58 protein-coding genes (2 of these 58 only partly in view) are annotated in these 56,849 nt (G+C 45.6%); 16 read left to right on the forward strand and 42 right to left on the reverse strand.

The window, feature by feature from the left end; translation table 11 throughout:
- From dusB to AC8GFU_RS05090, 3 genes are all read right to left on the reverse strand, one after another.
- A protein-coding gene (dusB, locus tag AC8GFU_RS05080; protein ID WP_506626062.1) for a tRNA dihydrouridine synthase DusB crosses the window boundary here: on the reverse strand, nucleotides 1-421 show its 5' portion. 746 nt of this gene lie to the left of the window's left edge; 421 of the gene's 1,167 nt are visible here — the first part of the coding sequence; the start codon lies at nucleotides 419-421; its stop codon lies beyond the left edge, outside the window.
- Nucleotides 391-1,770, reverse strand: a complete 1,380-nt coding sequence (locus AC8GFU_RS05085) for a glycine--tRNA ligase (protein ID WP_506626063.1) — start codon at nucleotides 1,768-1,770, stop codon at nucleotides 391-393. Before AC8GFU_RS05085 ends, dusB begins: the two co-directional genes overlap by 31 nt.
- Before the next feature lie 62 nt (nucleotides 1,771-1,832).
- Nucleotides 1,833-2,117, reverse strand: coding sequence for an antibiotic biosynthesis monooxygenase family protein (locus tag AC8GFU_RS05090; protein ID WP_506626064.1), 285 nt, complete (start codon nucleotides 2,115-2,117; stop codon nucleotides 1,833-1,835).
- A 31-nt stretch (nucleotides 2,118-2,148) separates the two neighbouring features.
- On the opposite strand from AC8GFU_RS05090, the gene AC8GFU_RS05095 reads away from it, so the two are divergent.
- Complete coding sequence (locus AC8GFU_RS05095) at nucleotides 2,149-2,886, forward strand: ZIP family metal transporter (RefSeq protein WP_506626065.1); 738 nt, start codon at nucleotides 2,149-2,151, stop codon at nucleotides 2,884-2,886.
- A gap of 35 nt (nucleotides 2,887-2,921) precedes the next feature.
- Here the strand turns inward: AC8GFU_RS05095 and AC8GFU_RS05100 are convergent, their stop codons facing one another.
- The 7 genes from AC8GFU_RS05100 to AC8GFU_RS05130 all read right to left on the reverse strand — a co-directional run bounded on the left by AC8GFU_RS05100 (nucleotide 2,922) and on the right by AC8GFU_RS05130 (nucleotide 10,872).
- The gene (locus AC8GFU_RS05100) at nucleotides 2,922-3,626 is read right to left on the reverse strand and encodes an isoprenyl transferase (protein ID WP_506626066.1); all 705 of its coding nucleotides are present in this window, start codon (nucleotides 3,624-3,626) and stop codon (nucleotides 2,922-2,924) included.
- Entirely contained in the window at nucleotides 3,623-4,354 is a 732-nt protein-coding gene (recO, locus tag AC8GFU_RS05105) for a DNA repair protein RecO (RefSeq protein ID WP_506626067.1), read from the reverse strand. The genes AC8GFU_RS05100 and recO overlap by 4 nt, the downstream gene beginning before the upstream one ends.
- A 23-nt stretch (nucleotides 4,355-4,377) precedes the next feature.
- A complete protein-coding gene (gene leuA, locus AC8GFU_RS05110; protein ID WP_506626068.1) occupies nucleotides 4,378-6,093 on the reverse strand; it encodes a 2-isopropylmalate synthase in 1,716 nt (571 codons plus the stop codon).
- 143 nt (nucleotides 6,094-6,236) lie between these two features.
- Complete coding sequence (locus tag AC8GFU_RS05115; protein WP_506626069.1) at nucleotides 6,237-7,541, reverse strand: glutamine synthetase family protein; 1,305 nt, start codon at nucleotides 7,539-7,541, stop codon at nucleotides 6,237-6,239.
- A gap of 45 nt (nucleotides 7,542-7,586) precedes the next feature.
- The gene (gene cysE, locus AC8GFU_RS05120) at nucleotides 7,587-8,099 is read right to left on the reverse strand and encodes a serine O-acetyltransferase (protein WP_506626070.1); all 513 of its coding nucleotides are present in this window, start codon (nucleotides 8,097-8,099) and stop codon (nucleotides 7,587-7,589) included.
- Nucleotides 8,100-8,102: 3 nt separating this feature from the next.
- Nucleotides 8,103-9,029, reverse strand: a complete 927-nt coding sequence (gene cysK, locus AC8GFU_RS05125) for a cysteine synthase A (RefSeq protein ID WP_506626071.1) — start codon at nucleotides 9,027-9,029, stop codon at nucleotides 8,103-8,105.
- A 193-nt stretch (nucleotides 9,030-9,222) separates the two neighbouring features.
- Entirely contained in the window at nucleotides 9,223-10,872 is a 1,650-nt protein-coding gene (locus AC8GFU_RS05130) for an NAD+ synthase (protein WP_506626072.1), read from the reverse strand.
- Nucleotides 10,873-10,945: 73 nt separating this feature from the next.
- Here AC8GFU_RS05130 and panB point away from each other — a divergent pair, with 73 nt between their 5' ends.
- From panB to AC8GFU_RS05145, 3 genes are all read left to right on the forward strand, one after another.
- Nucleotides 10,946-11,758, forward strand: a complete 813-nt coding sequence (gene panB / locus AC8GFU_RS05135) for a 3-methyl-2-oxobutanoate hydroxymethyltransferase (RefSeq protein ID WP_506626073.1) — start codon at nucleotides 10,946-10,948, stop codon at nucleotides 11,756-11,758.
- A gap of 9 nt (nucleotides 11,759-11,767) precedes the next feature.
- Entirely contained in the window at nucleotides 11,768-13,048 is a 1,281-nt protein-coding gene (locus AC8GFU_RS05140) for an MFS transporter (protein WP_506626074.1), read from the forward strand.
- Between the two features lie 236 nt (nucleotides 13,049-13,284).
- Nucleotides 13,285-13,680, forward strand: a complete 396-nt coding sequence (locus AC8GFU_RS05145; RefSeq protein ID WP_506626075.1) for a hypothetical protein — start codon at nucleotides 13,285-13,287, stop codon at nucleotides 13,678-13,680.
- A gap of 86 nt (nucleotides 13,681-13,766) precedes the next feature.
- On the opposite strand, the gene AC8GFU_RS05150 is transcribed toward AC8GFU_RS05145, so the two are convergent.
- Nucleotides 13,767-14,249 carry a MarR family winged helix-turn-helix transcriptional regulator gene (locus AC8GFU_RS05150; protein WP_506626076.1) on the reverse strand — a complete coding sequence of 161 codons (483 nt, stop codon included), beginning with the start codon at nucleotides 14,247-14,249 and terminating at the stop codon, nucleotides 13,767-13,769.
- 66 nt (nucleotides 14,250-14,315) lie between these two features.
- Between AC8GFU_RS05150 and AC8GFU_RS05155 the strand changes: the two genes are divergently transcribed.
- Nucleotides 14,316-16,265, forward strand: coding sequence for a M13 family metallopeptidase (locus AC8GFU_RS05155; RefSeq protein WP_506626077.1), 1,950 nt, complete (start codon nucleotides 14,316-14,318; stop codon nucleotides 16,263-16,265).
- On the forward strand, nucleotides 16,237-17,505 hold the full coding sequence (tgt, locus tag AC8GFU_RS05160) for a tRNA guanosine(34) transglycosylase Tgt (RefSeq protein ID WP_506626078.1): 1,269 nt from the start codon (nucleotides 16,237-16,239) through the stop codon (nucleotides 17,503-17,505). The genes AC8GFU_RS05155 and tgt overlap by 29 nt, the downstream gene beginning before the upstream one ends.
- An 18-nt stretch (nucleotides 17,506-17,523) precedes the next feature.
- Here the strand turns inward: tgt and AC8GFU_RS05165 are convergent, their stop codons facing one another.
- Complete coding sequence (locus AC8GFU_RS05165) at nucleotides 17,524-18,135, reverse strand: trimeric intracellular cation channel family protein (RefSeq protein ID WP_506626079.1); 612 nt, start codon at nucleotides 18,133-18,135, stop codon at nucleotides 17,524-17,526.
- 6 nt (nucleotides 18,136-18,141) lie between these two features.
- Complete coding sequence (locus AC8GFU_RS05170) at nucleotides 18,142-19,791, reverse strand: ABC transporter ATP-binding protein (RefSeq protein WP_506626080.1); 1,650 nt, start codon at nucleotides 19,789-19,791, stop codon at nucleotides 18,142-18,144.
- Between the two features lie 32 nt (nucleotides 19,792-19,823).
- Between AC8GFU_RS05170 and AC8GFU_RS05175 the strand changes: the two genes are divergently transcribed.
- Nucleotides 19,824-20,387, forward strand: coding sequence for a hypothetical protein (locus AC8GFU_RS05175; protein ID WP_506626081.1), 564 nt, complete (start codon nucleotides 19,824-19,826; stop codon nucleotides 20,385-20,387).
- Between the two features lies 1 nt (nucleotide 20,388).
- Here AC8GFU_RS05175 and AC8GFU_RS05180 read toward each other — a convergent pair whose 3' ends face one another.
- From AC8GFU_RS05180 to AC8GFU_RS05205, 6 genes are all read right to left on the reverse strand, one after another.
- Nucleotides 20,389-21,480 (reverse strand): ABC transporter permease, encoded by a 1,092-nt coding sequence (locus AC8GFU_RS05180; protein ID WP_506626082.1) that lies wholly within the window; start codon nucleotides 21,478-21,480, stop codon nucleotides 20,389-20,391.
- A 2-nt stretch (nucleotides 21,481-21,482) separates the two neighbouring features.
- The gene (locus AC8GFU_RS05185; RefSeq protein ID WP_506626083.1) at nucleotides 21,483-23,027 is read right to left on the reverse strand and encodes an ABC transporter permease; all 1,545 of its coding nucleotides are present in this window, start codon (nucleotides 23,025-23,027) and stop codon (nucleotides 21,483-21,485) included.
- Nucleotides 23,028-23,163: 136 nt separating this feature from the next.
- Nucleotides 23,164-25,005 (reverse strand): ABC transporter substrate-binding protein, encoded by a 1,842-nt coding sequence (locus AC8GFU_RS05190; RefSeq protein ID WP_506626084.1) that lies wholly within the window; start codon nucleotides 25,003-25,005, stop codon nucleotides 23,164-23,166.
- 176 nt (nucleotides 25,006-25,181) lie between these two features.
- Nucleotides 25,182-26,489, reverse strand: coding sequence for an MFS transporter (locus AC8GFU_RS05195; protein ID WP_506626085.1), 1,308 nt, complete (start codon nucleotides 26,487-26,489; stop codon nucleotides 25,182-25,184).
- 9 nt (nucleotides 26,490-26,498) lie between these two features.
- A complete protein-coding gene (locus AC8GFU_RS05200) occupies nucleotides 26,499-27,710 on the reverse strand; it encodes an MFS transporter (protein WP_506626086.1) in 1,212 nt (403 codons plus the stop codon).
- Nucleotides 27,711-27,733: 23 nt separating this feature from the next.
- Nucleotides 27,734-30,307 carry a LuxR C-terminal-related transcriptional regulator gene (locus AC8GFU_RS05205; RefSeq protein ID WP_506626087.1) on the reverse strand — a complete coding sequence of 858 codons (2,574 nt, stop codon included), beginning with the start codon at nucleotides 30,305-30,307 and terminating at the stop codon, nucleotides 27,734-27,736.
- Nucleotides 30,308-30,418: 111 nt separating this feature from the next.
- Between AC8GFU_RS05205 and AC8GFU_RS05210 the strand changes: the two genes are divergently transcribed.
- Nucleotides 30,419-30,994, forward strand: a complete 576-nt coding sequence (locus tag AC8GFU_RS05210) for a hypothetical protein (RefSeq protein WP_506626088.1) — start codon at nucleotides 30,419-30,421, stop codon at nucleotides 30,992-30,994.
- Here AC8GFU_RS05210 and AC8GFU_RS05215 read toward each other — a convergent pair.
- The 7 genes from AC8GFU_RS05215 to phoU form a co-directional block, all read right to left on the reverse strand.
- Complete coding sequence (locus AC8GFU_RS05215; protein WP_506626089.1) at nucleotides 30,972-31,433, reverse strand: DinB family protein; 462 nt, start codon at nucleotides 31,431-31,433, stop codon at nucleotides 30,972-30,974. The two genes, AC8GFU_RS05210 and AC8GFU_RS05215, sit on opposite strands and share 23 nt — an antisense overlap.
- A gap of 2 nt (nucleotides 31,434-31,435) precedes the next feature.
- Nucleotides 31,436-31,585: a hypothetical protein gene (locus AC8GFU_RS05220; RefSeq protein ID WP_506626090.1), complete on the reverse strand. Its 150-nt coding sequence runs from the start codon at nucleotides 31,583-31,585 to the stop codon at nucleotides 31,436-31,438.
- A 101-nt stretch (nucleotides 31,586-31,686) separates the two neighbouring features.
- A complete protein-coding gene (locus tag AC8GFU_RS05225; RefSeq protein WP_506626091.1) occupies nucleotides 31,687-32,835 on the reverse strand; it encodes a substrate-binding domain-containing protein in 1,149 nt (382 codons plus the stop codon).
- A 115-nt stretch (nucleotides 32,836-32,950) separates the two neighbouring features.
- A complete protein-coding gene (locus AC8GFU_RS05230) occupies nucleotides 32,951-33,823 on the reverse strand; it encodes a phosphate ABC transporter ATP-binding protein (RefSeq protein ID WP_506626092.1) in 873 nt (290 codons plus the stop codon).
- A complete protein-coding gene (gene pstA / locus AC8GFU_RS05235) occupies nucleotides 33,820-34,863 on the reverse strand; it encodes a phosphate ABC transporter permease PstA (protein WP_506626093.1) in 1,044 nt (347 codons plus the stop codon). The genes AC8GFU_RS05230 and pstA overlap by 4 nt, the downstream gene beginning before the upstream one ends.
- A complete protein-coding gene (gene pstC / locus AC8GFU_RS05240) occupies nucleotides 34,860-35,837 on the reverse strand; it encodes a phosphate ABC transporter permease subunit PstC (protein ID WP_506626094.1) in 978 nt (325 codons plus the stop codon). Before pstC ends, pstA begins: the two co-directional genes overlap by 4 nt.
- Nucleotides 35,838-35,842: 5 nt before the next feature.
- Nucleotides 35,843-36,493, reverse strand: coding sequence for a phosphate signaling complex protein PhoU (phoU, locus tag AC8GFU_RS05245; RefSeq protein ID WP_506626095.1), 651 nt, complete (start codon nucleotides 36,491-36,493; stop codon nucleotides 35,843-35,845).
- 89 nt (nucleotides 36,494-36,582) lie between these two features.
- Here phoU and AC8GFU_RS05250 point away from each other — a divergent pair, with 89 nt between their 5' ends.
- Both AC8GFU_RS05250 and AC8GFU_RS05255 read left to right on the forward strand, forming a co-directional pair.
- Entirely contained in the window at nucleotides 36,583-37,638 is a 1,056-nt protein-coding gene (locus AC8GFU_RS05250) for a sensor histidine kinase (RefSeq protein WP_506626096.1), read from the forward strand.
- A 5-nt stretch (nucleotides 37,639-37,643) separates the two neighbouring features.
- The gene (locus AC8GFU_RS05255) at nucleotides 37,644-38,333 is read left to right on the forward strand and encodes a winged helix-turn-helix domain-containing protein (protein ID WP_506626097.1); all 690 of its coding nucleotides are present in this window, start codon (nucleotides 37,644-37,646) and stop codon (nucleotides 38,331-38,333) included.
- On the opposite strand, the gene AC8GFU_RS05260 is transcribed toward AC8GFU_RS05255, so the two are convergent.
- Nucleotides 38,330-38,815: a GNAT family N-acetyltransferase gene (locus AC8GFU_RS05260; protein ID WP_506626098.1), complete on the reverse strand. Its 486-nt coding sequence runs from the start codon at nucleotides 38,813-38,815 to the stop codon at nucleotides 38,330-38,332. The two genes, AC8GFU_RS05255 and AC8GFU_RS05260, sit on opposite strands and share 4 nt — an antisense overlap.
- A gap of 53 nt (nucleotides 38,816-38,868) precedes the next feature.
- Between AC8GFU_RS05260 and AC8GFU_RS05265 the strand changes: the two genes are divergently transcribed.
- Nucleotides 38,869-40,932, forward strand: a complete 2,064-nt coding sequence (locus AC8GFU_RS05265) for an MMPL family transporter (RefSeq protein ID WP_506626099.1) — start codon at nucleotides 38,869-38,871, stop codon at nucleotides 40,930-40,932.
- Between the two features lie 31 nt (nucleotides 40,933-40,963).
- Here the strand turns inward: AC8GFU_RS05265 and AC8GFU_RS05270 are convergent, their stop codons facing one another.
- From AC8GFU_RS05270 to AC8GFU_RS05325, 12 genes are all read right to left on the reverse strand, one after another.
- Nucleotides 40,964-42,619, reverse strand: a complete 1,656-nt coding sequence (locus AC8GFU_RS05270; protein WP_506626100.1) for a hypothetical protein — start codon at nucleotides 42,617-42,619, stop codon at nucleotides 40,964-40,966.
- A 29-nt stretch (nucleotides 42,620-42,648) separates the two neighbouring features.
- Complete coding sequence (locus AC8GFU_RS05275; protein WP_506626101.1) at nucleotides 42,649-43,602, reverse strand: hypothetical protein; 954 nt, start codon at nucleotides 43,600-43,602, stop codon at nucleotides 42,649-42,651.
- 33 nt (nucleotides 43,603-43,635) lie between these two features.
- Nucleotides 43,636-44,274 carry a hypothetical protein gene (locus tag AC8GFU_RS05280; RefSeq protein ID WP_506626102.1) on the reverse strand — a complete coding sequence of 213 codons (639 nt, stop codon included), beginning with the start codon at nucleotides 44,272-44,274 and terminating at the stop codon, nucleotides 43,636-43,638.
- A gap of 177 nt (nucleotides 44,275-44,451) precedes the next feature.
- Complete coding sequence (locus AC8GFU_RS05285; RefSeq protein WP_506626103.1) at nucleotides 44,452-45,603, reverse strand: YbhB/YbcL family Raf kinase inhibitor-like protein; 1,152 nt, start codon at nucleotides 45,601-45,603, stop codon at nucleotides 44,452-44,454.
- Nucleotides 45,604-46,899, reverse strand: coding sequence for a metallophosphoesterase family protein (locus AC8GFU_RS05290; RefSeq protein WP_506626104.1), 1,296 nt, complete (start codon nucleotides 46,897-46,899; stop codon nucleotides 45,604-45,606).
- Entirely contained in the window at nucleotides 46,896-47,855 is a 960-nt protein-coding gene (locus AC8GFU_RS05295) for a YHYH protein (protein WP_506626105.1), read from the reverse strand. Before AC8GFU_RS05295 ends, AC8GFU_RS05290 begins: the two co-directional genes overlap by 4 nt.
- A 2-nt stretch (nucleotides 47,856-47,857) precedes the next feature.
- Nucleotides 47,858-49,417: a metallophosphoesterase family protein gene (locus AC8GFU_RS05300; protein WP_506626106.1), complete on the reverse strand. Its 1,560-nt coding sequence runs from the start codon at nucleotides 49,415-49,417 to the stop codon at nucleotides 47,858-47,860.
- 83 nt (nucleotides 49,418-49,500) lie between these two features.
- Nucleotides 49,501-50,406, reverse strand: a complete 906-nt coding sequence (locus tag AC8GFU_RS05305; RefSeq protein ID WP_506626107.1) for an oxygenase MpaB family protein — start codon at nucleotides 50,404-50,406, stop codon at nucleotides 49,501-49,503.
- 42 nt (nucleotides 50,407-50,448) lie between these two features.
- Nucleotides 50,449-51,021, reverse strand: coding sequence for a DUF1801 domain-containing protein (locus AC8GFU_RS05310; RefSeq protein ID WP_506626108.1), 573 nt, complete (start codon nucleotides 51,019-51,021; stop codon nucleotides 50,449-50,451).
- Nucleotides 51,022-51,024: 3 nt separating this feature from the next.
- Nucleotides 51,025-51,657, reverse strand: coding sequence for a DsbA family oxidoreductase (locus AC8GFU_RS05315; RefSeq protein WP_506626109.1), 633 nt, complete (start codon nucleotides 51,655-51,657; stop codon nucleotides 51,025-51,027).
- A complete protein-coding gene (locus AC8GFU_RS05320; RefSeq protein WP_506626110.1) occupies nucleotides 51,654-52,490 on the reverse strand; it encodes an undecaprenyl-diphosphate phosphatase in 837 nt (278 codons plus the stop codon). The genes AC8GFU_RS05315 and AC8GFU_RS05320 overlap by 4 nt, the downstream gene beginning before the upstream one ends.
- 55 nt (nucleotides 52,491-52,545) lie before the next feature.
- Complete coding sequence (locus AC8GFU_RS05325) at nucleotides 52,546-53,535, reverse strand: TerC family protein (RefSeq protein WP_506626111.1); 990 nt, start codon at nucleotides 53,533-53,535, stop codon at nucleotides 52,546-52,548.
- 194 nt (nucleotides 53,536-53,729) lie between these two features.
- On the opposite strand from AC8GFU_RS05325, the gene AC8GFU_RS05330 reads away from it, so the two are divergent.
- On the forward strand, nucleotides 53,730-54,449 hold the full coding sequence (locus AC8GFU_RS05330; RefSeq protein ID WP_506626112.1) for a DNA alkylation repair protein: 720 nt from the start codon (nucleotides 53,730-53,732) through the stop codon (nucleotides 54,447-54,449).
- Here the strand turns inward: AC8GFU_RS05330 and AC8GFU_RS05335 are convergent.
- Entirely contained in the window at nucleotides 54,446-54,775 is a 330-nt protein-coding gene (locus tag AC8GFU_RS05335) for a YciI family protein (protein WP_506626113.1), read from the reverse strand. The genes AC8GFU_RS05330 and AC8GFU_RS05335 overlap by 4 nt on opposite strands.
- Nucleotides 54,776-54,833: 58 nt before the next feature.
- Here AC8GFU_RS05335 and AC8GFU_RS05340 point away from each other — a divergent pair, with 58 nt between their 5' ends.
- On the forward strand, nucleotides 54,834-55,262 hold the full coding sequence (locus AC8GFU_RS05340; RefSeq protein ID WP_506626114.1) for a DUF1761 domain-containing protein: 429 nt from the start codon (nucleotides 54,834-54,836) through the stop codon (nucleotides 55,260-55,262).
- Here AC8GFU_RS05340 and AC8GFU_RS05345 read toward each other — a convergent pair.
- Nucleotides 55,259-55,540, reverse strand: a complete 282-nt coding sequence (locus AC8GFU_RS05345) for a hypothetical protein (RefSeq protein ID WP_506626115.1) — start codon at nucleotides 55,538-55,540, stop codon at nucleotides 55,259-55,261. The genes AC8GFU_RS05340 and AC8GFU_RS05345 overlap by 4 nt on opposite strands.
- 92 nt (nucleotides 55,541-55,632) lie before the next feature.
- On the opposite strand from AC8GFU_RS05345, the gene AC8GFU_RS05350 reads away from it, so the two are divergent.
- The 3 genes from AC8GFU_RS05350 to AC8GFU_RS05360 are packed head-to-tail and all read left to right on the forward strand — an operon-like array spanning nucleotide 55,633 to nucleotide 56,837.
- Nucleotides 55,633-56,115, forward strand: a complete 483-nt coding sequence (locus tag AC8GFU_RS05350) for a MarR family winged helix-turn-helix transcriptional regulator (RefSeq protein WP_506626116.1) — start codon at nucleotides 55,633-55,635, stop codon at nucleotides 56,113-56,115.
- On the forward strand, nucleotides 56,115-56,465 hold the full coding sequence (locus AC8GFU_RS05355) for a DoxX family protein (RefSeq protein WP_506626117.1): 351 nt from the start codon (nucleotides 56,115-56,117) through the stop codon (nucleotides 56,463-56,465). The genes AC8GFU_RS05350 and AC8GFU_RS05355 overlap by 1 nt, the downstream gene beginning before the upstream one ends.
- A gap of 9 nt (nucleotides 56,466-56,474) precedes the next feature.
- Nucleotides 56,475-56,837, forward strand: a complete 363-nt coding sequence (locus AC8GFU_RS05360; protein WP_506626118.1) for a TipAS antibiotic-recognition domain-containing protein — start codon at nucleotides 56,475-56,477, stop codon at nucleotides 56,835-56,837.
- Here the strand turns inward: AC8GFU_RS05360 and AC8GFU_RS05365 are convergent, their stop codons facing one another.
- Nucleotides 56,838-56,849, reverse strand: the 3' end of a protein-coding gene (locus AC8GFU_RS05365) for a DNA-3-methyladenine glycosylase family protein (protein WP_506626119.1). Its footprint extends 600 nt past the window's final position; the window shows 12 of its 612 coding nt (coding positions 601-612); the start codon falls outside the window, past its right edge; the stop codon is at nucleotides 56,838-56,840. It lies immediately after the preceding gene.

Here is a 56,849-nt window from a genome sequence, read left to right on the forward strand (position 1 = left end):
TATTGGTGAACAGTTTTCGCTTGAATGGAAGTGCTGCTCCCCCGCCTTTGCGAGTTACCTTTGGTACTGGGCAACCAAAGTTCATATCAATATGATCGGCAAGATTTTCTTTACCAATCATTGTGACTGCTGCTCGCATTGTTGTTGGATCAACGCTGTATAACTGAACTGACCTTGGCCACTCATCCTTTCCAGGAACGATCATTCGTAAAGTTTCTGGACGTCGTTCAATTAATGCGCGAGCTGTAACCATTTCGGAAACAAATAAGCCAGCACCTTGTTCGCGACACAGTGTGCGAAATGGTGCATTAGTAATTCCAGCCATGGGTGCAAGAACAACCGGTGGATCAATGTAATGATCACCGCTTGCTAGTGGGAGTAAGAGTGGCTTTAGCAACCTAGTAAACGAGGTGCTAACCATGCCTCGACCTGATCCAGGCCGATGCGCTCTTGCGCCATTGTGTCGCGATCGCGAATTGTTACTGCATTGTCTTCAAGTGTTTCGAAGTCAACGGTGATGCAATATGGAGTTCCAATTTCATCTTGACGACGGTAGCGACGACCAATTGCTCCGGCATCATCAAAATCAATGTTCCAGTTCTTGCGAAGCTGTGTTGCAAGATCACGTGCTTTCGGAGACAAATCAGCGTTACGTGACAAAGGAAGAACAGCTGCCTTAATTGGAGCAAGACGGTGATCAAGCTTTAATACAGCACGCTTTTCCATCTCGCCCTTGCTGTTTGGTGCTTCATCCTCTGTAAATGCATCCATTAAGAATGTAAGTGTGCAGCGATCTACACCTGCTGCAGGCTCAATGACGTAAGGAGTCCAACGCTCGCCCTTTTCCTGATCAAAGTAAGAAAGATCCTTACCTGATGCAGCAGAGTGAGCCTTAAGGTCGAAATCTGTACGGTTTGCAATACCTTCAAGCTCGCCCCATTCAGTTCCGGCAAACTCAAACTTGTATTCAATATCTGCTGTGCGCTTTGAATAGTGCGACAACTTTTCCTTTGGGTGATCGTAGATACGTAGGCGCTCTGGATTAATACCAAGATCTACATACCAAGCCATGCGTGTGTCGATCCAGTATTGGTGCCATTCTTCGTCGCTACCAGGAACAACGAAGAACTCCATCTCCATCTGTTCAAACTCGCGTGTGCGGAAAATAAAGTTTCCAGGTGTAATTTCATTACGGAAAGATTTTCCAATTTGGCCAATACCAAATGGAGGCTTCTTTCGTGATGTTGTCATCACCTGATCAAAGTTAATAAAGATTCCCTGCGCTGTTTCTGGACGCAGGTAAGCAAGACCTGATTCATCTTCTACTGGTCCAAGGAAAGTCTTTAGCAATCCACTGAACTGCTTAGGTGTTGTGAACTGACCCTTGTTTCCACATGCAGGGCAGTTAATATCTGTTAGCGACTCTGGCTTCTTCTTGTGCTTTGCCTCGTACGCTTCTTCAAGGTGATCTGCGCGGTAACGCTTGTGACAAGCGGTGCACTCAGTGAGTGGATCACTAAATGTTGCAACGTGACCTGATGCTTCCCACACTTCCTTTGCCAGGATCACACATGAATCAAGGCCAACAACATCTTCGCGTCCCATAACCATGGATTTCCACCATTGACGCTTTACATTGTTCTTAAGTTCAACACCTAGTGGGCCGTAATCCCATGATGCGCGAAGTCCACCATAAATTTCAGATGACGGGTAAACAAACCCACGACGCTTTGCTAGTCCTACGATATTTTCTAAACGGTCCGTTGCCATTTTTATCTCCGTCCGGCTGGCTGTCGGCGAAAAGCAACTGGTGTTACTTCCGTGCGATCATTTTACTCGCTGTACGGCTTTTCATATGCACCTGGCTCATCGATAGCTTGGGCCAGAATCGGAATTGCATTCATTTTTACGTTGAGATTGCTCAAAGCTCGGCGGTAAGAGCCAACATTTTCCCAATGGGTAGTCAGGGACCACAGAGTCACATCATCGAGATTTTGCCCATACTCCCCACTTTCATACCCATTACATGCCGAAAATGCTTCGAGCGCGGAATTAATCTGCGCCTCAAAATGAGATGCATTGGCAAGCGGAACTGAGAATCGAGCGATAGCGAACATAGGGCAGAGCCTAATCGGATACCCTAAAACTATGAACTTAGCGATCCTGTTTTCAGCATTAACCGTTCTGGCCACAACCGCAGGCGGCGTTTTGGCTTTTCGCTCGAAGGATCGCTTTCACCTAGTTCTGGGATTGTCCGCTGGATTGCTATTGGGCCTTGTCGGCTTTGATCTGCTGCCAGAAGTTTTTGAGATGAATACCAATAGCTTCGCTGGGGTTCCAGTTGTATCAATAGCAATCCTGGCTGGATTCCTGATTCTGCATATAGTCGAACGTGGTTATGGCTCACACGAACCAGCAGAATCTCATTACGGACATGATCATGAGCATCATTCAGTTTCTGGAATTATCGGTGCGCTTGCAATGGGTGGCCATGTTTTTCTAGATGGCGTCGGCTTAGGTGTTGCTTTTCAAGTTAGCTCATCTTTAGGAATCGCAGTATTTCTAGCAATTACAGTGCATGCATTTAGCGATGGCCTAAATACTGTTTCAATGTTGGTAAAGAGTGGACACTGGACCAAATCAAGCAAGTACCTACTTGGAGTAGATGCGATTGCTCGTATTGGCGGAGCAACGCTTGGAACTTATCTTGCATTAAATGATGAGTATCTGGCGTTGTACCTTGCGCTCTTCTCTGGGTTTGTTATCTACATTGCAACATCACACATCTTGCCTGAAGCGCACTCACGTCATGCTTCGAAGTGGACCTTAGTTACTACTGGTCTTGGTGTTTTTATTATGTGGGCAGTAGTAGCTGTTACCGCCTAATTACGCTTTTCCGCTAGCTCTTCAATTCGGAATCGCTACGCTTTTCCGAATCTTCTATCTCGTGCTGAGTACTCCTCGATCGCTTTCCATAATGTTTTACGTGTGACATCAGGCCACAAAACATCCATAAAAACAAGTTCGGCATAGACGCTCTGCCACGGCAAGAAGTTACTTGTGCGCTGCTCCCCCGATGAACGTAAAAATAGATCTACATCGCTCATCTGAGGACTATCTAGGTACTTTGCAAATACCTTTTCAGTAATCGCATCAGCTTTGATTTTTCCGCGCTTTACATCACGCGCAAGTTCAGCTGCTGCATCAACAATTTCAGAACGTCCACCGTAGTTAACACACATGTTCAAGGTTAAAACCTTGTTCTTCTTAGTTAACTCTTCTGCCTCTTCAAGCTCTTTGATAACACTGCTCCATAAGCGCTTTGGACGACCGACCCAGCGAATACGAACACCCATCTCATTCATCTGATCACGGCGTCTGCGAATGACATCGCGGTTAAAGCCCATTAAAAACTTAACTTCATCAGGAGAGCGACGCCAATTTTCTGTAGAAAATGCGTACGCACTAATTTCTTTAACGCCATATTCAATTGCGCCTTCAACAACATCAAACAACGCGGCTTCTCCTGCTTCATGACCTGCGGTGCGCTGTAAGCCGCGATTCTTTGCCCAGCGGCCATTGCCATCCATCACAATTGCAACGTGATTTGGAATCTTGATTGTCATACCCGCTCCACCATTGGCAATGAACGTAAGCCACGTTCAAGGTGCCATTGTAAGTAAGCTGCGATCAAACCACTAGCCTCACGGCGGAATTTTCCATCACTCGCTGTTGCAACATCCCAATCACTGCTGAGCAATGCCCCCATGAGTTCTAGTGTTTCAGGTGCCGGTGTTGCACAGGCAGACGGTCTGCAATCGGCGCACACTGAACCGCCACCGACTAATGAGAAGTAGCGATGTGGTCCTGGCTTTTCGCAACGTGAACAAATTGTCATCGATGGTGCGTATCCAGCAACAGCTAACGAGCGAAGTAAGAATGCATCCAGAATCAACAATGGTTCATAACGATTTTCCGCAAGGGCTTTCATTCCACCAACTACTAACTGAAACTCTTGTAACGCAGGTTCATTTTCTTGGCTGGTAAAACGCTCTGCCGCTTCAAGAATAGCTGCCGCAACTGTCCACCGTTGGTAATCCTCAGTAAGCGCTTCACCGTAATTCATTAACGCTTCTACTTGCGTAACAGTGTCAAAGGTTTTTCCGGTGTACAGCTGAATATCAACATGGCTGCCGGGCTCTAACCGCGCTCCAAACTTAGATTTGGTGCGACGAACTCCCTTTGCCACACCGCGAATACGACCATGGTCGCGAGTAAGCATTGTGATGATGCGATCTGCTTCACCCAGTTTTTGGGTGCGCAGAACGATCGCCTCATCCCGGTACAAACTCATACGGGCAAAGGTAGTGCGTGCGGTTAGCGAATTGCGCGATTTATCGCAGACACGACAGCCTTTAATGATGCTGTAGTCGTGTTTGGATCAATTCCAACGCCCCAGAAGACATCTCCATCAATTGCGCATTCAAGATATGCGGCAGCTGATGCATCTCCTCCGGCAGATAATGCGTGTTCGAAGTAATCAAGAACTCGAACATCAACACCATATGCCTGCAAAATATTGCAGAACGCAGCGATTGGTCCATTGCCTTGACCCTTAAGTTCGTGAAGCTCTCCACGATCTGTAAGTGAAACAGTTAGATGAACATCTTCACCAAGTACAGAACTTTGTGACAAGCCCTTAAGACGGAAGCGTCCCCATGGAGCGCTGTCAGTTGGAAGATACTCATCCTCAAAGATGTTCCATAAATCATCGGCACTTACCTCGCCACCTTCGGCATCAGTCTTTGCTTGCACATTCTTTGAGAACTCAATTTGTAAACGTCGAGGCAGGTCAAGATGGTGCTCGTTCTTCATTAAGTAAGCAACACCGCCCTTACCTGATTGTGAGTTAACACGAATTACCGCTTCATATGAGCGACCAATATCAAGTGGATCAATGGGAAGGTAAGGAATAGCCCAAGTGTGATCACGAACCTCTTTACCGGCGGCCTTTGCATCGCGCGCTAAATGATCAAAGCCTTTTTTAATTGCATCCTGGTGTGAACCAGAAAATGCAGTAAACACAAGGTCGCCGCCATAAGGATGACGCTCAGGAACACGTAATTGATTGGCATATTCAACTGTGCGACGAACCTCATCGATATTTGAGAAATCAATATGTGGATCTATGCCGTGAGTTACTAAGTTAATTCCAAGTGTTACTAAGCAAACATTTCCGGTGCGCTCACCATTGCCAAACAATGTTCCTTCAATACGATCAGCGCCAGCTAGATAACCAAGCTCTGCCGCTGCAACACCTGTACCGCGATCATTGTGCGGGTGAAGTGAAACAATCACGCTGTCGCGATTATTGAGGTTACGGCACATCCATTCAATTGAATCTGCATAAACATTAGGTGTTGCCATTTCAACAGTTGCTGGAAGATTCATGATCGTCTTCCATTGCGGTGTTGGCTTCCAAACATCATTAACCGCGTTACAAACTTCAACAGCAAACTCAAGCTCAGTACCTGTGTAAGACTCAGGTGAGTACTCAAATGAAACCTTCGTTTCAGGAACGGTTGCCACTAAATCTAAACAAATCTTGGCAGCATCAGTAGCGATCTTTTTAATACCCTCTTTATCAAGACCAAACACAACTCGGCGCTGTAGCGTTGATGTTGAGTTGTACAAGTGAACAATCGCCTGCTTTGAGCCTTTGATCGCTTCAAAGGTTCGAATGATTAAAGCCTCGCGTGCTTGAGTAAGAACCTGAATAACAACATCATCAGGAATTAAATCTTCATCAATAATCTTTCGAACAAAATCAAAATCAGTTTGGCTTGCACTTGGAAAACCAACTTCGATTTCCTTGTAACCCATAGCGACAAGAAGCTTAAACATCGCTAACTTGCGAGGTGTATCCATGGGATCAATTAGTGCTTGATTGCCATCTCGAAGATCAACGGAACACCACTTAGGTGCTTGAGTAATCTTCTTATTGGGCCATGTGCGATCTGGAAGATCTATTGGGTGGAATGGTTCATATCGATGCACCGGCATCTTCGAAGGTACTTGCTTCGGGAAGTTCATGTAATGCTCCTTATTAATTGGCGGGTTTTGTCATTGGTGAACCGGTACGACAAACCCCGCGGCGAGGGGACCGGTTATTTGGCCCCGCCACGGCAGCTAAGGAGGAGGCTGCGGTTGCTCATGTGTAAAGGGTAACGCGAGTATTAAAGGACTGGCAAATAGCGATTGAGTTCAAAGGCGCTGACTTGGCGACTGTAATCAAGCCATTCTGCTCGCTTATTGCGAAGTACATACTCAAAAACATGCTCACCTAAGGTTTCGCGAACTAGAGCGCTCTTTTCCATCTCAGTAATCGCTTCATTGAGATTTGAAGGAAGTGCAACCGCATCCTTTGAATCACTAAGGACATACTTCTCTTCAACGCCTTTGAGGCCTGCTGCCAACATCACCGCATATGCAAGATATGGATTACATGCAGTATCAGGTGAACGGAATTCAATGCGTGTTGAGTTTTCCTTCTTTGGCTTATACATAGGAACACGTACCAAAGCTCCGCGATCACTTTGTCCCCAATTAGCAAATGCTGGTGCTTCTCCCCCGCCATGCAAACGCTTGTATGAGTTCACCCATTGATTTGTAATCGCAGTTATTTCTGGCGCGTGCTTAATTAAGCCCGCAATAAATGAACGACCGACCGCTGAAAGATTGAACTCTGCGGTTGAATCATAAAAGGCATTTTCTTCACCCTTGAATAATGAAACGTGCGTGTGCATTCCACTTCCAGGATGATCTGTAAATGGCTTGGGCATAAATGAAGCGTGAAAACCTTGATCTAGCGCAACTTCCTTGATGACATGACGGAAGGTCATGATGTTATCTGCCGTTGTTAATGCATCTGCATAACGAAGATCGATTTCTTGCTGACCTGGAGCACCTTCGTGATGTGAAAACTCAACACTAATTCCCATCGCCTCAAGCAAGGTAATTGCTTGGCGACGGAAGTCATGGCCAACAACTGCAGGTGTGTGATCAAAGTAGCCACCTTGATCTACCGGAACAGGTGCAACATCGGCTTCTGGACGATTTTTAAATAAGAAGAACTCAATTTCTGGATGTGTGTAACAGGTGTATCCCAGCTTTGCTGCTTTATCTAAGGTGCGACGCAAAACATTGCGTGGGTCTGCAGGAGATGCAGAACCATCAGGCATAGTGATATCGCAGAACATACGTGCAGCACCTGGTGCTTCTGTGCGCCAAGGCAAGATTGAAAATGTTGCAGGATCGGGCTTTGCCAACATATCTGATTCAGTTACACGCGCAAATCCTTCAATGGCAGAGCCATCAAAACCAATACCTTCTTCAAAGGCGTTTTCTAATTCAGCTGGTGCGATCGCTACAGATTTCAAGAAGCCCAAAACATCCGTAAACCACAAACGTACGAAACGGATATTGCGTTCTTCAAGGGTGCGAAGAACAAACTCTTGTTGCTTACTTGTATCTGTACTCATGGTCGGCATTCTTACAAATGCAGGTTACGGCCATGTTAACTACCCCTAGATAACGAAGAAATCCGCTCTATCTAGCAGGGTTTTTGGGGCTAAATCACTTGTAATTACTGCGTTAGCACTGATGCGCGATCCCTCGCCCACGGTCACATTTCCGAGCACGCGCGCACCAGCGCCAATGATCACATTGTCGGCAATAGTTGGGTGACGTTTTCCAGTCTCAATTCCTCGAGCTCCTAAAGTCACATCGTGATATAGCATCACATCATCACCGATGATTGTTGTTGCACCGATTACAACTCCCATACCGTGGTCAATGAAAAAACGTCGCCCAATAGTTGCTGCAGGATGAATCTCGATTCCGGTTGCAGAACGAACTAAGTTGGAATGAATTCGTGCAATTAACTTCAGACCTCTGTTCCACAAAAAGTGTGAGATTCGATGTCCCCAAATCGCATGCACACCTGGGTATGCCAAAGCGACCTCTAAACGATTGCGCGCAGCCGGATCATGACTGATCGCGTTATCAAGGTCTTCAATGATGCGATTGAGAATTGCCATTAATTAGTCAACCAAATCTTCGTAGAGCACTGTTGATAGGTAACGCTCACCATTTGAGGCAACGATTACAACAATGTTCTTGCCCGCAAACTCTGGACGCTTTGCAACCTCAATTGCAGCCCACAATGTGGCACCTGAAGAAATTCCAGCAAGGATTCCTTCTTCTGCGCCCGCACGACGTGCAAACTTAATTGCATCATCAGCGGTTGCATCCAAGATCTCGTCATACACAGTGCGATCCAAAATGTTAGGGATGAAGTTAGGTCCGATTCCCTGAATTGGGTGAGGTCCTGGCGCTCCACCATTTAAAATTGGTGATGCAGCTGGTTCAACACCAAATACCTTGATATCTGGATTCTGTTCCTTCAGGTAGCGACCTGTTCCGGTGATAGTTCCACCTGTTCCAATTCCTGAAACAAATGCATCGACCATTCCATCAAGATCGCGCCAAATTTCTGGACCAGTAGTTGAGTGGTGAATAAATGGGCCAGCTTCGTTTTCAAACTGACGAACTAGAACCGCACCTGACTCTCCCAGCTTTTCAGCGGCGGCAACCGCGCCCTTCATTCCCTCAGCAGCAGGGGTCAATACAAGCTCTGCTCCGTATGCGCGGATTAGCTTGCGACGCTCCTTTGATACTGATTCAGGCATCGTCATGATCGCCTTGTATCCACGAGCCGCTGCAACCATTGCAACTGCAATTCCGGTATTTCCTGATGTTGCTTCAACAATCGTTCCACCTGGCTTGAGCGCACCACTTGCTTCAGCCGCATCGATCATCGCGATTCCCAAACGATCCTTAATAGATGAGGTTGGGTTGTAGAACTCAAGCTTTGCAAAAACATTTCCTGCTGCACCATCGGTGATCTTGTTGATACGTACTAGTGGTGTATTTCCAAATACTTCTGTGATGTTGTTATAAATTGCCATGATTCCCCCTGAAAAATAGATGTAATAAAAGATTTAATTTGGTTGCGAAAAAGAATTAAGAATTAGCAGCTGCAAGAAGCTGACAGGCAAAAATCAACCACACGGTTTCGTGTAAATAACCAGGTAATGATTGATTGCATGCCTAAATTCTACTGAAATGCATTATTTAAGCGAGTTGCAAATGATTTGCAGATTACTGCTCATTCCAGCGTGAAGTCATTGGCAGACGACGATCTTTTCCGAAAGCACGGGCTGAAACCTTGGTGCCAGGTGGATATTGGCGGCGCTTGTATTCAGCTTTATCGACTAATGAAATTACACGACGTACTAATTCGGGATCAAAGCCTTCGGCAAGGAGTGCTTCGTAGCCATGATCCTCATCAACATAAGCGCGCAGTACTTGATCCAACAATGGATAGTCGGGCAATGAATCTGAATCCTTTTGATCTGGGCGAAGTTCGGCACTTGGCTCTTTAGTAATTGAGCGCTCTGGAATTGGTGCTTCCTCCCCGCGCTCTAAGGCCAGCGCGTTGCGATAGCGAGACAGCGCCCACACATCGGTCTTGTAAATATCTTTAATTGGAGCAAAGCCGCCAACTGCATCTCCATACAAAGTTGAGTAACCAACAGCTAGTTCACTCTTGTTTCCTGTTGCTAATACAAGATGGCCTTCTTGATTTGAAATTCCCATCAACGTTGTTCCGCGAACTCGTGCCTGCAGGTTTTCTTCAGCTAAACCCTTTAAAACCAAGTTATCCATGTAGGCATCAACCATTGGAGCAATCGGTGTGATTCTGAAGTGAATGCCAGTGGCATCTGCCAGTGCTTGTGCATCCTCTACTGAATGGCCTGATGAATACTTGCTTGGCATTGCAACACCATTGACCCGCTTTGCACCCAATGCATCAATTGCAATTGCAGCAACTAACGCAGAATCAATTCCACCAGAAAGCCCCAGGACAACAGAACTAAATCCGTTTTTACCCACATAGTCACGAAGGCCCATTACAAGTGCCTGCCACATTTCTGCTTCATCTGAAAGTGGTGCAGCGATTGAAGAATTAGCAGGTGTGGCATGCGCTGTTGGTTCTTCAGAGATAACTACATCTGGACGAGATGTGCCTTCGGCGCAATCAATATCAACAACAATTAATTGATCATCAAATTGTGCGGTGCGGGCAATAATAGATCCATCTTTGCCAACCACGATTGTGTCGCCATCAAAAACCAAATCATCTTGGCCGCCGGTCATGTTGACGTATGCAACAGGTGCCCCAATTTCCTTAGCCCGCTTTTGCACTAGCCCTAATCGCACATCATCTTTATTGCGTTCAAATGGAGATCCATTAGGAACCACCAAGAGCCCTGGGGTTCTGGTTGCAATCGAATCGAGTGAATGCCAAATATCTTCACAGATTGCAACAGCGACATCTACCCCATGAATTCGAACGACCAGGCTTTGATCCCCTGGCACAAAGTTTCGGAACTCATCAAAGACGCCGTAATTTGGTAGATGGCGCTTTACATAGGTAGCTGCAATTTTTCCGTTGTGAATGATGGCAACAGCATTCTTTGGACCTTGATCCAAGTAACCAACCACAGCGACGATGTCACCTGTGATGCTGGCGGCTATTTCCTGAACTAAACGGATGCTCGCTGCCTGAAAAGATGGACGAAGCGCTAAATCTTCAACGGGATAGCCCGTGACAATCATTTCGGGGAAAACAATCAGATTGGCGCCGTGTGCATTTGCCTTGGCAACGGAGTCTGCGATCAAAGCAGCATTGCCCGCAAGGTCACCAACCGTTGGGTTGATTTGGGCTAGCGCCACGCGCAACTTCATTTTTCAAGTGTAACGGGGGTACCCTTTTCCATGTACCCGGGGACCACCAACGTGGCTTCGAGGAGAGGAAACAATGGAATCTTTGTATGGCGGTGCGCTGCACCGACGCATCACAATCTTGGATCTTGCCGCTGCCAAAGAGCGCGGTGAAAAGTGGGCGATGCTTACTTCCTATGAATCTATGACCGCTGAAATCTTTGACGAGGCAGGAATCCCTGTCCTATTAGTTGGCGATAGCGCTGGTAATAACTTCTTGGGCGAGGAAAACACAATCCCGGTAACGGTTGATGAATTGATTCCGCTTGCTCGCGCAGTAGTCCGCGGCTCAAAGCGCGCAATGGTCGTGGCAGATCTGCCCTTTGGATCCTATGAAGAATCCCCCGAATTAGCTTTGCAAACATCGATTCGCTTTTTCAAAGAAGCAGGCGCGATGGCGGTAAAGCTAGAAGGTGCTCACCTTGAAACAGTTAAAAAGCTTGTAAATAGCGGAATTCCGGTGATGGGTCACCTTGGATTAACCCCACAATCAATGCACCAATTAGGTGGTTACAAAGTTCAGGGTCGAACCGATGGTGAGGTCATTCTTGAAGCAGCTAAAGCCTTAGAAGCTGCTGGTGCATTTGCCATTGTTCTTGAGTTAGTTCCCGCCGAATTAGCAGCTCGAATTACAGCCGCACTAAAGATTCCAACTGTTGGAATTGGCGCAGGAGTTAATTGCGATGCTCAGGTTTTGGTGTGGACCGATTTAATGGGAATTACCAAGAAGGCACCAAAGTTGGCTAAGGCCTATCGCAATCTGCGTGCCGAAATGGTGGCCGCTGCCGGTGAGTTTGCAGATGATGTTCGGCAGGGCCAGTTCCCTACCGAAGCCCAAAGCTTCAATTAGGGTAGCGGGGTGGCTAAGTACGCGATTGATATCTCCCCGCTAAAAAAATCTAAGGATTTTTCCCTTTTATGGGCGGCGGGTTTGATCTCGTATTTCGGCTCGATGATCACTTACGTCGCCGTGCCTTTCCAGATCAAGGAACTTACCAACTCATATGTGGCTGTGGCGGTTAGCGGTCTTGTTGAAATCGTTCCACTGGTCATCTTCGGTCTGTACGGCGGGGTCCTTGCCGATTCACTGGATCGCAAGAAATTAATCTGGGTCACTGAAGCCCTGTCATTAATCTTCACCGGAGCACTGCTAGTTAATTCGCTGATGGATTCGCCCAGTCTGATTTTGATCTACATCGTTTCGGGATTATTTGCCGCAACCAGCGGCTTACGACAACCTGCAATGCAGGCAGCGCTTCCGCGGTTAGTTGACCATGACGATATGCCAGCCGCTGCTGCCTTGATGAGCCTTCGTTGGCAGACAGGTGTGATCATCGGGCCAACCCTTGGTGGAATATTAATTTCAACGTATTCAGTTCCAGTTGGCTATGCCGCAGATATTGCAACGTTCATCATCTCAATTGCTTTAATCGCAATGATGAAGAAAATCCCGCCATCTCACGAGGCTGAAAAGCCATCTCTGGCAGGGTTAATTGAAGGTATCAAATATGCATTTAGTCGCAAGGATTTATTAGGAACATATCTAGTAGATCTTGCTGCGATGTTTTTTGCGATGCCAACCGCGCTGATTCCGTTCTGGGCAGATCAACTTGGAGCCCCTTGGGCGCTGGGTTTGTTGTATGCCGCAATGACAGTGGGATCGATCATCGTCACTTTAACGAGTGGCTGGATTTCTCATGTTCACTTTTACGGCAAAGCAATCATGTGGGCGGCCATTGGTTGGGGTGCAGCAATCGCACTATCCGGCGCTACAAATTATTTGTGGCTAGTGCTGCTCTTTCTAACTTTGGCCGGGGCATCGGACATGGTCAGCGCCCTCTTTAGATCTGCCATGTGGAACCAAACCATCCCCGATAATTTCCGCGGACGTCTTGCAGGTATCGAACTATTGTCATATTCATTGGGGCCGCTTGCCGGACAAATGCGAGCAGCTTCGATGGCTGCGGTTACTACATTGTCGATTTCAGTAACAAGTGGCGGAATTATGTGCGTAGTTACTGTCGGGTTACTTGCCCTTTTGATGCCAGAATTTAGAAAATTCGACATCAGAACCAGCAAATTTGCCCTCGAAAACAAGAAATCTGCGGAAAATTCACGCGTAAATCCAGATTCTGAGTAAAAAAATAACACTTGACAGGAATTTGCGGGATTTTTAGCAATTTTTTAGATTTTTTAATTTATCAAAAATAAAAAACTGCGAATTTTGCGTAAATGCATAAAAAAATTAATTAATTAATTTGCGACACGCGCTTTATTTTTTATCACAAAATGTTGGCATTTTTGCCCAAATGATGTCACGCTTATCCACGAACAGGTTTGGGTGACGGATCCGAACCATTCCGATAGGAGAAGTACGTGGCCGCAGCAAAGAAAGCAGCACCAAAGAAGCGCAAGAAGGCAGCAGCACCAGCTGCACCAAAGAAGCGCAAGAAGGCAGCTGCAGTAGCAGCAGCACCAAAGAAGCGTCGCAAGAAGGCAGCAGCTAAGAAGGCAGTAGCAGCTCCAAAGAAGCGCAAGAAGGCAGCTAAGAAGGCAGTAGCAACAGCTGCTCCAAAGAAGCGTCGCAAGAAGGCAGCAGCTAAGAAGGCAACTGCAAAGAAGGCAGCTCCAAAGCGCAAGAAGGCAGCTCCAAAGCGCAAGAAGGCAGCTAAGAAGGCTGTTGCAAAGAAGGCAGCTCCAAAGCGCAAGAAGGCAGCAGCTAAGAAGGCAGCTCCAAAGAAGCGCAAGAAGGCAGCAAAGAAGGCTAAGTAAAGCCCTCCAGCTTATTAAAAAAACCCGCCACTTTATGTGGCGGGTTTTTTTATGCTTTTAACTCCAGCAAAAATTATTAATAAGAATTATTCGTCGGCAGCATCTTTGCGAAGTGATTCTTCGATGCGTTCAAAGATTTCAGCAAGTGCTTGTTGATCAGCTTTTGATAAGTGATCCATAAATCTGGTGCGCACACTTTCCACATGATCTGGGGCGGCGGCAACAATCGCCTTCCAACCCTTAGGAGTCATCACCGCAAAGTAGCCGCGCTTATCGATGGGGCAAGCCTCGCGCTTTACCCAGCCAGCCTTTTCCATAACCTTCATTCGGTGTGAAAGCCGGGACCTGGATAAAAGGGCGTTGGCAGCTAGCTCGCTCATTCGCATTCGGCGATCTGGGGCATCACTTAACTGCACCAAAATTTCATAATCTGGCATTGATAAATCATGGCCATCAAGATCGGCATCCAGCACATCCAGAAGTCGGCGGCTTGCCAAGATGTAGCGCCGCCAAGCCTTCATTTCTGTGGGGGTAAGCCACCTAGGTGCGGTAGCGTTTTCACGTGCCATGAGTGCAGTCTACGGCAAAGGTTGAAGCTTCAACTACTTTTATTTTAATTTCAAAGGGAGCACTTCGTGAGTTTAGAAAAAGCTGGTCTGGATTTTGCCCATAAGGATGATTCTGTCCGACCACAAGATGACCTTTATCGTCACTTTAGCGGCCAGTGGCTCAAGACCGCTGTAATCCCCGCCGACCGTGCAACCGATGGCGCTTTCATAAAGCTGCGCATTCAATCTGAAGCACGTGTTCGCGAGATCATTGAAAGTGCGACCGGCTCAGATGAGGCAACAAAGATCAGCAACATCTACGCCTCTTTCATGGCAGCAGATGCGGTCAATGCAAAGGGCTGCACCCCTATCGCTGCTGAATTAGCAGAAGTCGATTCAATTACTTCATTAAAGGATTTCACTTCAACGCTGTCAAAGCTTGAAGCTCGTGGCCTGCAAGGAATCTTTGGAACTTTTATTTATGCAGATATGAAGGATGCAACAACAAACATCATGTATCTGCAACAGGGTGGAATTTCACTACCCGACGAGGCGTACTACCGTGAAGAAAAGTATGCAGATATTCGCATCGCTTACGTTGCCCATGTTGCAAAGATGTTTGAGCTTGCGGGAGTAGCAAACGGTGCAGATTTAGCTGCCAAGGTCATGGCCCTTGAAACCAGCATTGCTAGCCATCATTGGGACCAGGTCAAGGATCGCGATGCGACCCTGACATACAACAAGATGAGCCGAGCAGAAGTAACCACATTGATGTCGGCCTTTGATTGGAACCTCTACCTAACTGATGGTGAGATTCCAGCGGTTGTATTGGACTCGGTCATTGTTCAGCAGCCATCATTCTTTGAAGGCCTCAATTCAATTCTGGCCGCCTTTGATCTAGAGGCCTGGAAGGCGTGGATGAAGTGGCACATCATCAGTGGCGCAGCTCCATATCTTTCAGATGAGCTGGTTAATGAAAACTTTGCCTTCTTCGGAAAGACATTGTCAGGAACACCTGAACTTCGCGAGCGCTGGAAGCGCGCTGTTTCCATGATCGAAGGATCATTGGGGGAAGCGGTCGGAAAGGTTTATGTTCAGAAGTACTTCCCTGCCGAAGCAAAGGCCCGCATGGAAAAGCTGGTCGCCAATTTGATTGAGGCCTACCGAGTCAGCATCAACGAACTGGCCTGGATGAGCCCTGATACCAAGGTGAAGGCGCTAGAAAAGCTGAGCAAGTTCCGTCCCAAGATTGGCTACCCAGATAAATGGCGTGATTACAGCGCTTTGCAGACTACTGCAGATGACCTGTACGGAAATGTCGGCCGCGTCATTAAGTTCCAGCGAGATCATGAATTAAGCAAGATCGGAAAGCCTGTAGATCGCGATGAATGGCACATGGCTCCTCAGACAGTCAATGCTTATTACAACCCGGTGATGAATGAGATCGTTTTCCCAGCAGCAATCTTGCAGCCACCATTCTTCGGATTAGATCACGACGACGCCGTTAACTACGGTGGAATCGGCGCAGTTATTGGCCACGAAATCGGTCACGGCTTTGATGATCAAGGTTCTAAGTACGACGGTGAAGGCGCACTGAATAACTGGTGGACAGATTCTGACCGCGCAGCCTTTGAAGAGCGCACTAAGGCATTGATCGCTCAATACGATGCGTTGAAGCCAGAGGAAGCACCGGATGTAAATGTGAATGGTGCTTTGACCATTGGTGAAAATATTGGCGACCTAGGTGGTCTAACTATTGCTTACAAGGCATACCAAATTTCATTGGGTGGAAATCCATCCCCTGTTATTGAAGGCCTATCTGGCGAGCAACGTTTGATGCTGTCATGGGCACAGGTCTGGCGCGCAAAGGTTCGTCCAGAAGAGATGCGACGTCGTATCGCAACTGATCCACATTCACCTGCAGAGTTCCGTTGCAATCAAATCGTAAAGAACTTCACCCCGTTCTATGAAGCATTTGGCGTTACTGAAAAAGATGCCCTTTGGCTTGATGAGCAATCGCGAGTTCAGATTTGGTAATGCTTTGAGTTTTTCATTTGATATCAAGCACGCTGAAAGCAATTCGCTCGCACGTGTTGGAACAATCAATACGCCACATGGGCAGATCCAAACCCCTGCATTTATTCCGGTAGGCACTAAAGCGACAGTTAAATCTGTGCTGCCGGAATCAATGAAGGATTTGGGTTCGCAAGCTTTACTCTCTAACGCCTATCACCTGTATTTGCAGCCGGGGCCAGATGTATTAGATGAGGCTGGCGGGCTGGCCAAATTCATGAACTGGCCAGGTCCAACTTTTACAGACTCTGGTGGTTTTCAAGTTTTGTCATTGGGTGTTGGCTTCAAAAAAGTTTTAGCGATGGATGCACAAACAACTCGTCATGATGATGTGATCGCCGGAAACAAAGATCGCTTGGCACATGTTGATGATGAGGGCGTGACCTTTAAGAGTCACCTCGATGGTTCGATGCACCGATTTACTCCAGAGGTTTCGATGCAGGTTCAACATCAAATCGGCGCTGACATCATGTTTGCCTTTGATGAGTGCACGACCCTTCACAACACCCGTCCATATCAAGAGCTCGCAATGGATCGCACCTATGCCTGGGCCATTAGATGTCTTGATGAACATAAGCGATTGACTGAAGAGCGGGTGGGCAAGCCTTACCAAGCCCTATTCGGAGTTATCCAGGGCGCCCAATATGAAGATTTACGAAAGAAAGCGGCAACTGATTTAGGAGGCCTTGAATCTAATGGCCAATCCTTTGATGGCTTCGGAATTGGTGGCGCATTAGATAAGGGTCAACTAGGAACAATCGTTTCGTGGGTCAATGAAATCCTGCCCGAAGATAAACCTCGTCACCTTTTAGGAATCGGCGCACCTGAAGATCTATTTGTGGGCGTTGAAAACGGCTGTGACACCTTTGATTGCGTATTAGCGAGCAGAATTGCACGAACAAGCGCTGTGTATACGATGGAGGGGCGTTTTAACCTGTCTAACAGCCGTTTTAAGAGGGATTTCACCCCCATTGATAGCCAATGCGACTGTTACACCTGTACGCACTACACACGGGCTTATATGCACCATGTATTCCGCGGAAAAGAAATCATCGCTGCAACATTGGCAACGATTCACAATGAACGATTTATTGTTCGCTTGGTTGATCTGATGCGCCAAGCATTATTAGATGGAAACTTCGCCGATTTGAAGGCGGATTTCTTGGGCAAATACACCCACCGAAGTGGCCAATCTAGGGATTAATTACCCGCTAGGCATTATTTACCCCTTGGTGATTTTGGGTAAGTTCCAGTTGTTTCTGATTGAAAGCTCGCGAACCAGCACCACGACAACCCCTGCCACTGCAACGACAACAGCTTCATTCAGGTCTAGTGCATCTAATCCAAGGTAAACAATCGCACCTGATAGGCAAGCGGTTCCGATAGTTTCGCGGTGAAGCAGTACCGGCTCTGTTTGGCACATGATGTCGCGGAACAATCCGCCGGTAACTGCGCCCGTTAATCCAAGAACAGCTGCTGCCGCCAATGGAGCATCGTGAGAAAGCGCGAACTGCACACTAGAAACAGTTGCAACTGCTAGACCCAAAGTATCCAAAGACAAAGCAAAGCGACCAACATCTTGAGTCTTGCCCATTGCGACTGTAATTAAAAAAGCGGCGAAAATCGGTGCAAATAACCAAGGACGTTGAACCCATGGTGGTTGCTCCCCCATGAAAAGGTTGCGCAGAGTTCCGCCAGAAATTGATGCGATCGCAGCAATAAATAAAATGCCGCCTAAATCTAAACCCTTGCTAGCTGCAACGCGTGCTCCAACTAATGCAAATGCAAATGTAGAAACAAGGTCGAGGCCAAAGACCAAGAGCTCTAGATCCACCCGAAATTACTTCTTGTCAGCTAGACGAGCTTCACGACGGATGCGCTGTTCCTTTGGATCTGGAACAGGTACCGCAGAGATCAAGCGCTTTGTGTAATCATCCTTTGGCTTCTTCAGGATCTGATCGCGATCGCCCTCTTCGACAAGCAAACCATTTTGCATAACTGCAATTCGGTGAGACAGGATGTCAACGACAGCTAAATCGTGAGAGATGAACAAGCAGGCAAAGTTCAACTTTCCTTGAAGCTCTTGTAATAGATCCAAGAAACGTGCCTGAACAGATACATCTAGTGCTGAAGTTGGTTCATCAGCAATCAAAAGATCTGGAGTCAAAGCAAGTGCACGTGCGATACCTACTCGCTGACGTTGTCCGCCAGATAACTCATGCGGATAGCGGTTTCGGTAGCTTCGTGGAAGCTCAACCTGATCCAAAAGATCTTCAACCTTGTGTGCAAGATCTGATCCCTTAGCAAGTCCTGCCAAGAAGATTGGCTCTCCGATTGATTCACCAATTGGAAGACGAGGATTTAGCGATGATGCTGGATCCTGGAAAACGATTCCGGTGTGGCGACGAATCGAAGAAAGATCCTTTTGAGATGCATGGCTAATGTCCTTGCCAACGATCTCGATTGATCCTTCCTTGATTGGAAGCAAACCGATTGATGCACGGCCCACTGTTGTCTTACCTGAACCTGATTCACCAACAAGGCCAACAATTTCACCTGGATAGATCTCAAGGTTGAAGTTCTTCACCGCAGTAAATGCAGGAATACGTCCACGCTTTGGATATTCAATGGTGACATTTGAAAGCTTCAATACTGGAGCTGGCTTTGCATCCTCCTTGTAAGGAAGTGCGCGCTTCTTTGAAGATCCCAACTTTGGAACAGCGCCAAGAAGTTGCTGTGTGTATGGGTGCTGAGGCTTGTTGAATATTTGATCCGCTGAACCATGTTCAACTGTGATTCCATCCTTCATAACCAGGATCTCATCTGCCATATCTGCGACAACACCCATATCGTGTGTAATCAACAGAATTGCAGAGTTGAGCTTGCCCTTTAGATCGCGCATCAAATCAAGAATTTCAGCTTGAACAGTTACATCTAGCGCCGTTGTTGGCTCATCTGCAACGAGCAAACCTGGATCGCAGGCAAGTGCCTGGGCGATCATTGCGCGCTGGCGCTGACCACCTGAAAGTTGGTGTGGGTACTTATCGATTGACTTTTCTGGATCTGGAATATCCACCATGGTGATTAATTCCAAAGCGCGTGCATGCGCTTCCTTTGGACCCATATCAAAGTGATTGCGAAGTGTTTCCATGATCTGGAAACCAATTGTGTAGACAGGATTTAGAGCTGTCATTGGCTCCTGGAAGATGTAGGCAACTTCCTTACCGCGGAACTTACGAAGTGTGATCGCCTTAGCGTTCAACATCTCCTGATCCTTAACCTTCACAGAACCTGTCATGCGCGCATTTGATGCAAGCAAAGACATCAAGCCAAGTGCAGTCGTTGACTTACCTGAACCTGACTCACCCACAATTGCGGTGACCTTGCCCGCTTCTAGCGAGAGGTTCATATCGATTACAGCTGGGTACCAAACTCCATCTACCCAGAAATCAACATTGAAATCCTTGATCTCTAAGACTGGCTTACTCATTTGATTGACCCCATCTGTGAGAAACTTGCGAAATGACCAACGTTGAAAAGTTCAGACCCGGCAGCGCCATTGCGAGCGGTTGGGTTTTGATTCTCTTCTTCGCCGGCTTCATTATTCAAACCGTTGTGTACGGCGGAAACCTTCTCACCACAGCAGCTATTTGTAGCGCTGGAATTATCGGTTCCTACCTGTTGTTCCTGAAGCCCTACGTTTTGATCTTTGATGAGGGAATCAAGATTGTTAACCCAACCAAAGAGATCACCGTTACTTGGGATCTTGTTGAAGAGATCGAAACCAAGTACAGCATGTCCATCCTTGTCGACGGTCAAACCTTCTACGCCTGGGCGGCTCCCGCTCCAAGTGGTCGACACAGTCGACGAATGCACAAAACTGATCTTCTTCCCGGTGCTGATGCTCCGCGACGAGTTGGTGACTCGCTTAAGAGTGATTCGGGAGTCTGTGCTCATATCGCCAAGCTGCGTCGTAAGGATTTCGCTAGTGCGGGTACTGGTGAGCTTGAGATCAGCAGTACCTACATCTTGAGCTACGCCGCTGCAGCATGTGCTGTCGTCGGGGCAGCAAGTATTTTTATCTAGATTAATCATTTGCCTGCGCCAACTTTCGTGCAGTTGCAGACTCTTGACGTTCCTTCTTAGAGATACGACGTCGCTGACGTGGATCGAAGGCATCGCGCAAACCATCACCAATAAAGTTGATGCTTAGTGCAATTGAAATAATGAATAGACCTGGGTACCAGAACAACCAAGGACGTGTTGTAAATGAGTCCTGGTACTTGTTAATCAATAAACCAAGTGAAACATCGGGTTCGATAACACCGAAACCAATGTATGACAACGCTGTTTCTAGCAAGATCGCACCTGACATCAGCAGTGTTACAGAAACGATGATTACACCAACTGCGTTTGGCAGGATGTGCTTGAAGATAATGCGTCGATTAGACGCACCAGCAACACGTGCAGCATCTACGAACTCGCGTTCACGCAAGGTCAGGAACTCACCACGTACTAAACGTGAAAGACCGGTCCACGCAAACAAACCAAGGTAGAAGGCAAGGAACATCGCGCCAAGGTTTCCGAAGTGGAAACCAACAACAGAACCAATGATGATCGCTGGGATTGTGATGATGAAATCAGTAAAACGCATCAAGATCGCATCAACTTTTCCGCGGTAGAAACCTGATATAGCTCCCACAACTGTTCCGATTGAGGCTCCGATGAAGCCAATAACAAACATCACAGAAAGTGAACGCTGGGTTCCCTTCATTACCAAGGCAAAGAAGTCACGGCCAATGTCATCCTGACCAAATGGGTGATCTCCAAAACCAAATCCATTTCCACCCAAGAACTTTGGAAGGAATGAGATTGTTGGGCAACCAACCGTGTCATTAGGGCAGTCACCAAAGCGAAGCTCTGGAAGATCCTCAGGTGTCCACTTCCACCAACCTGGCACCTTCCAAATTCCGAAGAGTCTGAAATCAAGTGCAGTGAAGACTAAAACAGTAATAGAGGTAATAGTTACAAGAGAAATCATCGCTGCGCGGTGACGGAAGAAACGTCGACGAACAATCTGACCTTGGCTTAGGCCTTCGATTTCTTTATTTGCAATTGCGTTTTCACCACTAGTAGTGCTTTCAGTGGTCGCAGCTTTCTTTTTCAATGAAAATGCCATCGTTATGCACCACTTCCTACTCGAATACGTGGGTCTAAGGCTGAGTACAACAAATCTGCGATCAAGTTAGCGACGACTGAAAGGGTTGCAGTGATAAAGAAAACACCCATCAACAGATTCAGGTCATATCCCAGCAAGCCTTGACGGAACAAAGTTCCCATTCCTGACCAACCGAAAACGCTTTCAGTAATAAGTGCTCCACCAATAACACCTGCAAAGTCAACAACCATAATTGTTGTCAGAGGAATCATCGTGTTACGGAATGCGTGACGCATAATTACTGTGCGCTCAGTTAATCCCTTGGCACGAGCGGTGCGGATGTAATCCTGGTTGAGAACTTCTAGAAGAGTTCCGCGCGAGAATCGAATATATCCAGCAAATGAAATCAATGTGAGTGCCAGTGTTGGTAGGAATAAGTGGGTAACAACATCGAGATTGCTGATCCACCAGCTCTCATCCCCCAGCAAATCACTGCGCTGGCCAACAGTTGGAACCGGGCGATAGTTGATTGCATCTGTTTCCATGTATGGCTTCCAGGTCTGCATGAACTTATCGACGATAAGCAAGCCACTGCTGATAAAAGCGGTCAATACAGCGGTGCGGACGATTGGGCCGCGGTCGATCTTTGAGAAACCGAGAGCAACAAATACTGCAAGTGCAATATTGAGTGATGCCAAGATAAAGATTGTGAGCGAACTTGGGTACTTATCGAATAACCAGTTAGCTGGGTAGTAAGCAACGAAGGTAACTGCAGCCATTGTTAATGAAGCCTTAAGTGCAGCCTTGTTAACCAAGCCAACTGAAAGTTGAGTTACTCCGTAAGCAATTCCAACCGCCATGCCACCGACAACTATTGGTCCAAGACTTGGATCCAAGAACCAGCCAGTGATACTAAAGAAGGTAATCAGTGCTGAAGCCGAACCTCCTGCAATTGCAAAGGTCATCCAGAATGCTTTTCTAGTTCCACCGATGATCGATGCCCAGAAAATTCCGGTAAACAAACCAATTCCGATTATGAAGGAGAGTGGGACTTTGGGGTCTTGCAAAAAGTTATTGAATGAGATTGCTAGATACTCCTTGAGAAGTACAGCAACCCAGAAAACTGGAAGTGAGAACATCAAGAATGAAACAAATGTCATTGAGTAATCAAAACGGCTGTATTGGCGTAGCGCTGTAATGATTCCGATTGCAATTCCAAGAATAATTGCGAAAATTGTTGCGGCAAGAACTAAGCGAATAGTTACTGGAATTGCCAAAGCTAATGAGTGGGCAACTGTTGAACCATCACGGCTCATTCCAAAATCTGGTTGCCCGATGAAAATTCCAAGAATTCCCTTGAGCCATAAGAAGTAGCGGGCCGGAGGCGGGACATCAAGCTGTAGTTCACGAGTAAGGGATGCAACTAAGAAGTCGCGGTTTGGATCATTGCTGAGTTTGAGGTCAGCGGTTGGATCTCCCGAGATCGCCGCTAAGTTGTACAAAATAAAGCTGGAGCCGAAAAGGATGACACCTAAAACACCTAGACGTCGAAGGATAAAGGCAGCCATTACAGAGGGGTCCTTTCAAGACTCAACAACTTTGTGAAAATCTATTTTCTGACTATACAGCCAAAGGACGCTCGGAGAGTGATCTCCGAGCGTCCCAAGGACTGCTTATGTAGTGCTAACTAAAGGTTAATAACCCTTAGTAGCTCCACTCCCAGTAGTTCCAAACCATCTGTGGTGACAGTGGGCCTGGCTTAACATTCTTTAGATCCTTGTTAACTGCAGCAACACCTGGGTGAATGAACACACCAGTTGTAATTGCGTCAGCGTTAGTTAGACGCTCGATCTGAATGTACTTAGCTGCTAGTAGTGATTCTGACAATGGAGCATCAAGAGTTGCGATAATCGCATCTACAGCCTTGTTGCTGTAACCAATGATGTTGTTTCCACCGTTTGTATCAAATACCTCAGCTGATTGACGCTGTGTTACAGATGATGCAACCCATGCGAAGAAGTAAACATCGTAATCTGAGTTACCTAGCTTTGATGGCCAGTCAGTACGAACATCTCCAACTAGATCGAATCCAACCTTTGCCAAGTTTGCCTTAGCAAGTGCGAACTCTGATGCACGACGTGGGTTGTTACCTGGAACAAGAACGCGAACCTTTAGTGGGCTCTTCAATGCGTTTGGATAGTACTTCTGTACCAATGCAAGTGCTGACTTGTTACGTGACTCTTGTGTTCCACGTGAGTAGAAAGAAGAACCGTTAGCAGCAGTTACCTTGCTGTATAGAGCAGATCCTGGAGCAACCCATGTCGAAGCCAAAGGAGTTGTTACACCGTTAATTGGTGCAATCAACTTCTCCATGATTTCGTTACGTGGAAGACCAAGTAGGAATGCCTGACGTAGAGCCTTTGACTTTGCGCCATCCTTTACAGAGAACAGACCTGTGTATGGAGCCTCATCTGGTGCTGTGTCGTAGTGAAGATCCCAGTGCTCGTAAGCAACTTCATCCTTACCAACAACGTTAACGCCATTGATTGCCTTTAGCTTTGCAACACCGTCAGCAGTTGCCTGACCTGCGTAGATATCTAGCTCGCCGTTAGCAAGAGCCTGTGCAGCTGCAGTTCCGTCACCGATGAACTTGAAGACAATCTTGTCTACAGATCCGCTTAGTGCTGGTCCTGAGTTGTACTTAGGGTTCTTAACTAGTGTTACAGATGTCTTTGCAACTGCGCTGTCAAGAATGAATCCACCGTTGCTTACTAGAAGCAATGGGTTTGTCTTGTCGTTAACAGTTGTAATTGTGTAATCCTCAGTCCAGATCTTTCCGATCTTCTTGAGAAGCGCTGTGTCCTTGTCATTGAATGCCTTTAGGAAACGATCCTTAGCAGCTTCGTTAGCTGAAACTGACTGAAGTGATGTCTTTCCTTCTGCCATCAAAACAAGTGAGTGAACTGCTGATGGTCCTGGACCGTAAACGTCCCAGTTAGCAATCTTCTTCTTGTAGCGAAGTGTTACTGACATGTGGTCAGCTGAAAGTGTTGGCTCTCCAACGATGTTTGAGTCGTAAACACCTGAGTATCCAAGACCGTTGAATGCTGGAGCAGTCTTACCTTCTGGATCGCCAAGTCCTGCAGCGATTGAGTAAGCGTTGCTTGAAAGCACGTGTGAAAGAAGAAGGTCAACACCGTCGATAGATGTTCCATCTGACCATACGCGGCCTGGGTTCACTGTGTACTGAATACGGAAATCAGATGCAGTGTTCTTAACGATCTTGTATGAACCAAATACTGTGTTCTTTACAAGTTCCTTCTTGTTGTTGTAATAGTTAAATCCTGCACCCTGAACATAAGCAACCGCTGAACAAGTTGTTGAGTTTGTAGCTGAAAGGCTGCAATTCAAACCTGTGATTGGGTTGGTCTCATGCAAGACAACAGTTGAACGTGTTGCAGCCTGTGCTGGTGTTAGCAGTGAAACTGCTAGCGCCGCTGATGCTGCAGCTGCGAGCGCAAACTTTGCGCTACGTGTGAACTTCATAGATCCTCCTTGAGGGTAATAGAAAGGCGTCTGTGGAGAGTCGACCACCCCATAGGCGCTTTCGGTGGAGGAAGTCTGCCTTAGGCAGGCTGGACAAGCAACAGGCCAACGGTTTGCATAAGCGGCGCTTTATAACGAGCAGATAACCATTTAGGGCTATGCGGGGTGAGACATTCCTACTTATTAGCGTCGGTACGGGCCTTGTCGATGGCACTTGTTGTCAGCTTCGGAGCGGCAAGAATAAAAAGGAGAGTTCCTAGAACCGCTCCTATTAAATAGGGAAGGCGCAGGGCTGTCTCACGAGAAACGAAGTGGTTGGCAATTGCTACTACCCCACCTCCTAGGAACATTCCAATTGGAATCGATCCCCAAGCAAAGAATCTATACACGCTGTTAACACGTCCCAATAAATGTGTCGGGATGATGCTCTGTCGAAGTGACACAGTAATTGTGTTCCACAGAATTGCAGTTAGTGATCCGAAGATTGTTAATACCCAAACGATGTGCCAAGTGCTTGCTGTGCCAATCACAACATCACCGATTGGACCCATCGCAAGTGCAAACCACAACGAAGGACCACTTCCTAACTTTGCAGAAATTTTCGGCGCAATGATTCCACCGATGACTCCACCGATTGCTCCAGCGGTTCCTAATAAAGCAAACTCAAAAACAGATGTGTGTAGAACCTCTTGAGCAAAAAGAATAAAGGTTGCACCAACCATTGTGCCTAAGCCGTTCATGCAACCAAGAATGATTGCTAGCGGACGCAAAAGGTTATGAGCCCACAGCCAGGCAAATCCTTCCTTAATCTCGGCCTTGAAATTTAATTTTTCGCGAGGCGTGTCATGGACTGGCTTGAAACTTCCTTTTATAGAAGCGATTAATGCAACCGCTACAAAGAATGAAACTGCATCAACAAAGAATGGCAAGAAAATAGCGATTCCAATTATTAGTGACCCCAAAGGTGGGCCAATAAAGCTGTTAGTCAAAGACTCTGCAGACCACATACGGCCGTTAGCTTTTTCGAGGCTCTCTTTATCAACCACACTTGGCATCAAGGTTTGTGCGCTGTTGTCCCGTAGAACTTCGGATAAGCCAAATAGAAAGGCGGTAATAACCAGGGTTAAATAAAGCGGCCAATTTGTCTCTAGGTCGGTTAATGAAGTCAGATCATTGAGCGAGGGCAGCGAATCTCGATTGAGTAAAACAATTGCACCCACAATCAATGTTAAAACTCCGCGTGCTGAATCCATGGCCACAATCAGTTTGCGGCGGTCGAATCTGTCGGTAATTACTCCTGCATGCAGGGTGAAGATCAACCACGGTAATCGTGAGGCAAAACCTGCGGCGGCAATTAGTAATGGAGAACGTGTGACTGCTGATGCAACCCAGGGGTATGCAACACCTGAAATTCCATCACCTAGATTTGAAATCGCTGTTGCAGTCCACAAACGCCAATAAGAAGCGCCTAGTTTTTTGGGCATGCCTAAACTTTACTTTGTAACTTCTGCTTGGTCGCCAATACGCAGTAAGAATCCAACTGACAGCCCAGCAATCACTGTTGCTACCACTCCACCGACATACATAGGTAAGCGCAGACTGTAATGCGCAAGAACTCCGCCAATGAGTGAGCCAAAAGGCATCATGCCCCAAACAATTGTTCTTCGAGTTCCGTGAATGCGTCCATAAAGTTCATTTGGAATGACTGTTTGATAAGTCGCCATTAACAAAATGTTCCATTGCGAAATCGTGAAGGAACCAAAGGTAGCCAGAGCAACAAAGATATAAATATTCGGAGCTAAACCTTGACCCAAAAGGACTAATGAACTAGCAACGATTCCAAAGGTCATAATCGGGGTTCGACCAAACTTCTTAGATAATTTAGGGGCGGCAATTCCACCCAAAATTGCTCCGACCCCTTGAATTGTGAGAACGACGCCAAATAGTTTCTTGGGAAGCTCCAATTCATTAATAACAAAGAGCACCATGGTTGCTGTGCCCATGGAGTAACAAACTCCAATCACAGAGGTAGTCACCACTAGGCGTCGCAATATTTTATGTTCATACAAGTAACGAATTCCGAACTTCATGTCTGCTACAAAGCTCTTCTTTTCCGGTGCCCCCTCTTCTTTTCTAACATCCTGCAAATACTTAATTGGAATTGAGAGTGCGAAGAAAGTTGCAAATGCGTACCCAAGGCTATTAATGAAAAACGGCAAATAAATAGCGATTGCATATAGAAAACCACTAAGTGGTGCCCCAATAAAACCTTGCACAACTACTTCAGAAATCTGTAATCGTGAATTGCCTTTCTCAAACTTTTCCTTTGGAAGAATTTGAGGAATCAATGATTGCGCCGTTGTATCTGAAGCAACCTCACATGTTCCCAATACAAACGCGGTCATGAGAAGCCAAAAGATATTTACTTTGTCGGTGGCGATACCTAATGAGAGAGCGCCTACAACAAGGCTTCGTATTGCATTAGCCCCAGCCAGTATGAAACGTCGATCGATTCGGTCGACAACTACCCCAATTGGGATTGCAAAAAGCAACCAAGGCAACATGACCATCGCACCGATGAGCGAAATGAGGACAGTGCTATCCGTAAGAGAAATTGCGAGCAAAGGAGCGGCAGCGATCAAAACGCCATCTGCGAGGTTGGACAGAATGCTTCCTGCCCACATGCGATTAAATGCTGGACCCATATGCAAAACCCTATCGGAATAGGTTAAATAAGAAGAAGCTTCTTGGCCTTTTCTACTGCGGTATGGCGCCCATCAACTTCGAGCTTGCGGTAAACATTTCGTAGATGTGTCTTCATGGTGTTTTGTGAAATGTGAAGTTGTTTTGCGATTGCACTAATCGGGTTACCTGTCGTTAGATGCTTAAGGATTTCTAGCTCTCGATTTGTAAGCTTCTCATCAAGTGCGCCAGTGTCTGAGTTTGAACTTTGAATTCTTTCGGACATTTCATGCACCACGCTCTCCAAGAAAATAGTTGGCTTGGCTGCAGCAGCCTTAACCATTAATGGGTATAACTTGTTTTGCCGAACGAAGTACTCGTGAAAACCAACTTCAGCCCCTAAATCCAGGGCGGTTTGTAGGTACTTGAGCGCAACATTCTCCTGATCAATATTTATCGTTGCTTGATAGAGAACTTTATTTACGCGCTCACGAGGGTTTGATTCAGGCATTTGTGCGACTAAAGCGTGAATGCGCTTTGGATCTGCCTGAAACTTCACATTCATGTCAATTTGCCGAACCATTTCAATTTTAGGCATCCGCTTCAATAGCTCTTCGGCACGCTTCCAGTCATTCAATACAAACCGCAAAAAGACATCCGTGACATCTATAATCCAACCTAGTTGATTTGGCGTTGGTAAATCTTTTAACTTTGAACGCTCTTCAGAAATTACATCAGCAATCTGCGTGATGAATCCTTGTGTAATTTGAATTCTCGAACGAGTCCCCCTTGATACGAAGTACCAAGGCCACATTGCTGCAGATTCAGCCTTACGAGCCAACGCACTTGAGGTCTGAATCGATTTATTTAACTGGGAAAGCTCAAGTTCGCAGCGCGATAGCACTAACATCGCATCAAAAGGAGCTGCGATGCCAGAATAGAAATTGTTTTCGGCTTGTGAAATCGCAATAGTTGCAAACTCTGCCGCTTCAAAGAATCGACCCTGACTCCACAGCGATAGCGCAGTGATGCAACCAATGTGATACCCAGTGATTACGGTGTTTTGTCCATCCTGAAGTTCTTTTGCTTTAAGCAAGCACGATGCGACTGTTTCACCATCATCATAAATGTATGCAATATCAGCTTGCAGGCGCAGCAATGCAATCTTGTCCACATTTTCTATTCCGGCAATTCCATAATCTTTTTCCAACGCTTTTTTAATCATCTCTAATGAACGGTCAAAGTCTCCGCGAGCGAAGTAGACATGTGCCATCACCATTGCCGTGAGCTGCGATAGAAACTCCAACTGAGGATCCTGGGATGATATGTAGTTCAGTTCTGAAGCCATGCTCTCAACTTTTTCGAAATCGAGGTTGACCAAGTGCCCAACAACTTGAATTGTCCTCTTCATTAAATCGCCTACAGGAGAGTCATCAGCGCCGTATTGAGCCCAGCGAATGATTTGATCTCCACGGCCGATAGCAGCCATATCTCGAATAGATATTCGGAGGATTTCACTTATTTCTGCTCGGTTGCCTGATTGGAATACATGTTCTAGAGCTTGAATTGGGGCTCCGATTGATTTGAAATATTCGGCAAGTTTGTCGTGAATCTCAATATCACTTGATACGTTCTTTTTGCGGAGCTCTTGAATTACATCGAAAATAATTGGGTTGAAGGAGTACTTTCGTTTAATACCTGAAGAGACTGAGATAAACATGCCGTCAGTTGCTAACTTATTTATGTAGGTTTCAGTGAAATCCTCACCCAAAATTATCGATGCAACTTCTAAATTAAACTCTTCAACAATACCCAACTTCAGAATCTTAAATCTGTTCTCTTCATTTAAGGAGTTAAATGATTCTAGGGCAAGAATTCCAAGCGGGTTAGTTGATTCAGTTAATTTGAAACCACTATCAATGACACCTCGTGAGATATTTCTTGCCATCATTTGCACTGCGGCTGGCCAACCATTGCACTTTTGAAGATACTTTGCGTACTTTGAATCATCAGGATCAATTTGATTGAGTTCGCAAATAACCGCCACTTCTTCTGTTGAAAACTTCAAATCTTGACTAGTGATAAGGCTGAGGTTGCCCTGGCTTGCATAACGGGCCAGCGAAGTTGCAGGGGTAACTCGTCGCACAATTATTACGTGAACATTATTTGGAAGGTGATCAATTAATGCTTGAGCAAAAGGAGAAACCTCTTCGGCGTCACTTGGACCGTTATCAATTACAAAATTGAACTCTTCATTAACATCGCTAGCCTCTTGAACTAAATATTTGATGTAACTGTCGGGAGATAAAAATCTTTCGCTCTCAAAACTCGAACCAAATGTTGGTAACGCATTCCGAACCGCTTGGACAATGTGCGCGAAGAACATCTGAGGTGAATCGTGTGAATCAACTGAGAACCAAATTGTTGGACGGGTCTGCGCCTTTGCCCACTCAGCGGTCAACATTGTTTTTCCGTACCCGGCAGGGGCGGCGATGATCGTTGCGCCAGGAACATTGGTTTCGAAGAGGTGGAACAGGTGTTTGCGCGAAAGGAAGTTGGCGGGCACAACCGGAGCTAGGGTGCGGGCTAGATTCACCCCAGGGATTACGCCTCTCTTCATGTGTACAGGGTGATGGCTCACCTGCGCTTAATCAAGAACATCTCACCCCTAATAGGGTGAGATGTGCAGGTTATTTAATTACGGGGCTAATCTGTCCATCGTGATCCCATCATGATCGATATTGCTGCATTAGCTGCAGTTGTCCTGCTTTTTAATCTCATGCCTGCATTCGCCCCACCTACGTGGGCTGTCCTTGTTTTGTTTAGTTTGAACACCGACCTGCACCCAATTGTGATCGTTGCAGTAGGGGCGGTTTTTGCAGGAACTGGACGTTATTTACTAGCCCGAGCAACGGGATTATTTAGAAATCGAATAAGCAAGAAATCTCTGGCAAATCTAGAGGCTGCACAAACTTTGCTTACAAAAAATACATCACGAAAATTGTTCACGATCGGAATGTTTGTTTTGTCCCCGCTGCCATCTGCGCAACTTTTTGAAGCGGCTGGATTAATGGGTGTGCGTTTGTTGCCTTTAACAGTAGCTTTCTTTTCAGGCAGAATCGTGACCTACAACTTTTATGTATTTGGTGCGAGCGAGCTAAAAGCCCATGGGATTGGTGAACTTATAACAAAAGAGTTCACTTCGATTTGGGCGATACTTTTCCAGCTGGTAATGATCGCTTCAGTTATTTTACTAACTCGAATTGATTGGAAGAGATTTTTACCTACAAAGCCAAGTTCTTCTTGATTTGCTCTGCGTGATCATTTCCGTGACGTGTGTAGGTTTCAATCCAACGCTTCAGTGAATACTCGCCCGCTTCAGTGTGTGTACCTTTGAGTTCTAATTGATCTGGTGTTAGTCGCTTAATAATGTCCAGCGACGCCGCGCGAACAGCGGTAAATACTGCGATCGAATTTGCAACAGGAAGAGTTGTATAACCAAGGGTTTGATTCTTTGCCCACATTGCCTCGTCATAGCCCTGAATTACCGGGTTAGGCTCTGCAACTAATCTGCGAAGACGCGCATATGACTGTGCCTCGCTATCGGCGCAATGGTGAATCACCTGGCGAGAACTCCAATCCTCCCCCGCATGTACATCTAACTTTGCTTCAGGAACAGAGGTAGCAATTGCTAAAAACTCTTGTGTTGCTGCTTCATAAGCTGCTGCTAATTCTTGAATACTCATTGCTATCGTCCTTGAACGCTGTGTTGCCCGTGAGGTTCAATCATGTGCCCATCATCTTCAACCTTGTCTACAAGTAGGACGACGATGATGACTAAAAGGCCAGCAATAACTGCAAGTAGTGCCGTTGCTGTCTTATCTAGATTAATCTGCATGAGAGCCTCTTTCTATTTCCTTTAGTCTAGTGCCCGGAGATAGAAAAAGAACGGCGGCTAGGTTTCCCTAACCGCCGTTCTATACCCTCGTTAAAGAATATTTAGCCGATCTTCGCAACCTGAGCGAGTGACTTCTTAAGAAGCTCGCCATCGATTACTGAGAATCCAAGAGCTCCACCAACATCCTTTGAGCACTTTGTGCTCAAGATGTAATTTGCGAACTCTTTTACAGCCTTTGCCTTAGCAGCATCTGGGTACTTTGTATCTGCAAGTAGGTAAGAAACGATACCCAGTGGGTAAGCGCCCTTTTCCTTAGTTGCGTAATCATAAGTAAGGAATCCATTTGCATCCTGAGTTGCTGATGCAAGGAATGCACCAACACCAGTTGAATCTGGTGCAACTGATGAACCAGCTGGGTTAATAACATTTGCAATCTTAAGATTGTTTGCAGCTGCGTAGTTAACTTCAGCGTATGTGATTGAGTATGCAGTCTTACCAGCAAGCTGTGCAACACCTGTTGAAGATGCAGCGCCAACTACGCGACCAAGGTTTGCAACATCATTGATGTTTCCAGGGAATGAATCCTTGAATACCTTGTTCTTTGCCTTTGTCCATACTGAACCAGCTGACTTGTTCAAGTAGTTTGTGAAGTTTTCTGATGTACCAGATGAATCTGAACGGTACACAACCTTGATTGGCTGGTTAGGCAATGTGTAGTGACCAGAAACAACCTGGGTACGTAGAACAACAGGGTTGCCCTTCTTGTCCTTTGCTGGGTTGCCGTTCTTGTCTAGCTTGTAAATTGTCTTTGTTGTTGAACGGTTGTTATCAGCAACGATCGCTGGATCGTTCCAACGTGTGATTGTGCCGCCAAAGATTCCAGCGATTGTTGAAGCTGAAAGCTGAAGTGTTGTCTTTGAAGGCAAGTTGTGAAGAATTGCGATTGGTGCTGCAACTAGTGGCACGTGAATTAGTGATGCGCGCTTTGTTGAAGCTGTGTAAGCACCATCTGACATCCAGAAGTCACCAATTGACTTGTCTGAGTTTGCCTGTCCTGTACCTGATGATGATGAAGCATAAACATATGTGTGTGATGTGTTTGATGCGAAACCAGCTTTGCAACCTTCGATTAATAGCGCTGGGAAAGATGCGCCTGAACCTTGAAGATCTACTGCATATGCTGGAGTTCCTGCTACCAAACCGAACGCGAGTGCAAGTGCTGCAACTTTCGCGAGCTTTGAAATTCTCATGTACTTCCCCTCATAGATGTTTGAACTACGGGGTAAACCTATGGATCTAAAGTGAACGAAGAGCGCTCGGAATCCGAACGCTCTTCGACTTTTAGGTGAACAGTAAGTAAACGATTTAGCCGAAACGACCTGTCACATAGTTTTCGGTGCGCTGATCCTGAGGGCGAGAAAAGATGTCGCTCGTAGGTGCGCATTCGATCATCTGGCCAGGGCCCCCATCAGATAGGAAGAAGGCGGTGTAATCAGAGACGCGAGCTGCCTGCTGCATATTGTGGGTAACGATGACGATTGTCATTGTGTCTGACAGGTGACGGATTGTTTCTTCAATACGCAAGGTTGAACCTGGATCTAGAGCTGAACATGGTTCATCCATCAGCAGAACTTGTGGGCGAACCGCAAGAGCGCGAGCAATACAAAGACGCTGCTGCTGACCACCAGATAGCGAACCACCATGTGCACCAAGGCGATCCTTCACTTCATTCCATAGACCTGCGCGCTCTAGGCACTCTTCTAACAAATCATCTTTGTTATCAACCTTGAGCTGTGCAAGCTTTAATCCTGACAAAACATTTTCGCCGATTGACATCGAAGGAAATGGGTTTGGCTTTTGGAAAACCATTCCGATTTGTAAGCGAATCTTTGTTACATCTGTGCCCGGTGCATACACATCTTTTCCATCAAGAAGGACTTCGCCGGCCATCGCAGCACCGGGAATGAACTCGTGCATTCGGTTGATTGTGCGAATAAATGTTGATTTACCGCATCCTGATGGACCAATCAGTGCGGTAACTGTTCCTGCGGCGAAATCTAAGTTGATGTCAGCTAAGGCATGGTGCTTTCCAAACCATGCGTGTACACCGCGTGTCTCAAGACCTGTACCAAGGGCCCGTGTTCCAGGAACCTTGGTGTGCGAACTTGCTACATCCGCCAATGAACTTGGACGAACAGCTGTCTCCATTGTGTTCTCGCTTTCTGGTGTGTTACTCATTTCGCACCTTTTCTTGATCCTAGATAACGTGCTGAAGTGAAAAGAATTAATACAAGCCCAACTAGAACTAATAGACCTGCCCAAGCCCGAGTGATCGCTTCAGGAGATCCAGCATTAAATGATTTCCAGATGTAATAAGGCAATGAACCCATTGGGCCATTGAATGCATTTGGATTTACTCTGTCGCCACCACCAGTAAGCAAAAGGATTGGAGCGGTTTCTCCGGCGATGCGAGCAACACCAAGAATTACCGCTGTGATCAATCCACTCTTTGCTGCTGGCAAAACAATCATGGCAACTGTGCGCCACTGAGTTCCACCAAGTGCGACACCAGCTTCGCGAAGATCATTTGGGATTAGATTCAAAACTTCTTCTGAAGTTCGTGCAATCGTTGGAATCATCAAAATAGTTAAGGCAAGTGCACCCATAAATCCTGAGTATGACTTTGTAATTGGGTACAAAATCGCAGACAAGATAAATAGTCCTGCAACAATTGAAGGCACGCCGCTCATCGCTTGGACCAAGAATCGAATAGGACCAATAAAACGTCCTTTGATCTCAGTTAAGTACAAAGCGGTCAAAATTCCAATAGGAACACTCATGACGAGTGCTAGTGCAACTAAAGTCAATGTTCCGGTAATTGCGTGCAACAGGCCGCCATTAGTAAGCGGATCCGTTGGTGTGGCCATAGACATATCGTGAGTGAAAATGCTTGGCTTAATACCCGGCAAACCCTTTTGCAGCACTGTAAATAAGATACTTCCGATTGGGATAACGGTAACGATTGCACCAATTGCTACTAAGGAATTTACAAGTGCATCCTTTGCTGCAGCATTTCCTCGCTGCAACCCCTTAAGAGCCGCCGTTAAAAACATGTAGACCAGGAAGAACACAGCAAAAAGTGCAAGCTTTCCCTTCATTGGCGTTACTTCTACAATTAGGTAAGAAGCCAGCAAGGATCCAGCAAAGATTGAAAAATCAATTAAGCGATCCTGAGTTGAAGCCTTCCAAGGCTTTGTAGGTTGCACAGTTGTACTCATCGTCCCGACTTTCCTGTGCGCTTTACGATTGCATTTGCTCCCGCATTTACAACAAGTGTTAATAAGAACAGAACCAAGCCTGCGGCCATCAACGCTTTAATTTCATATGGGCTTGCATCGCCGAACTTCAAAATAATCAGCGAGGCAACGTTGCCACCGGCACCTAGCAGCACATGCCAGTTGATCTGGAAAACAATGTTCAGAACGGTGAATACAGCAACCGTTTCTCCCATTGCACGCCCTAAACCAAGCATCGCTCCACCAATTACACCACTGCGTCCATGAGGAATAACTACCGCCTTGATCATTGCCCAGCGAGTTGCACCAAGTGCATACGCTGCCTGAATTCGATCAAGTGGTGCTTGTGAAAATACTTCACGTGAAACAGATGTGATGATTGGAATAATCATGATTGCAAGAACCACACCAGCGACAAAAGGTGAACGTGTATAAACAGGAACCTGTAAATCAAATAAAGGTATCCACCCCAAGTAGCGGTGAATCAACTTCGCCCAATATTCAACACTTGGCATTAAAACTAAGAAGCCCCAGATACCAAACAAGATTGAAGGGAAAGCGGCCATCATGTCGATGATTGCAACTAAAAACTTCTTGAGCCAACCTGGTGCGTAAAAGTTAAGGAATAACGCTGAAAAAACCGATATCGGCAGTGCGATGACTACTGCAACCAATGCACACATGATTGTTCCGACAAGCATTGCAGAAAGTCCAAAGTGGCTTTCAGTTACATTGCCTGCATCGTCGGTTGTGATTGACCAATCTGCATGCGTTATAAATCCAATTCCTTCTTGGCGCAGAACTTCAAATCCGCGATACCCAAGGAATAAAGCAATTAAACCTAAAATAACAAGTGAGGATAAACCGCCAGCTGTTACTACTGATCTGAAGACTTTGTCAGATCTACGAGGCTCAGTTGAGATCTCGCGTGGAGTTGGTGTCGCCACAGTTGACAATTTACTTACGCAAACTTTCCTGTTACAAGGAAGTACACGCGACGAGATACAGAGACAGCATGGTCTGCATAACGCTCGTAGTAGCGGCCGAGCAAAGTAAGGTCGATTGCAGTTTCAACTCCATGTGCCCACTGCGGAGCAATGAGTGAGCCAATTAATTCGCGGTGCAGAGAATCCATTTCATCATCATCGCGTTCAACCTCTAGCGCAACATCTGTATCGCGTGAGCCGATAACTGAACCAGTCTTACGTGCAATCTTTTCTGCTGCTGTACCCATGTCTTGAAAGATATGAGTCAATTCTGAAGGGATAGCAGAGTTTGGGTGACGAAGACGTGTAATTTTGGCAACGTGATGGGACATGTCTCCCATACGCTCTAGATCGGCGCTCATGCGCAGAGCAGTTACCAACGCACGTAAGTCACTAGCAACGGGTTGCTGACGCGCAATGATGTCGATGATGCGTGCATCAAGATCATGTTGAAAATCATCAATTGCATCATCGCTGGCGATGACATCTTCTGCGAGCTTCAAGTCACTTGTTAAGATTGACTTAGTCGCCTTTGCAATTGATTCAGCAACCATGTTGCTGAGGTCAACTAGTGACTGAGATACGCCGTCGAGTTCATCCTGGAAAACTGATCTAATAAGAGCCATGCTGGAAACCTAGGGCGCGGTCATGAATAGATTCTGACGCTTAGGTGAACGCAAGGTAAACTGCCTAGATAGCGTTATACAGTTCCTTCATGAAGCTCTTCCGCAAGGATTCACCCGGGTTAGAGGCTTCAATTTTGCCCAAAATCCTGCTTGAAACCCTGGAAGAGCTCGATGGGGATTCACTTATTTTGGCTCCAGGTGAGGTCCCAGTATTTGCCACTGAAGGGATCGAGCGGCTTGGCGTCTTGCGAGATGGCAAGATCCAAAGCCCTGAACTTATGGCCACCGTTAGAGTTGTTCGCAGAACCCACTCAAAGCAGGTCGGACAGATTGAAATCCCACGTGGACCCATCGGCGAAGGCAAGCACGAGTTAACCGTAAATGTGATGCCCCTGGTTAAGGACAATTTAGTTTTGATCCACATGAGCGATGAAAGCGAAGCGCAAAGAATTCATGATGTTCGTAGAGATTTCGTAGCTAATGTTTCGCATGAGTTGAAAACACCAATTGGTGCGCTATCGCTACTGAGCGAAGCGGTCCTTGGTGCAAAAGATGATCCTGCTTCAGTTGAAAAGTTCGCCTTACGAATGCAATCTGAGGCAAAACGCTTAACTGACTTGGTGCAAGAAATTATCAACTTGTCTCGCCTGCAGGATTCAGATCCTTTGCAAGTTGCTGACGCCGTGAGTATTGAATATGTAATTCGAGAAGCAATAGATGAGTGTCGAATTAATGCTGAAAATCGTAGAATTGAAGTTGCATACAATGACAAATCGGTTTCACAAGTACTTGGTGATCGGGATCAATTAATTATGGCGGTTCATAACTTGCTTGAAAACGCGATCAATTATTCGCCTGAAGGAACCAAGGTTTCTATCACTTGCAAAAATCACGATGGCATCGTTGATGTTTCAGTAACTGACCAAGGAATTGGTATTCCCGATTCTGAGATTGATCGTATTTTCGAACGTTTCTATCGCGTCGATCCAGCTCGCTCACGTCAAACAGGAGGAACCGGGCTTGGTTTATCAATCGTGAAGCACGTAGCTGCCAAGCATGGAGGAGATGTTTCTGTGTGGAGCGCACCAAATGTTGGAAGTACTTTCTCTTTGCTATTACCAATTTACGAAGAAAATGAGGAATAAAAGTAATGTCGAAGATTCTAATTGTTGAGGATGAGTCATCTTTTTCTGAAGCATTAGCTTTCTTGCTAGGCAAAGAAGGGTTTGAAACCGTTGTCGCAGAAGATGGACGACAAGCGCTAGATATTTTTGCAAAAGAGGGTGCTGATTTAATCCTGCTTGATCTCATGATTCCTGAAGTATCAGGTGTTGAGGTCTGTCGAACAATCCGAACTACTTCAAATGTTCCGATCATTATGTTGACCGCTAAAGATGCCGAAATAGACAAAGTTGTAGGGCTAGAACTTGGTGCAGATGATTATGTGACAAAGCCATACTCATCACGTGAACTCATTGCAAGAATTAAGGCGGTGCTCCGCCGAGGTGTTCCAGAAGATGGTTCTGTTCAAGAACAGGATTTAATGGAAGTTGGACCCGTCCGACTAAACATCGGAAAGCACCAGGTTTCAGTTAAAGGTGTTCCAGTTTCGCTTCCACTTAAAGAGTTTGAACTCCTCGAATTCTTAATGCGTAATTCAGGCAGAGTTCTAACTCGTTCGCAATTAATTGATCGCGTATGGGGTGGCGATTACTACGGCGATACAAAGACATTAGATGTTCACATTAAGCGCTTGCGTGCAAAGATTGAAGCAGACCCAGCAAACCCGGTTTTGATTCAAACCATTCGCGGGCTTGGTTATAAGTTAGAAAACATCTAACTCTTTCGAATCATTCGCTGGTAAAACTTTCCTGGTTGGCGAGAACTTGGTGTGTCTTCGCCCATCTTTACAAAACCTAACTTTTCATACGCAGCGATAGCACTGAAGTTATCTGTCCAAACGCCTAAACCCTGGACTTCCCAACCTCGCTGTTGCGAATCTACAAATCGCATCATCGCTGAAAATAGACCTTTGCCGCGAAAGGCAGGATCGCTCCAACATCCGCCTATCCAACAGGTCGCTCCAAAATCACCATCTAGAACTTCAATGTACATAATTGCTGCATCAGCTCCATCGACAGATGCAACTAAGAACTCATTTTTGATGAACTTTTCACGCCAAGCAGCTTCATCCTCAGCACTTTCCTTTTCGAATGTTCCACCAAATGCTTCAGGGTTTTCTTTCAAAGAGCGCAAACGAATATCGCGTATTCGAGCCCACTGATCGACATCAACAATTTCGACGATTACATCGTGACCCATGCCCTAATTATGCCATCTACACAATGAACTGTCATAAAGATTAGAATGAAGCAATGTTGATCAAGTGGTCACAAGCAGCTGTAAAGGCTCGTTCACTTGTTCTGGCCATTTGGATTGCACTCACCGCTTTTGGTCTATTCGGAGCATCTAATCTAGATCAATTTCTGACCACCTCACTTGTTGTGCCCGGAAGTTCATCTGCAACTGCCAATGAAATCTTGAATGAGAAGTTCAAGGAAAATACTGAAGGCACATTCACCGTTATGTATAAGTACAAGCAGGCATCAACGGCTGAAATCGAAGGTTTTAAAATTGCAGTTCGTGAAGCTGCTGCGGTAATCCCGGGTTCAGAAATTACTCAAGAAAAAGCCTTTGCAGGGACTCTGTACGCAAACATCGGAACCCCATTTGATCTTAAAAAGGCTGCCGAGTTCACGAAAGCCTTTCGCTCGGCGTTACTAACTCAAGGGCTAGAGGGTGCATTAGTCAGCGGTCCCCCAGCAATTGAAAGCGACGTTGTGCCAATCCTTTCGAGCGACTTGCACCGAGGCCAAGTAATTGCAGTTGTACTAGCAACATTACTTCTCGTAGCTACATTGGGCTTTACCTGGGCGGTTTTAATTCCTCTCCTTTTTGGTTTAGTAACGATCTCATCAACCTTGGGAATCATCTATTTGCTGGCTAAACATTTCTTGATGGTTTTATATGTCCCAAGTATTGTTGAATTAGTTGGCTTGGGACTTGCGATTGATTACTCACTTTTGATGGTTAATCGTTATCGCCGAGAAATTGGAGTTAGCAATGACCCATTAGCCGAAACGATGAAAACAGCGGGCCGAACAGCAATCATTTCAGGGGCAACAGTTGCATTAGGGCTATCAACATTACTGTTAGTGCCTGTCCCCTTTGTTAAATCCTTGGGACTTGCCTGTTTAATCCTGCCTTTAGTTTCAATAGCCGCTGCAGTAACACTTCAACCTATTCTGTTACTGACATTAGCAAAGACAAGTAATGCCAAGTTCAAAGGTTTTCTTAACCTTTCATTTGATCGTCTAATTGAAGTGGCAATAAAGCGACCTCGTGCAGTGCTTGCATCATCACTAACCGTCGTGACGCTACTGATGTCGGCGTTGATGTGGTTTCAGGTAACACCAAGCTCTTTAAGCGCTATCCCTGAGCATCTTGAGTCTGCACAGGCGCTAAATACAGTGACATCTAAGGTCGGCATCGGTGTAATAACTCCTTCAGAAATTGTTGTCGATCTTGGACCAAATACAACCGCACAACAATTAGATGCAGTTCGATTTGAGTTTGTGAAGAGAATCGCTGCCGACAAAGAGGTTTTCACGGTCGCTAATGGCGAGAAGTGGCCATACGTGGATCCCACAGGACGCTACTTACGCATCTACGTTTTTGGCAACCATGATCTTGGTTCAAGTGAAACCAGAGGACTTGTTTCAGAACTAAGAAACAAGTACATCCCCGAAGCTGGTTTTCCTACAGGGACAAAGTTCTATCTGGGCGGTGCCCCTGCGCAAGGTATTGATTTACTTGATGCGATTTCAGATTCGCTTCCGCTGATAATCACCATAATTTTACTGATTACTTTCCTGATTTTGTTACGAACCTTCCGATCAGTTGTCTTAGCCATAAAGGCGATCATTCTTGATTTAATATCTATCGCAGTTTCCTTCGCCGTGCTTGTTCTGGTGTTTAAATTTGGAATTGGCACCTATCAACTAGAACAGCTTGAGGCCTGGGTGCTTGTGTTGCTATTTGCGGTCTTATTCGGACTTTCCATGGATTACGAGATCTTTATTGTTTCTCGTATGCGAGAAGCTTGGGATCGTGGTGCAAGCAACGAGGATTCAATTCGAGAAGGAATGCGAAGCTCCGGAACAGTCGTTACCGCTGCAGCACTTATTTTCATAACCGCTTTAACCGGTTTGATTACCGGTCACTTTGCGGGTCTGCAGCAACTTGGCGTTGGATTGGCTGCAGGTGTATTGATTGATGCCACTGTAATTCGCGGATTGCTGTTGCCAAGTGCAATGGTGTTACTGGGTAAGTGGAATTGGTGGCTGCCTGGGCAAGGAAAAACCCCGTCTAACACCTAAGTGCCAAACGGGGTCTTGGTCCCGAAACGGTTTACTTAACGATTCTGATTGCGAAGTAAACGGTAGGAATTTGATATCCAAGTGCAAGACCTGGAAGATCATTTTCCGAAGTAAGAATTGGCACCATTCCATATGGAGTATTCGCAAATGATGGTTGCTGTGTGTATAGCAATGGTCGCATTGAAATGATGTGTGTTCCAACGCCTCCCATAGCCTTCAAGTGAACAACTAGATATCCATTTGAATTAAATCCACATCCGTAACCAACATAGCTATTGTCATATGCAACAGCCAATGTGTTGTCCATCTGAGTCCAACCAACACCCTTCAAGCTAAGAGTGAACTCTTCGCCCTCTTTGAATGTATAGGTAGGTGTTCCTTGTCCACCACGAGCAAATGCATCTGCTGAACCAGATAGATCAGCCTTTGCAACACCCATTGTGACAACTTTGCCCTTTGCATCAAGTAACGGCTGAATGCTCTCTTTAACATAAAAGACTTGCTGAGCCTCAATAACATCGCCCTGTTTGATTTGGATAACGTGATATCCGCCAAGGTGATCCGGAATTGTGACTTCCTTGTTAACAGTTCCATCGGTTACATCAACTGTTCCTAATGGAAGCGGGTTGTATACCCAGCATGTTCCAGTTGTGCAGTTAACACGGTTACCTGTAACGGTTGACCATACGATTGTGTGAACACCCTTTGTAGGAATTCCTGAAACCTTGATTGTTGTCTTACTTCCGACAATTCCGCGGTCAGGTGACAATGTCATGACAGCCTTTGTTGCAGGATCTAGGCCTACATCAGCCAATGTTGTGCGCTGTGAAACTGTGGGTGTCATTAACTTTGGATAAATCAGATAAGGCTTGAATATTCCTGGATCCTTTGTAACTTTAAAGGTACCCATTTCGCTGTTTGCAAATGGAACCGGAGATTGCATTGCATTCAGATAAGAGAAGCTAATCGCTTCATTTGTCTGAATGTAGTGATTTCCAACAGGGCCTGTAGCAAGGATTGTGGTTGTTGCAGTTCCACGAGTCCAGCGAGCTTGCATTGAGCCGGTGTACTTACCATCGTAATAAACAGCAGATCCTGCTGCATATAGTGATGGTCCAAGGCCTGTGTAAGTAATAGTTACAGGTGTTCCGATTGGTCCACTCTTAGGCGAAATTGTCAGAGTTCTAGCAACTTGCAAACCACCGTGAGCTAATGCAACGCCATTATTGACAGCATAGATGTCATGCACGCCACCAAAATCAGAAGGCACCTTGGTCTTATAAACGAATCCGCCAAGCGCATCAGTCGATAACGTTGTGATTACCACGTTGTACTTTGTATATGAAGTACCCATGTAATTAACAGTGTTTGGTTGAACATCTGTCACCCAAGTTGCATCACTTGTTGACCAAGTAAGAGTCACTGGAGTATTTCCAGGTAAACCCTTACCTGTGATGGTTAAATCTTGTCCAAGCACAACCTGTGTTGGTGTTACCTCAAGATTGACCATATTTGATGGCGTTGTGAATGCTGGTGCTGTTAAGCCCGTAAAAGGTAGTGCTGGAACATTAATTTCTTTTGGTGCAACTAACTTGACTGGATTATCTGCTGCATGAGCAGGAGCGATAAATCCCATCGCTAGGACGATAACCGCTCCTACTCTTGCCGCTTTGAAGCTTTTGCGCATTTCTCTCTCCGTTCGCTAGAAAATCTGAATTACTTGGTTGGTACTGGTGCAGCAAACAAACTCAACTGAGATGTTGCAGTGAAGTTTGAAGACCAAGTTCCTGTTGCACCCTTAAGTGGAATATCCAACTTAACTGTGCGGTAGTAGCTCACGCGGTCATAAACTGTTGCGCCTGAGGCGTTAAGAACACGCTTTCCATTTTCCATACGTGGAACAAGCTTTGTTGAAAGAACCTTCATAGTTGAAGAATCCTTTGCGACCATTGTGATCTTGAAGTTAATGACACCGATTGTGCTGTACAAAGGTGCTGCACCAGTCTTCAAAACCGCTGTCCAGAATGCGACTCCGCTGTGGTTTCCATATGCCATCTGGATTGGATCTTTAACTCCGGCAATCTCAATGTAAGCCTTTGCTGTATTAGATGAATCCATTACGGCTCCACCCTGATCAGAGTTATTTGCGTAAACACGGAAAACGATTGTCTGACCAACCATGAACTCGTTCATGATTGCGCAGCCATTGAAACGTGGTGCAAGTGCGCCAGTTGAACCTGTTGCCAAAACTGTGTCTACATACATGTGAATTGGTGAGATAACACCCTGAACTGGAAGACCAATTTTCACATTAAGAGTTCCTGAAGTTACAGGTGCAAAGCTTGCTGCATCTGTTGGAGTAAATGAACCGGTAATCGCTGTTGCACCTGACGCAGCTGGGATCCATGAGCACTTAGCAACGAAGGGAGTAACTGTCGTGGTTGGAACAGCTTCGCACCCTGTAACGACCTTGCCGTTAACGGAGAATGCAACTGTTCCTGCAGAGCTTGCTGTTCCGTTGATAACGATAGGTCCTAGATCGAATACACCGTTACCGCCTGACATAACCAATGTTGAAGCAGCTGGCGCAGCAAGAGCTTGACCGCCAGTTGATACAGCACCGGTAAGTGCTAGAACCGCTACTGCGATTCCTGAGATTACCTTTTTCATTTATTTCTCCTTAATTCGAGTACGGGACTTAAATTATTTGGTCTTGATATTTCCGCTGACATCCATAGTGAATGCCGCAGTTTCTTTCGCTCCACCCTTAACACTGAAAACACCAGATACCTTGAGATTGCCTGTTGCTCCTGCGTACTTTCCGGTGCCACTTGTAATAGTTGCGCTTCCGGTGATTTTGATAGTTGTTGGAGCTGACTCATCCTCAGCGCAACCCTTTGATGAAGTATCAAAAGTTACGTTGATGGTGTTTCCGCCACCGCCGATAGAACCCTTTGCATCGAAGCCATCACATAAACCAGCAGGTGCGGCAGATCCAGAACCTGTCATATCTGTAAGTCCTAGAACGTTTCCAGTTCCCTTAGCTGTTGCAGATGTAACTTGAAGGAATGTATCGCCCCAAACAATGTTGAGGCTTCCCTTGTAGTTACCTGAAAATGCAACAGTTCCGCCAGTTGCTGGTGCAGTTGTTACCTTTGGCTTTGTTGTTGAATAACCGGTTGGGCACTTTGGTGAAGCTGCAGTTACCTTCTTTACTGTTGTGCCTTTATAGCAAGTGATTGTTTTACTTGCCGCATTTGCAGTTGCACCGTTTGCAAACAAGAAAGCTACTGCTGTAAAAAGAACAAGCGCCTTTGCTTTTCTTGAGTAAATTCTTTTCATTGTGAACTCCCATCTCTCCCTGAGTTTTGCTGTTCTTACGAGAGAAAGACTGTCACTTATGAAAAGTTAATAAAGAGTTATTGCGAGGGCTACCCCTTCACGCAGTATTGCGTCCATCACCTAATTACTGTGATCTGTTACTAAGAGTGCTAGCCCTTAGTGCTTAGTTTGACTTTGCTATTGGCGTGAGTAAAAAACGCTCATCTCTGCAATGGAAATAATCTTTCCGCTCATTGCATCAATTAGTGATTTCTCGGTCGCATCTATGGCAGAGATTGTTAATTTAGAGGAAAGTGCATACAGGTAGATTGAATACTTCTTGCTACCAGGGCCTTGTGAACATGGTGGCGTATATCCCAACTTCTTACCTTGAAAATTCTGGCCGAAAGTCCCAATGTTTGTTACACCTGCTGAGATTGAAGAAACAGTTGTTGGTATATTGAAAATCGTCAGATAAAAATGTTTTCCAATATCAGTTTCGCCAGGGCGCAAAGGGCCGGGAATCGTGTCCATAATTACTACAAGAGATTGTGCATTTTCTGGAATATTGCTCCAACTCAGCGAGGGCGATACTCCCTTTCCATCACACGTAAAATCAACTGGGAGATTTCCGCCATTTTTAAAGTCAGGACTACCCAGAGTCATGCTCTTGGCTGCCGTCGTCGATGTTTGAACTTTCACGACTTTTCTAAGAAGAATTGTGTTGTCCAAGTTCAGATCTGAAGACCAAACTAATGCAGCGCCTGGTGTCCACGAGTAATCAAAGTAGCCCTCTTTCACGCCGACTGTCTCTCTTGAAAACTCGGTGGCGTATTTCCATGCGGTGTCCTTATACGTAGAAGCTGCCCAAGTAGAAGGAATAGCCACAGTTAGGGACTTGCATTCTGAGATTGGATTAATTGACTTAACACACTCGGTATTTAGGGGCGCCTTATTTATTGTAAGCACCTTCCAATCACGTCCGGAGAAGGCAATGACTTTGCCTGACACAACTTCCCGAATTTGAAAAATGATTCCTGCATCACCTATTTGTTGATTTGGTTTTCCGATGTATTCAAGGCCTGATGCATTTTCAGTGAAATCTTTAGCTATTACGCCAATTGTCAACGGATAGGTCGCGGAAAATTTGATCTTTTCGCTATTGAAGGATTTCTCGGTCGTGATGGGAGTTGAGTCTTCCCCTACCTTCTTACCGTTTATATACAGCGCAAACCAATTATCTGCCCACACCTCAGCTTGAAAGGCAACACTCTTGCTAACAGCGGCTTGCGATTGCAATGGTACTGAAAGCGAAGCGAGCGTTATCAGCAAGATTATTAGTTTTTTCATTTATGCATTTCTCGTGTAAGTGTCAGCAACTTTGCCGTCGAACAATATGAAGTCAACCTTTGCCTGATTGCCAGAAGTAGAAACCTTGAGGAAGCCAGAGCCGCCAACACCTTTACCTGATATGTATCCATATTGATTGACATTGATTTTGTCACCTGGATGACTAGGTTGCGGAACTGTTTGATAAATGATGCCATCAAGTTCTTGCTTTACATACAAATGATCATGACCTTTAAAAACAAATCCAACTTTGTAATCTAATAACAGCTGGTGGATTGGCTTTCCCCATCCAGGACGATTCGCATCGAAACCATAAGTTCCATCATTATTCTTGCCGCCCCACTCATTCTTCATTGCGATCTCAACTCCCCCTCGAGAAGTCGGATCACCAACTAACAAGTGGTGAATGTAAATGAATTTGTGCTTTTCCTTAGAATTCTTGAGAGTGTCCACCAACCAGTCGTACTGAGTCTTACCCAAGGTCCATTCCCATCCAGCAGCGGTTGGATTCTTCATCGTGTATGTGAATGGATCTAACACCACGTGGAGCTGATCTGGACCGGTAAATGAGAAGTACGTAAGTTCGCCTGTTTGCTCTGGAAAGTACTCTTTGCGATATTTCTTAGTATTAAAGCTGCTGTATCCCAGTTCGCCATCATGGTTACCCAAACAAATCTTTAGTGGAACACTTCCGAGTTTTTGGTAATACCCCTTCATTAACTCAAAGCGACCGCGAATATTTGCCTCAGTTTTATTAGGCAATTTGTCGACCATAAAAATATCCCCAAGATCCATTAAGAATGCAGGAGAAGCAGCAACAATCTGCTTAAGAGTTCCTTCATACACTTCGGCGCTTGAGTTTTCATCCATATGAGGATCGGCCTGAATTGCAAAGGTGTTTGAGGAAAGTTGTTCAGCGATAGCGGTTTTGACGCTTCTTTGAGTGAGCGATGAGTAGTTCAAGCTGGTTCCCACGGCATATTTCACTTTGTAATAAACCAAGGCGTTAGCCTTCAAATTCGTGACCGAAATATTTTGTGTAGACCCTTTAGCTATGTTGAAAAAGGGAGTCTTGCCTACAATTGCACTCTTGCTATATCCGTATTCAATGTAGGCCCTCACAGTGGTGGTTGAAGCAATCGCGACAGTGAAGGAGTTTGAGGTTGCCGTGCCGAACAACTTAGCGGTGACCGGAACTGCAGCCATGGCTTTTCCTACTGGCGTGCTTGTGAGGATTCCAAGGAGTGATGCCTTGAGAAAACCACGTCGATTCATGAAATTAAATGGATTACTCATTTGCGCTGATACACCTCTGTCCTTGTGGAACCTGTCGAATCAATAAACTGCATAGTTACCTCTTTAAGTGAGGCCGTGTACTTCACGTGATAATCACTTCCGTTCAGCGAATACTTCAAATCAAATGATGAATCGCCAACACGTTCCAATCCTGTAATTACTGCACCGCGCAAAGGTTCGCCCGCTGGCCTAAATGCCTTAGTGAGTGACTGCGGATCAACTTGTCCCCCAATCTCAGTCACAACACCTTTAAAGCCACCATTGATATATGGATATGTTTTTGTGGCGTGATAGTGATAATTCTTTTTCGAATCAAAGTGGCCATTAAAGGCATCTAACCCAGTTACTTTCTTGCCATCAACTTCTGTTTCACCATAGATGGGAAAACCATCAAGTGCATACGCTATTGGAACTTTCTTGCCAACAATTGTTTGCAGATGGGTTGGTGCGATGTGATAGTGATAATCATCCGCGCGACCGCAGTGGCCTCCCCAATCATCTAGCTCACCTGAAAGAAGGGCGTCATCGCCTCGATTATTAAGCGCGTTAAAGATCGGTACTCCATTTACGGCAACTGCAATCGCGCCTCGCAGGAAGTGATCCTTTGCTGACATTGGGTTGGCGGCGATCACAGGCTTAATCGGGATAGACCATGCGTTTGTTCCAGCATAATTCTGAACTGTTGGAACTTGCTGCTGCCAGCTCTTAATCCCAACCATCATTTGATGGGCTGGAATTCCATTGCTTTCAACTAGATAGTACTTATCGCTTTTGAAAACTTTTACTGTTTTTGCAAAGGCAGTAAATCCTGGAAGTTTTGCAGCCGGAAGCGCTGAAGCCGATTCAAGTGAAAGTATTGAATTAGCAAATACCAGTCCTGTTGCAAAACCTGAAAGCTGAAGAAACCTTCGTCGATCTACATCCGTTAAATGTCTAACCTCATGCTCATGATCCATTTTTAAGCCTTTGGCTTAATAACGTAGCTGTGTGCCACGCTTAAGTTTTTGCGACTTGTATCTTTACTTCTTGCCGCCAAGAAGTATTCAACTTTTGCCTGTGCTGGTGCGACAGTTACTCGAACGTGCCCTGAATTAGGTGCCTTAGTTCCGCTCGTGTATGCATCATCATTGAACATAGAGAAGGTGTCATCTGCAGGGTTTGGCATCGATTGATAAATCAGTCCATCACGTTCTTGTGTGCAGAAAATGTGATCATGTCCTTGAAAGAAGATAGAAACTTTGTTCTTGACCATAAGATCATGAATTGGTAACTCCCAATTTGGACGTTCCTTGGCAAAAGTTGATTGTCCCTTTGGATCCTTGCCACCCCATTCGTAGTTTGTTGAAACCTCCACAGCACCGCGCCCAGTGCCCATCACATGGTGGGCGAACACAAATTTATATTTAGCCTTACTTGTTTCTAAAGTCTTTTTGAGCCATGCATACTGCTCATCGCCAATTCCAATATTCCATAAATTTGTTACCTTTCCATTTCCAGTTGGAACTGAAGGTGCGGTTGCTACAGGAGTAGCTCCACCCTTCTTATTTCCCCCAGCACCGCCACCGCCTTTGGTAGCTGCTGGATCTTCTACGCCAGCAACGTTGTCCACCGGGTTACTTGAATGCCAATAAGGATCCAGAGTTACAAATAATGCATCTCCCCAAGTCCATGAGTAGTAATCTCGAGGAAGTCCTACACCTGCAACTGGAGTTGTATTTCCTGAATAAAATGAGTCTGGTGCGGGCAGCGGGTAATACTTTAAGCGCGCGTTACCGGCCAAAACCGCTGGGTTAGTTTCGGTACCATCCAATAAGTACGCGGCAGCCTGTTCGTGATTTCCATTGATCAAGAAAAGTGGAACGGAACTCGTTGCGGTGGTTAACCAATTTCTATGGGTGCTATAAATCTTCTCAACATTTGCTTTGTCGGCTTGTCCCTTACCAATAAGTGGATCGATGCTGAAATCATCACCCATCATGATGTGAAAATCAGGCTGTTGTGCCGCAATATTCGCCAGCGTGACTCCATAAAGTTCAGCGTTAAACATTTTGCCTGCTCGCTCTGGGTGTGTGTCACCATGAACTGAGAATGCAAAGGTAGACCCAGCCTTGCGGGCCGTGGTGAATGAATACTGCTTTCCATTTACAAAGTTGGCATCAGATGTACCCTTGTAATTGACTCGGTAATAAACCTTGGTTCCTGCACGTAATCCTTTAATATCAAAGACTGCTGGTGAACTTGGAGCTGTCTGCAGTTGGGCGGTCTTGCCTAAGTACCTTGTCTTAGAAGTTCCGTACTCAACAAATGTTGCAATCGGCTGTGAAGATAAAACACTTATGGCGATTGATGTTTCAGTTGGTCGGCCCAGAACTTGGGTGATTACAGGAGCGGTAACACCGATCGCCTTTCCAATGGATGTGCCTGCAACAGCTGTTGTAGCGGCCATCAACAGAAGTGATCTACGGGTAATTGGAGCTTTCGCCCATGATTTCAACAGGTATGCGGAGTCATTTGTCATGTGAAAACGGTAGAAGTCTTGCAAAGTATTTGCATCAAAATATTGGTAAAGGTTTGGGTCAAATACCCTGAGAAAACCATGTGTTATGCAGGCGAGGTGCGCTCAATTCGCTCTCGAGCTACCTGCATCGCTGGCGGTTCAGGACCCAATATTGCTAAGAAAATATCCAAGCTAACTCGTGAAACTCGAAGCCATAACTTTGATCGCTTTTCCAATCCAAGCAGTGTCAATTCATGCTGATCTAATGTTGCAATTGCGGCATTTGAAATAACTTTGTAAAAGAATTTACCTGCACCATCAAATGGAGGGTTCAAAATAAAACGAACAACTTCGGCAGTTCGTGCAACAGTTGCCAAATCATTCTTTCGGAAATCATCAAGTGTGGCTTCTAATTCAGCGACAGACTTCGGAGCATTTATCAGACCAAGTGGAACTGCGCTTTTACTCCATTGAGCGACATATGCATCTGCGCCTTGCTCGATTGAATAACCTAGCGCAAGGTGTGCTTTCAAGAACGAGTCAGTGAATGCGCAGTGCACCCACAATAAGAATCGTGGATCTTTTGCTTTGTAGCTCTGATCATGTCCTTGTTTGTTCTTGAATTCACCTTTTACATGATCATGCATTGCATTTACTCGGGCTGCTTCTCGCTCAATAACTTCTGCTGCAGCAAATGTTGTAACCGTTAGCCAACGAGTTGTTCCGGCTAATCGGCCTAATGGATCAGATTCATATCGAGAATGTTCCGCAACGCCTGAAAGCGGAGCGGGGTGAGCGGCCTGCAATAAAAGAGCTCTGACTCCCCCAACTAAAGTTGCGATACATCCATGAACTTGCCACACAGCGCTACCTGGACCGAAAAGGCCAGGACCTGAACCAATCGCGATTGTGTTCACCCAATCAGGACGACCATCTTTAGATCCTGAAACATTCTCGCGGAACTTATCTGCCAGAGGCTTTGTCAGCGGAAACTTATGGAATTCAAACACCGGGTAATCGTAGAAGCAGGCTTAATGCTGCGCCAATTGAAATTATGAGCCGAAGTTTGTTTTCTTGTAAGGCTTTCCCTTTTGATCATAGGTAACCCACACACCTACTTGTTTTCCTGCTTTAAATGTTCCAGAGCGCATGATTACGCCATCTTTACGGAACCACTTCCAATCGCCGTGCATCTCTTCATTCTTTATCTTGCCCGTAGCCTTCAAGACTCCGTTTCCATAAAATTCTAGAAACTCACCAGTCTTCTTTGGATATGCAGTATTTAGCTGCTGAATTCTTACCTTAATAATCTTCTTTAAAAGTGGCTTTGGAAATCTCTTGTCAACAGCAAAGTGAATGGAACCTTTTGTTTGTTCGTATTGGGCAAGCTCTACCTTTAAGAGCGAAGTCGTTGAGCCGCTATACGGAAATACACTGTTGTGGTTCTTGTAGCCGTCATAACCAAATACCCCAATACCTTCAATAACAAATGTTGGGATTCCGTATTTGATGGTTTCTGTTGCGGTCGGTAGTTCTGCTGCGATCATTTCGCGCAGGTTTTGAAGGATTGCGCGCTGCCCTATTTCGAACTTCTTCAGGTGCTTATCGACTAACGCCTTGCTCACGATTTACTCCCGTTCGTTCCAAGCCGCATTAATAGTTTCAACGAACGCTTCCAAAGGTTGCGCGCCAGAAATTCCATACTTCATATCCACTACAAAGAAGGGCACCCCTGTCGCCCCTAGTTGGGTAGCCATGTCGCGGTCTGCCAAAACTTCATTTGTAAATTGATCTGATTCCAATACATTCATCACATCTACTGCTGGAATTCCAACAGATTCGGAAACTGCACAAATATCTTGGTGAGAAAACAGAGGCAAAGAGTTTTCGAAGTAACTTGAATACATCGCTTCTAGTAATTCATCCTGTTTGTTGATAGTCGCTGCATATAGAAGAACTCGATGAGCATCAAAGGTATTGCCAGATAGGGTGTCATCGAGGTTGTAACAAAGGCCTTCGCCATCGGCTACCGCGCAAACATTTGCCTGCATCTCTTTTACTTGGTCTGCAGAGACTCTGTACTTTTCAGCTAAATGCTTTCCTGTTGGAACAACGCCTTGTGCATCTGGTTGTAATTGAAAAGCACGATGGCGGATGATGATTTCATCCTTGTGCTCAAAGCCAGAAAGTGCCTTTTCTAAGCGGCGCTTTCCGATAAAGCACCATGGGCAGACAACATCAGACCACACATCAATAATCATGAATTAATCACGCCAGTCGCAAGAAGAACAAGAATTAATGAGCCAAGGAATACGCGATAAATAATGAATGGGAGGAAGCTCTTTGTGGATACAAACTTCAACAACCACGCAATAACGATGTAGCCAATGACGAAGGCAACACCAGTTGCGACTAGCGTTTCGGGGATCGAAAAGACATTTGGTGCTGCATCTGACGAAAAGGCATCCTTTAATTCATACAGGCCACTTCCAAAGACTGCAGGAAGGGCTAATAAAAACGAATAACGAAGAGCTGCTTGACGGGTGTATCCAAGAAAGCGACCCATCGCGATTGTTGCGCCAGATCGAGATACGCCTGGAACTAGTGCAAGCGCTTGTGCTGCACCGTACAAAATTCCATGTTTTGAATTGAGTTGATCCAGTGTGCGTTCACTCTTGCCGACTTTGTCAGCAAAACCCAAAATCAAACCGAAGATGATCATCACTGATGCGATCAGCCAGAGGGAACGAAGATCGTTTGTAATGATGTCTTTACCTAGGTAGCCCAAGACAACGATTGGAAGACTGCCAACAATAATGAGCCAACCCATGCGAGCTTGGCCTTTTCCTTCAGCTGACAATTCAGCACGGAGCAGAACTTGCTTGACCCATGACACCACAATTGCCTTGATTTCATTGCGGAAGAAAATAAGTACCGCAAGCTCGGTGCCGATTTGAGTAATAGCTGTAAATCGAGCACCTGGATCTTGGGCTTTATTCATGAACTCGCCCACGATGCGGATGTGTGCACTAGATGAAATAGGAAGGAACTCAGTAAGTCCTTGAACAATTCCTAAAAAGATTGCCGAGAACATACTGAGCCCCTGTCGCTATTAGTAGAGGTCAATAGTAACTAGTGCGCCAAGAGATTTACTCTTTTGCGTCGTGCTCCCCTGTGATTCTTCCAGCATGTGCTTTTGCCGATGGGTCCTTGCTGGACTTAATCAAGCTAGCCACAGTAGAAATAGCCAATATTGAAGCGATTACTCCAAGGCTTACAGGTGTAGGAATCTTTGGAATATCGTGGAACTGCTCATGTAAGTAGGTCATGATCAGCTTTACACCGATAAACATCAAGATAAATGAGAGACCTAGAGATAGGTAAATCAACTTATCTAGCAAGCCCTTGAGTAAGAAGTACAGAGCGCGAAGTCCTAGCAGCGCAAAAGCGTTGGCAGTAAAGACCAAGAAGGTCTGTGACGTGACTCCGAATGTTGCAGGGATTGAATCCAGTGCAAACAGAAGGTCTGTCGATGCAATGGCAATGATCACCAAGAACATAGGAGTTGCATAGCGCTTATCGTTGAGCATGATAAACAACTTAGTTCCGTGGAACTCATCAACCATTGCTACACGCTTGCGAATTGTGCGAACCATAAAGTTGTCGTTTGGTTCTGGATCTTCATCCCAGTGCTTGAATAGACCAACGCCTGTCCAAACCAAGATTGCTCCGAAGATTACAAATGTGAATGAGAATGCACCAAGTGCTGCAGCACCGATTGCAATAAAGATTGCGCGCAATACAAGCGCAAGCATTACACCGATTAGCAGAATTCTCTGGTGGTAAATACTTGGCACGGCAAACTGAGCCAAGATAATTACGAAGATAAATAAGTTATCGATAGATAAGGAGTACTCAACTAAATAAGCGGCAAAGAACTCGGTTCCGAAAGTCGAACCGAAGTAACTCCACACCCAGGCACCAAAGCCAAGTGCGATGCTTACATAGAAGGATGTCCAAGCTGCAGCTTCTTTGAACTTAACATCATGTGCTGTACGACTAGATGTAAATAGATCAATGGCGATTAAGGTTGCAATTAACCCAACCGTTATCGCCCAAATCGTTGATGAAACTTCCATTGTTATTTCTCCCTTGACTCGCGTAATTGTTTAACGTGGCCAAGGTCTCCCTAACCGTAAAACGGCCAGCGCCCCGGGTTTTTACACCGTATTGACGAGGTAGCTGTATCTAGGTACTCCCCTTAATTAATTTAATTCTAAGGGGGCGTTAACCGTGCCGCAAATTCAAGCCTCCACTTATGTATCGTGTCTTCATGGGCGCAGAGCAAGTTCTGAAGGAACTTCAGGAAATGGCCAGTAAAAGTAAGGCTTTTGACCTGCAGCGCTTCTTTCAAACAGGTCCAGGTCAGTACGGTGAGGGTGATCTCTTCATTGGTGTGGTCGTTCCTGACATTCGAAAAGTTGCCGCCACTCATAAAGAGTTGCCAATTAGTGAAATTACGAAACTCGTCGATTCTCCAATTCATGAGGTTCGAATGTGCGGACTTTTTATACTTTGCAATCAATATAAGAAATTGAAGGGCAGAGATCAAAAGAAGAAGTATTACGACTTCTTTGTAAAAAACATCAAGGCTGGCAATGTAAACAATTGGGACCTGATTGATGTCAATGCTCCGATTATTGGAGAATACTTAATTCAATCTGATGATCCACTTTCTGTCCTAACTAAGTTAGCAAAATCCAAGAATCTTTGGGAAAGGCGTGTTGCCATCATCTTCACCTTTTCCTTTATTCGCGTTGGTCAATTGGATTTAACAATTGCAATCGCCAAGTTGTTAATGAACGATGACCATGACCTTATTCATAAAGGTGTTGGTTGGATGCTTCGTGAGGCAGGAAAACGCGATGTGATGCTTCTGCGTATATTCTTAACTGAGCATGCTCATGAGATGCCTAGAACCATGTTGCGATACGCAATTGAAAAATTACCGGAACAAGAGCGCAAGAAGTGGTTGGTGGAAAGTAAGCGTTAGCCGTGAAGTGGGCGGAGCTCGGTCTTACGATTACATGCAGCAGAGCCTTCAGCAGCCAACTGTTTTGCTGTTTCTAAAGAATCTACCTTTATGATCCAAAAACCACTGGCGTACTCAGTTGTTGCATTCAGCGGGCCAGGAACTGACTCTGATTTTCCGGTTCGATCATCAAATACGAAGGCATTGTCTGGAGATTCCATGCCACATGCGAATAATCGTTGCCCGGCATCCTCGATTTTGTCATTGAAATCATCGATGGCTTTGATCTCTTCAGGGGTGTGTGCTGGGCTTGTTTTGGTGGCTATAACTGAAATCAAGAAGCGCATACGCAAATAATAAAGCCCAATTACCTGATATTTCAAAGCCAGTATGTAAAATTCTTGCATGATATTTTCAGAGTTAAATTTCGTAGGCGTACTTATTGCATTCATTGTTTCATTTGTAAGCGGTGCTATTTGGTTCGGACCAAAGACTTTCTACCCGGTATGGATGAAGGCAAAGGGCAATGCTTCAGGTCAGTTAACTGGTGAGCAAAACAAGCCAGCCCTTCTATTTGGAGGAACAATTGTTGGCATTTTGATTCAAACTCTGACTCTAGGTTTGATCATTAATTCGCTTCAAGCTAATAATCCAGAATTTTCAGTAGTCGATGGCTCGCTCGTCGGCCTTGCACTTGGCGTGGGTATTGGAATGTTTGCATCTCTGAGCCATCGAGTCTTTGGTGGAGAATCACTAAAAGTATGGATTATCGAAACTGCAAATGACGCGATCAATTTAACAATCGCTGGCGCAATCATCACTTCATTTAATTAATTCGTTAAAGCAACTCCAGCTGGAGGCGTTGTTTCGAAGAGTTCAAAATCCCAAATCACTGACATTGGCAGAGATTTAATTGATTCTGTCGCCTCTGCTTCGCTCTCGGCAAAAGCTTCCAAGAACACTGTTCTCTTTGGCATGGCCACCTTAATTATTCCAATGAGGCCTTTTTCTTCAAGAAGCTTTGCTTGGGCTACTTCTGCAGGAATCAATGACTTAATTTCATCTTGAGTAGCGCCATCCTTAAAACGTGCAATGACCATAAAACTCTTCATGTAATTAACTCCCCGTCAGTGTTGCATGATTCAGCCCCTGAACTTTATGGTTAATTACTTGACATGTCAACTAATTGCGATAACCTATTCGTGTGGCACAAAAAGGAATGAAGGAACTTGATTCACAAGCGTGGAGAGCGTTCCACAAAATTGGTACACGACTACTTCCGCATTTAGGTCGGCAGATAACCAACCACTCAGGCATAACTAGTTCTGAATATGTTGTTTTGATGGCTTTGTCAGAACTTCCAAAAGCGTCTGTAAATTTGAATCGACTTGCAATTGGACTTGGCTGGGAAACCAGTCGTATGTCCCATCAAATTACTCGAATGCAGGAATCTGGGCTCGTGAAGAAGATTCAGAGCGAATCTGACGCACGATGCTTTGATGTAAGCATTACCCCCGCTGGGCGAATAATTGCTGAAAAGGCTGTTCCACTTCAATCCTTAGAAATTAACCATTGTTTCAGCGAGGTCTTAACAAATAAGCAAAAAGAAGCTCTCATCGAAATTTCAGAGGCTATTGCAGCTCACATGAGAGAAAATCACCCAATCAATAAGAAAGCAGCTATCTAATGAAAATCGCACTCATAATTTTTGGTTCCCTCTTGTCCTTTGCGGCAATCGGTTCTGCAATTTCAAAGCTAAAGAAGGTGCCAGATGTTATGGCAGCCATGAATAAGGTCGGCGTGAAGCCAAACCAGGTTCCAGTTCTGGCATTCCTTGAAATTGCGGGCGGTCTTGGAGTTATCGCCGGTATCTGGCTTCCAGGTCTAGGCGCTCTTGCGACAGCATGCTTGTTGTTGTACTTCGCAGTTGCCGTGTTGATTCACTTCTCAAAGAAGCATGGGCCAGCAGATTTTGGTGCGGCACTTGGAATCTTGATCATCTCAATCGTTACAACAGTTTTGCAGCTACAGCGCTAAACTTTTTACATGTACGAATACGAGGATGAGGTTGGTAAGCGTTGGGGAGATACCGACGCTTACCGACAATCCCAGGCTAAAACATCAAAGTATTCAAAGGATGATTTCCAAGCCGCAAAGGTAGATCAAGAAGCTGCAACAGAGCTTTTTGTTTACGCCTTTGGTAATTCACTTCCAATCGACTCCCCTAAGGCCCAGGAAGCTGTACGTGCGCACAGAGATGCGATCACAAAGTGGTTTTACGATTGCTCAGTTGAAATGCAAAAGAATCTTGCGGTTATGTACATCGAAGATCCACGATTTAAAGAGTATTACGACGGTCGCGTGCGTGGACTAGCTCAATATGTTCACGATGCAATTATCAATCAGTAATTAAGAAGCTCT

This window comes from Planktophila warneckei (SeqCode) (assembly GCF_965234675.1).
GTDB lineage: Bacteria > Actinomycetota > Actinomycetes > Nanopelagicales > Nanopelagicaceae > Planktophila > Planktophila warneckei.

Excerpts from the sequence above, each read along its gene's own strand:
- AC8GFU_RS05335 (WP_506626113.1), bottom strand. The coding sequence starts at position 54,775 with ATGCGCTTCTTGATTTCAGTTATAGCCACCAAAACAAGCCCAGCACAC.
- recO (WP_506626067.1), bottom strand. The coding sequence starts at position 4,354 with ATGAGTTTGTACCGGGATGAGGCGATCGTTCTGCGCACCCAAAAACTG.
- AC8GFU_RS05180 (WP_506626082.1), bottom strand. The coding sequence starts at position 21,480 with ATGGCATTTTCATTGAAAAAGAAAGCTGCGACCACTGAAAGCACTACT.
- phoU (WP_506626095.1), bottom strand. The coding sequence starts at position 36,493 with ATGGCTCTTATTAGATCAGTTTTCCAGGATGAACTCGACGGCGTATCT.
- AC8GFU_RS05255 (WP_506626097.1), top strand. The coding sequence starts at position 37,644 with ATGTCGAAGATTCTAATTGTTGAGGATGAGTCATCTTTTTCTGAAGCA.
- AC8GFU_RS05190 (WP_506626084.1), bottom strand. The coding sequence starts at position 25,005 with ATGAAGTTCACACGTAGCGCAAAGTTTGCGCTCGCAGCTGCAGCATCA.
- AC8GFU_RS05275 (WP_506626101.1), bottom strand. The coding sequence starts at position 43,602 with ATGAAAAAGGTAATCTCAGGAATCGCAGTAGCGGTTCTAGCACTTACC.
- AC8GFU_RS05330 (WP_506626112.1), top strand. The coding sequence starts at position 53,730 with ATGGGCGCAGAGCAAGTTCTGAAGGAACTTCAGGAAATGGCCAGTAAA.
- AC8GFU_RS05360 (WP_506626118.1), top strand. The coding sequence starts at position 56,475 with ATGTACGAATACGAGGATGAGGTTGGTAAGCGTTGGGGAGATACCGAC.
- AC8GFU_RS05195 (WP_506626085.1), bottom strand. The coding sequence starts at position 26,489 with ATGCCCAAAAAACTAGGCGCTTCTTATTGGCGTTTGTGGACTGCAACA.
- AC8GFU_RS05295 (WP_506626105.1), bottom strand. The coding sequence starts at position 47,855 with ATGGATCATGAGCATGAGGTTAGACATTTAACGGATGTAGATCGACGA.
- cysK (WP_506626071.1), bottom strand. The coding sequence starts at position 9,029 with ATGGCAATTTATAACAACATCACAGAAGTATTTGGAAATACACCACTA.
- panB (WP_506626073.1), top strand. The coding sequence starts at position 10,946 with ATGGAATCTTTGTATGGCGGTGCGCTGCACCGACGCATCACAATCTTG.
- AC8GFU_RS05215 (WP_506626089.1), bottom strand. The coding sequence starts at position 31,433 with ATGAGTATTCAAGAATTAGCAGCAGCTTATGAAGCAGCAACACAAGAG.
- AC8GFU_RS05100 (WP_506626066.1), bottom strand. The coding sequence starts at position 3,626 with ATGACAATCAAGATTCCAAATCACGTTGCAATTGTGATGGATGGCAAT.
- AC8GFU_RS05320 (WP_506626110.1), bottom strand. The coding sequence starts at position 52,490 with ATGTTCTCGGCAATCTTTTTAGGAATTGTTCAAGGACTTACTGAGTTC.
- AC8GFU_RS05270 (WP_506626100.1), bottom strand. The coding sequence starts at position 42,619 with ATGCGCAAAAGCTTCAAAGCGGCAAGAGTAGGAGCGGTTATCGTCCTA.
- AC8GFU_RS05250 (WP_506626096.1), top strand. The coding sequence starts at position 36,583 with ATGAAGCTCTTCCGCAAGGATTCACCCGGGTTAGAGGCTTCAATTTTG.
- AC8GFU_RS05175 (WP_506626081.1), top strand. The coding sequence starts at position 19,824 with ATGACCAACGTTGAAAAGTTCAGACCCGGCAGCGCCATTGCGAGCGGT.
- AC8GFU_RS05115 (WP_506626069.1), bottom strand. The coding sequence starts at position 7,541 with ATGAGTACAGATACAAGTAAGCAACAAGAGTTTGTTCTTCGCACCCTT.
- AC8GFU_RS05260 (WP_506626098.1), bottom strand. The coding sequence starts at position 38,815 with ATGGGTCACGATGTAATCGTCGAAATTGTTGATGTCGATCAGTGGGCT.
- AC8GFU_RS05225 (WP_506626091.1), bottom strand. The coding sequence starts at position 32,835 with ATGAGAATTTCAAAGCTCGCGAAAGTTGCAGCACTTGCACTCGCGTTC.
- AC8GFU_RS05315 (WP_506626109.1), bottom strand. The coding sequence starts at position 51,657 with ATGATTATTGATGTGTGGTCTGATGTTGTCTGCCCATGGTGCTTTATC.
- AC8GFU_RS05230 (WP_506626092.1), bottom strand. The coding sequence starts at position 33,823 with ATGAGTAACACACCAGAAAGCGAGAACACAATGGAGACAGCTGTTCGT.
- leuA (WP_506626068.1), bottom strand. The coding sequence starts at position 6,093 with ATGAACTTCCCGAAGCAAGTACCTTCGAAGATGCCGGTGCATCGATAT.
- AC8GFU_RS05355 (WP_506626117.1), top strand. The coding sequence starts at position 56,115 with ATGAAAATCGCACTCATAATTTTTGGTTCCCTCTTGTCCTTTGCGGCA.
- AC8GFU_RS05185 (WP_506626083.1), bottom strand. The coding sequence starts at position 23,027 with ATGGCTGCCTTTATCCTTCGACGTCTAGGTGTTTTAGGTGTCATCCTT.
- cysE (WP_506626070.1), bottom strand. The coding sequence starts at position 8,099 with ATGGCAATTCTCAATCGCATCATTGAAGACCTTGATAACGCGATCAGT.
- AC8GFU_RS05300 (WP_506626106.1), bottom strand. The coding sequence starts at position 49,417 with ATGACAAATGACTCCGCATACCTGTTGAAATCATGGGCGAAAGCTCCA.
- AC8GFU_RS05200 (WP_506626086.1), bottom strand. The coding sequence starts at position 27,710 with ATGGGTCCAGCATTTAATCGCATGTGGGCAGGAAGCATTCTGTCCAAC.
- AC8GFU_RS05345 (WP_506626115.1), bottom strand. The coding sequence starts at position 55,540 with ATGAAGAGTTTTATGGTCATTGCACGTTTTAAGGATGGCGCTACTCAA.
- AC8GFU_RS05085 (WP_506626063.1), bottom strand. The coding sequence starts at position 1,770 with ATGGCAACGGACCGTTTAGAAAATATCGTAGGACTAGCAAAGCGTCGT.
- AC8GFU_RS05130 (WP_506626072.1), bottom strand. The coding sequence starts at position 10,872 with ATGAAGTTGCGCGTGGCGCTAGCCCAAATCAACCCAACGGTTGGTGAC.
- AC8GFU_RS05340 (WP_506626114.1), top strand. The coding sequence starts at position 54,834 with ATGATATTTTCAGAGTTAAATTTCGTAGGCGTACTTATTGCATTCATT.
- pstA (WP_506626093.1), bottom strand. The coding sequence starts at position 34,863 with ATGAGTACAACTGTGCAACCTACAAAGCCTTGGAAGGCTTCAACTCAG.
- AC8GFU_RS05210 (WP_506626088.1), top strand. The coding sequence starts at position 30,419 with ATGATCGATATTGCTGCATTAGCTGCAGTTGTCCTGCTTTTTAATCTC.
- AC8GFU_RS05095 (WP_506626065.1), top strand. The coding sequence starts at position 2,149 with ATGAACTTAGCGATCCTGTTTTCAGCATTAACCGTTCTGGCCACAACC.
- AC8GFU_RS05220 (WP_506626090.1), bottom strand. The coding sequence starts at position 31,585 with ATGCAGATTAATCTAGATAAGACAGCAACGGCACTACTTGCAGTTATT.
- tgt (WP_506626078.1), top strand. The coding sequence starts at position 16,237 with ATGAGCAATCGCGAGTTCAGATTTGGTAATGCTTTGAGTTTTTCATTT.
- AC8GFU_RS05090 (WP_506626064.1), bottom strand. The coding sequence starts at position 2,117 with ATGTTCGCTATCGCTCGATTCTCAGTTCCGCTTGCCAATGCATCTCAT.
- AC8GFU_RS05280 (WP_506626102.1), bottom strand. The coding sequence starts at position 44,274 with ATGAAAAGAATTTACTCAAGAAAAGCAAAGGCGCTTGTTCTTTTTACA.
- AC8GFU_RS05150 (WP_506626076.1), bottom strand. The coding sequence starts at position 14,249 with ATGGCACGTGAAAACGCTACCGCACCTAGGTGGCTTACCCCCACAGAA.
- AC8GFU_RS05205 (WP_506626087.1), bottom strand. The coding sequence starts at position 30,307 with ATGAAGAGAGGCGTAATCCCTGGGGTGAATCTAGCCCGCACCCTAGCT.
- AC8GFU_RS05170 (WP_506626080.1), bottom strand. The coding sequence starts at position 19,791 with ATGAGTAAGCCAGTCTTAGAGATCAAGGATTTCAATGTTGATTTCTGG.
- AC8GFU_RS05285 (WP_506626103.1), bottom strand. The coding sequence starts at position 45,603 with ATGAAAAAACTAATAATCTTGCTGATAACGCTCGCTTCGCTTTCAGTA.
- AC8GFU_RS05290 (WP_506626104.1), bottom strand. The coding sequence starts at position 46,899 with ATGAGTAATCCATTTAATTTCATGAATCGACGTGGTTTTCTCAAGGCA.
- AC8GFU_RS05265 (WP_506626099.1), top strand. The coding sequence starts at position 38,869 with ATGTTGATCAAGTGGTCACAAGCAGCTGTAAAGGCTCGTTCACTTGTT.
- AC8GFU_RS05325 (WP_506626111.1), bottom strand. The coding sequence starts at position 53,535 with ATGGAAGTTTCATCAACGATTTGGGCGATAACGGTTGGGTTAATTGCA.